General features: G+C 75.1%; 56 protein-coding genes and 3 pseudogenes (1 of these 59 only partly in view). 34 read left to right on the top strand and 25 right to left on the bottom strand.

Annotated features, from left to right (window positions below; genetic code table 11):
* A pseudogene (locus E9549_RS05985) lies at positions 1–325 on the top strand (hypothetical protein); the annotation flags it as partial.
* 168 nt (positions 326–493) lie between these two features.
* Positions 494–1,777 carry a hypothetical protein gene (locus E9549_RS05990; RefSeq protein ID WP_236825633.1) on the top strand — a complete coding sequence of 428 codons (1,284 nt, stop codon included), beginning with the start codon at positions 494–496 and terminating at the stop codon, positions 1,775–1,777.
* Positions 1,778–1,823: 46 nt separating this feature from the next.
* Here E9549_RS05990 and E9549_RS05995 read toward each other — a convergent pair whose 3' ends face one another.
* On the bottom strand, positions 1,824–2,528 hold the full coding sequence (locus tag E9549_RS05995; protein ID WP_236825634.1) for a bifunctional 2-polyprenyl-6-hydroxyphenol methylase/3-demethylubiquinol 3-O-methyltransferase UbiG: 705 nt from the start codon (positions 2,526–2,528) through the stop codon (positions 1,824–1,826).
* A gap of 118 nt (positions 2,529–2,646) precedes the next feature.
* On the opposite strand from E9549_RS05995, the gene E9549_RS06000 reads away from it, so the two are divergent.
* The 9 genes from E9549_RS06000 (at position 2,647) to E9549_RS06040 (ending at position 10,347) form a co-directional block, all read left to right on the top strand.
* Positions 2,647–3,303 (top strand): A24 family peptidase, encoded by a 657-nt coding sequence (locus E9549_RS06000; RefSeq protein WP_236825635.1) that lies wholly within the window; start codon positions 2,647–2,649, stop codon positions 3,301–3,303.
* Between the two features lie 177 nt (positions 3,304–3,480).
* Positions 3,481–3,699 carry a Flp family type IVb pilin gene (locus E9549_RS06005; protein WP_236825636.1) on the top strand — a complete coding sequence of 73 codons (219 nt, stop codon included), beginning with the start codon at positions 3,481–3,483 and terminating at the stop codon, positions 3,697–3,699.
* Between the two features lie 95 nt (positions 3,700–3,794).
* Positions 3,795–4,205: a TadE/TadG family type IV pilus assembly protein gene (locus E9549_RS06010; RefSeq protein WP_236825637.1), complete on the top strand. Its 411-nt coding sequence runs from the start codon at positions 3,795–3,797 to the stop codon at positions 4,203–4,205.
* Positions 4,193–5,152, top strand: a complete 960-nt coding sequence (locus E9549_RS06015) for a TadE/TadG family type IV pilus assembly protein (protein ID WP_374201401.1) — start codon at positions 4,193–4,195, stop codon at positions 5,150–5,152. Before E9549_RS06010 ends, E9549_RS06015 begins: the two co-directional genes overlap by 13 nt.
* Before the next feature lie 12 nt (positions 5,153–5,164).
* On the top strand, positions 5,165–5,905 hold the full coding sequence (locus E9549_RS24055) for an RcpC/CpaB family pilus assembly protein (RefSeq protein WP_236825639.1): 741 nt from the start codon (positions 5,165–5,167) through the stop codon (positions 5,903–5,905).
* The gene (locus E9549_RS06025) at positions 5,902–7,095 is read left to right on the top strand and encodes an AAA family ATPase (protein WP_236825640.1); all 1,194 of its coding nucleotides are present in this window, start codon (positions 5,902–5,904) and stop codon (positions 7,093–7,095) included. The genes E9549_RS24055 and E9549_RS06025 overlap by 4 nt, the downstream gene beginning before the upstream one ends.
* Entirely contained in the window at positions 7,092–8,510 is a 1,419-nt protein-coding gene (locus E9549_RS06030) for a CpaF family protein (RefSeq protein WP_236825641.1), read from the top strand. Before E9549_RS06025 ends, E9549_RS06030 begins: the two co-directional genes overlap by 4 nt.
* Before the next feature lie 2 nt (positions 8,511–8,512).
* Positions 8,513–9,454 carry a type II secretion system F family protein gene (locus E9549_RS06035; RefSeq protein ID WP_236825642.1) on the top strand — a complete coding sequence of 314 codons (942 nt, stop codon included), beginning with the start codon at positions 8,513–8,515 and terminating at the stop codon, positions 9,452–9,454.
* Complete coding sequence (locus tag E9549_RS06040; RefSeq protein ID WP_236825643.1) at positions 9,454–10,347, top strand: type II secretion system F family protein; 894 nt, start codon at positions 9,454–9,456, stop codon at positions 10,345–10,347. Before E9549_RS06035 ends, E9549_RS06040 begins: the two co-directional genes overlap by 1 nt.
* A gap of 105 nt (positions 10,348–10,452) precedes the next feature.
* On the opposite strand, the gene E9549_RS06045 is transcribed toward E9549_RS06040, so the two are convergent.
* Complete coding sequence (locus tag E9549_RS06045) at positions 10,453–10,797, bottom strand: hypothetical protein (protein ID WP_236825644.1); 345 nt, start codon at positions 10,795–10,797, stop codon at positions 10,453–10,455.
* A 168-nt stretch (positions 10,798–10,965) separates the two neighbouring features.
* Between E9549_RS06045 and E9549_RS06050 the strand changes: the two genes are divergently transcribed.
* Genes E9549_RS06050 through E9549_RS06065 form a run of 4 tightly spaced genes read left to right on the top strand, consistent with a single transcriptional unit; the run spans position 10,966 to position 13,012 of the window.
* Entirely contained in the window at positions 10,966–12,099 is a 1,134-nt protein-coding gene (locus E9549_RS06050; protein WP_236825645.1) for a Vms1/Ankzf1 family peptidyl-tRNA hydrolase, read from the top strand.
* Between the two features lie 29 nt (positions 12,100–12,128).
* Positions 12,129–12,386 (top strand): DUF2795 domain-containing protein, encoded by a 258-nt coding sequence (locus tag E9549_RS06055; RefSeq protein WP_236825646.1) that lies wholly within the window; start codon positions 12,129–12,131, stop codon positions 12,384–12,386.
* A gap of 1 nt (position 12,387) precedes the next feature.
* The gene (locus E9549_RS06060; RefSeq protein WP_236825647.1) at positions 12,388–12,618 is read left to right on the top strand and encodes a hypothetical protein; all 231 of its coding nucleotides are present in this window, start codon (positions 12,388–12,390) and stop codon (positions 12,616–12,618) included.
* Between the two features lies 1 nt (position 12,619).
* Positions 12,620–13,012 carry a thioesterase family protein gene (locus E9549_RS06065; protein WP_236825648.1) on the top strand — a complete coding sequence of 131 codons (393 nt, stop codon included), beginning with the start codon at positions 12,620–12,622 and terminating at the stop codon, positions 13,010–13,012.
* Here the strand turns inward: E9549_RS06065 and E9549_RS06070 are convergent.
* Together E9549_RS06070 and E9549_RS06075 are read right to left on the bottom strand one after the other, a co-directional pair.
* The gene (locus E9549_RS06070; RefSeq protein WP_236825649.1) at positions 13,009–13,557 is read right to left on the bottom strand and encodes a DUF4240 domain-containing protein; all 549 of its coding nucleotides are present in this window, start codon (positions 13,555–13,557) and stop codon (positions 13,009–13,011) included. The two genes, E9549_RS06065 and E9549_RS06070, sit on opposite strands and share 4 nt — an antisense overlap.
* A 9-nt stretch (positions 13,558–13,566) precedes the next feature.
* Positions 13,567–14,631 carry a LacI family DNA-binding transcriptional regulator gene (locus tag E9549_RS06075; protein ID WP_236825650.1) on the bottom strand — a complete coding sequence of 355 codons (1,065 nt, stop codon included), beginning with the start codon at positions 14,629–14,631 and terminating at the stop codon, positions 13,567–13,569.
* A 219-nt stretch (positions 14,632–14,850) separates the two neighbouring features.
* Between E9549_RS06075 and E9549_RS06080 the strand changes: the two genes are divergently transcribed.
* Together E9549_RS06080 and E9549_RS06085 are read left to right on the top strand one after the other, a co-directional pair.
* On the top strand, positions 14,851–16,050 hold the full coding sequence (locus E9549_RS06080) for an endo-1,4-beta-xylanase (protein WP_236825651.1): 1,200 nt from the start codon (positions 14,851–14,853) through the stop codon (positions 16,048–16,050).
* A gap of 157 nt (positions 16,051–16,207) precedes the next feature.
* The gene (locus tag E9549_RS06085) at positions 16,208–16,636 is read left to right on the top strand and encodes a ChaB family protein (RefSeq protein ID WP_236825652.1); all 429 of its coding nucleotides are present in this window, start codon (positions 16,208–16,210) and stop codon (positions 16,634–16,636) included.
* A gap of 44 nt (positions 16,637–16,680) precedes the next feature.
* Here E9549_RS06085 and E9549_RS06090 read toward each other — a convergent pair whose 3' ends face one another.
* Positions 16,681–17,973 carry a M24 family metallopeptidase gene (locus E9549_RS06090; protein WP_236825653.1) on the bottom strand — a complete coding sequence of 431 codons (1,293 nt, stop codon included), beginning with the start codon at positions 17,971–17,973 and terminating at the stop codon, positions 16,681–16,683.
* Between the two features lie 63 nt (positions 17,974–18,036).
* On the bottom strand, positions 18,037–19,158 hold the full coding sequence (locus E9549_RS06095) for a diguanylate cyclase (RefSeq protein WP_236825654.1): 1,122 nt from the start codon (positions 19,156–19,158) through the stop codon (positions 18,037–18,039).
* A gap of 174 nt (positions 19,159–19,332) precedes the next feature.
* Here E9549_RS06095 and E9549_RS06100 point away from each other — a divergent pair, with 174 nt between their 5' ends.
* From E9549_RS06100 to E9549_RS06115, 4 genes are all read left to right on the top strand, one after another.
* Positions 19,333–19,515, top strand: coding sequence for a hypothetical protein (locus tag E9549_RS06100; RefSeq protein WP_236825655.1), 183 nt, complete (start codon positions 19,333–19,335; stop codon positions 19,513–19,515).
* A 70-nt stretch (positions 19,516–19,585) separates the two neighbouring features.
* Positions 19,586–20,281 (top strand): NADPH-dependent F420 reductase, encoded by a 696-nt coding sequence (gene npdG / locus E9549_RS06105; RefSeq protein ID WP_236825656.1) that lies wholly within the window; start codon positions 19,586–19,588, stop codon positions 20,279–20,281.
* A gap of 36 nt (positions 20,282–20,317) precedes the next feature.
* On the top strand, positions 20,318–21,091 hold the full coding sequence (locus tag E9549_RS06110; protein WP_308113061.1) for a helical backbone metal receptor: 774 nt from the start codon (positions 20,318–20,320) through the stop codon (positions 21,089–21,091).
* A gap of 43 nt (positions 21,092–21,134) precedes the next feature.
* Positions 21,135–21,611, top strand: coding sequence for a DUF2784 domain-containing protein (locus tag E9549_RS06115; protein WP_236825658.1), 477 nt, complete (start codon positions 21,135–21,137; stop codon positions 21,609–21,611).
* Here E9549_RS06115 and panB read toward each other — a convergent pair.
* The 4 genes from panB to E9549_RS06135 are packed head-to-tail and all read right to left on the bottom strand — an operon-like array spanning position 21,568 to position 25,688.
* Positions 21,568–22,398, bottom strand: coding sequence for a 3-methyl-2-oxobutanoate hydroxymethyltransferase (panB, locus tag E9549_RS06120; protein ID WP_374201400.1), 831 nt, complete (start codon positions 22,396–22,398; stop codon positions 21,568–21,570). The two genes, E9549_RS06115 and panB, sit on opposite strands and share 44 nt — an antisense overlap.
* The gene (locus E9549_RS06125) at positions 22,395–24,230 is read right to left on the bottom strand and encodes an NAD+ synthase (protein ID WP_236825659.1); all 1,836 of its coding nucleotides are present in this window, start codon (positions 24,228–24,230) and stop codon (positions 22,395–22,397) included. The genes panB and E9549_RS06125 overlap by 4 nt, the downstream gene beginning before the upstream one ends.
* A gap of 50 nt (positions 24,231–24,280) precedes the next feature.
* Positions 24,281–24,778 carry a GNAT family N-acetyltransferase gene (locus E9549_RS06130; protein WP_236825660.1) on the bottom strand — a complete coding sequence of 166 codons (498 nt, stop codon included), beginning with the start codon at positions 24,776–24,778 and terminating at the stop codon, positions 24,281–24,283.
* Between the two features lie 34 nt (positions 24,779–24,812).
* Positions 24,813–25,688, bottom strand: coding sequence for a universal stress protein (locus E9549_RS06135; RefSeq protein WP_236825661.1), 876 nt, complete (start codon positions 25,686–25,688; stop codon positions 24,813–24,815).
* Between the two features lie 143 nt (positions 25,689–25,831).
* Here E9549_RS06135 and E9549_RS06140 point away from each other — a divergent pair, with 143 nt between their 5' ends.
* The 7 genes from E9549_RS06140 to E9549_RS06170 all read left to right on the top strand — a co-directional run bounded on the left by E9549_RS06140 (position 25,832) and on the right by E9549_RS06170 (position 34,052).
* Positions 25,832–26,236: a MarR family winged helix-turn-helix transcriptional regulator gene (locus E9549_RS06140; RefSeq protein WP_236825662.1), complete on the top strand. Its 405-nt coding sequence runs from the start codon at positions 25,832–25,834 to the stop codon at positions 26,234–26,236.
* 121 nt (positions 26,237–26,357) lie between these two features.
* On the top strand, positions 26,358–27,698 hold the full coding sequence (locus tag E9549_RS06145) for a glutamine synthetase family protein (RefSeq protein WP_236825663.1): 1,341 nt from the start codon (positions 26,358–26,360) through the stop codon (positions 27,696–27,698).
* Positions 27,699–27,732: 34 nt separating this feature from the next.
* Entirely contained in the window at positions 27,733–28,470 is a 738-nt protein-coding gene (locus E9549_RS06150) for a type 1 glutamine amidotransferase (RefSeq protein ID WP_236825664.1), read from the top strand.
* Entirely contained in the window at positions 28,467–31,562 is a 3,096-nt protein-coding gene (locus tag E9549_RS06155) for a bifunctional [glutamine synthetase] adenylyltransferase/[glutamine synthetase]-adenylyl-L-tyrosine phosphorylase (RefSeq protein WP_236825665.1), read from the top strand. Before E9549_RS06150 ends, E9549_RS06155 begins: the two co-directional genes overlap by 4 nt.
* A 126-nt stretch (positions 31,563–31,688) precedes the next feature.
* Positions 31,689–32,525 (top strand): MIP/aquaporin family protein, encoded by an 837-nt coding sequence (locus E9549_RS06160; RefSeq protein WP_236825666.1) that lies wholly within the window; start codon positions 31,689–31,691, stop codon positions 32,523–32,525.
* 102 nt (positions 32,526–32,627) lie between these two features.
* A complete protein-coding gene (locus E9549_RS06165) occupies positions 32,628–33,683 on the top strand; it encodes a hypothetical protein (RefSeq protein WP_236825667.1) in 1,056 nt (351 codons plus the stop codon).
* A gap of 42 nt (positions 33,684–33,725) precedes the next feature.
* On the top strand, positions 33,726–34,052 hold the full coding sequence (locus tag E9549_RS06170; RefSeq protein ID WP_236825668.1) for a CDGSH iron-sulfur domain-containing protein: 327 nt from the start codon (positions 33,726–33,728) through the stop codon (positions 34,050–34,052).
* A 116-nt stretch (positions 34,053–34,168) separates the two neighbouring features.
* Here the strand turns inward: E9549_RS06170 and E9549_RS06175 are convergent.
* Positions 34,169–34,284 (bottom strand): annotated as a pseudogene (locus E9549_RS06175) (methyl-accepting chemotaxis protein); the annotation flags it as partial.
* A gap of 86 nt (positions 34,285–34,370) precedes the next feature.
* On the opposite strand from E9549_RS06175, the gene E9549_RS06180 reads away from it, so the two are divergent.
* Entirely contained in the window at positions 34,371–35,264 is an 894-nt protein-coding gene (locus E9549_RS06180) for a bile acid:sodium symporter family protein (RefSeq protein WP_236825669.1), read from the top strand.
* Positions 35,265–35,276: 12 nt separating this feature from the next.
* Here the strand turns inward: E9549_RS06180 and E9549_RS06185 are convergent, their stop codons facing one another.
* Entirely contained in the window at positions 35,277–36,290 is a 1,014-nt protein-coding gene (locus E9549_RS06185; protein ID WP_236825670.1) for an iron-containing redox enzyme family protein, read from the bottom strand.
* A gap of 101 nt (positions 36,291–36,391) precedes the next feature.
* On the opposite strand from E9549_RS06185, the gene E9549_RS06190 reads away from it, so the two are divergent.
* Positions 36,392–36,931, top strand: coding sequence for a DUF1353 domain-containing protein (locus E9549_RS06190; protein WP_236825671.1), 540 nt, complete (start codon positions 36,392–36,394; stop codon positions 36,929–36,931).
* Between the two features lie 10 nt (positions 36,932–36,941).
* Here the strand turns inward: E9549_RS06190 and E9549_RS06195 are convergent, their stop codons facing one another.
* The 8 genes from E9549_RS06195 to glnA all read right to left on the bottom strand — a co-directional run bounded on the left by E9549_RS06195 (position 36,942) and on the right by glnA (position 47,539).
* Positions 36,942–38,918: a GDSL-type esterase/lipase family protein gene (locus E9549_RS06195; protein ID WP_236825672.1), complete on the bottom strand. Its 1,977-nt coding sequence runs from the start codon at positions 38,916–38,918 to the stop codon at positions 36,942–36,944.
* Between the two features lie 322 nt (positions 38,919–39,240).
* Positions 39,241–39,987 (bottom strand): response regulator transcription factor, encoded by a 747-nt coding sequence (locus E9549_RS06200; protein WP_236825673.1) that lies wholly within the window; start codon positions 39,985–39,987, stop codon positions 39,241–39,243.
* Positions 39,984–41,966, bottom strand: a complete 1,983-nt coding sequence (locus E9549_RS06205; protein WP_236825674.1) for a GAF domain-containing sensor histidine kinase — start codon at positions 41,964–41,966, stop codon at positions 39,984–39,986. Before E9549_RS06205 ends, E9549_RS06200 begins: the two co-directional genes overlap by 4 nt.
* A 178-nt stretch (positions 41,967–42,144) precedes the next feature.
* Positions 42,145–42,462, bottom strand: a complete 318-nt coding sequence (locus E9549_RS06210; RefSeq protein ID WP_236825675.1) for a hypothetical protein — start codon at positions 42,460–42,462, stop codon at positions 42,145–42,147.
* Positions 42,463–42,512: 50 nt separating this feature from the next.
* Positions 42,513–43,745 carry an NAD(P)/FAD-dependent oxidoreductase gene (locus E9549_RS06215; protein ID WP_236825676.1) on the bottom strand — a complete coding sequence of 411 codons (1,233 nt, stop codon included), beginning with the start codon at positions 43,743–43,745 and terminating at the stop codon, positions 42,513–42,515.
* 178 nt (positions 43,746–43,923) lie between these two features.
* A complete protein-coding gene (locus E9549_RS06220; protein ID WP_308113059.1) occupies positions 43,924–44,613 on the bottom strand; it encodes a response regulator transcription factor in 690 nt (229 codons plus the stop codon).
* Complete coding sequence (locus E9549_RS24060; RefSeq protein WP_236825677.1) at positions 44,610–45,806, bottom strand: sensor histidine kinase; 1,197 nt, start codon at positions 45,804–45,806, stop codon at positions 44,610–44,612. Before E9549_RS24060 ends, E9549_RS06220 begins: the two co-directional genes overlap by 4 nt.
* A gap of 296 nt (positions 45,807–46,102) precedes the next feature.
* Entirely contained in the window at positions 46,103–47,539 is a 1,437-nt protein-coding gene (gene glnA / locus E9549_RS06230; RefSeq protein ID WP_236825678.1) for a type I glutamate--ammonia ligase, read from the bottom strand.
* Between the two features lie 166 nt (positions 47,540–47,705).
* Between glnA and E9549_RS06235 the strand changes: the two genes are divergently transcribed.
* Both E9549_RS06235 and E9549_RS06240 read left to right on the top strand, forming a co-directional pair.
* Positions 47,706–48,125: an RDD family protein gene (locus tag E9549_RS06235; RefSeq protein ID WP_236825679.1), complete on the top strand. Its 420-nt coding sequence runs from the start codon at positions 47,706–47,708 to the stop codon at positions 48,123–48,125.
* A 51-nt stretch (positions 48,126–48,176) separates the two neighbouring features.
* The gene (locus E9549_RS06240; RefSeq protein WP_236825680.1) at positions 48,177–48,710 is read left to right on the top strand and encodes a GNAT family N-acetyltransferase; all 534 of its coding nucleotides are present in this window, start codon (positions 48,177–48,179) and stop codon (positions 48,708–48,710) included.
* A 63-nt stretch (positions 48,711–48,773) separates the two neighbouring features.
* Here E9549_RS06240 and E9549_RS06245 read toward each other — a convergent pair whose 3' ends face one another.
* The 3 genes from E9549_RS06245 to E9549_RS06255 all read right to left on the bottom strand — a co-directional run bounded on the left by E9549_RS06245 (position 48,774) and on the right by E9549_RS06255 (position 51,848).
* On the bottom strand, positions 48,774–49,610 hold the full coding sequence (locus tag E9549_RS06245; RefSeq protein ID WP_236825681.1) for a DUF4191 domain-containing protein: 837 nt from the start codon (positions 49,608–49,610) through the stop codon (positions 48,774–48,776).
* A 70-nt stretch (positions 49,611–49,680) separates the two neighbouring features.
* Positions 49,681–50,667, bottom strand: a complete 987-nt coding sequence (lipA, locus tag E9549_RS06250) for a lipoyl synthase (protein ID WP_236825682.1) — start codon at positions 50,665–50,667, stop codon at positions 49,681–49,683.
* Positions 50,668–50,747: 80 nt separating this feature from the next.
* Entirely contained in the window at positions 50,748–51,848 is a 1,101-nt protein-coding gene (locus E9549_RS06255; protein WP_236825683.1) for a hypothetical protein, read from the bottom strand.
* A 114-nt stretch (positions 51,849–51,962) separates the two neighbouring features.
* Here E9549_RS06255 and E9549_RS06260 point away from each other — a divergent pair, with 114 nt between their 5' ends.
* Entirely contained in the window at positions 51,963–52,892 is a 930-nt protein-coding gene (locus E9549_RS06260; RefSeq protein WP_236825684.1) for an LLM class F420-dependent oxidoreductase, read from the top strand.
* 110 nt (positions 52,893–53,002) lie between these two features.
* Positions 53,003–53,188, top strand: a pseudogene (locus tag E9549_RS24450) (winged helix-turn-helix transcriptional regulator); the annotation flags it as partial.
* A 65-nt stretch (positions 53,189–53,253) separates the two neighbouring features.
* Here E9549_RS24450 and E9549_RS24065 read toward each other — a convergent pair.
* Together E9549_RS24065 and E9549_RS06270 are read right to left on the bottom strand one after the other, a co-directional pair.
* Positions 53,254–54,807, bottom strand: coding sequence for a GGDEF domain-containing protein (locus E9549_RS24065; protein ID WP_236825685.1), 1,554 nt, complete (start codon positions 54,805–54,807; stop codon positions 53,254–53,256).
* A 61-nt stretch (positions 54,808–54,868) separates the two neighbouring features.
* Positions 54,869–56,535, bottom strand: the 3' portion of a protein-coding gene (locus E9549_RS06270) for an EAL domain-containing protein (protein WP_236825686.1). The gene runs 658 nt beyond the window's last position; 1,667 of the gene's 2,325 nt are visible here — the last part of the coding sequence; its start codon lies off the right edge, out of view — the gene reads right to left on this strand; it ends in the stop codon at positions 54,869–54,871.

Here is a 56,535-nt window from a genome sequence, read left to right on the forward strand (position 1 = left end):
GGCCTACGACCAGTGGGACGCGCACGTCCGCCCGGACGTCCAGGAGATCGCGGAGGTGCACGGCGTCGGGACGGTGCTCACCCGTCCCGGCCACAGCCCCACCGCGGGCCTCGCGGCCGATTTCATGGTCTACAGCGACTCCGCCAAGGGGGACGCCGTCGCCCAGTACGTGATCGACAACGCGGCCCGGCTCGGCGTGGAATACGTGATCTGGGAGCAGCGGATCGCCGGCACGTGGACCGGGTGGGCCTGGCAGGGCATGGAGGACCGCGGCTCGCCCACGGCCAATCACATGGACCACCCGCACGTGACCTTCCTGCCGTAACCAGCGCTGGCACCTCGTGCGCCCCCTGCCCGGCTGCCGGGCAGGGGGCGCACGTGCGTTGGAGCTGGTCGCACGCCGGTCACCCGCGGTCCGCCCGCCGGATGCCGGGGCGTCGTCTTCGCTGGTCAGGGTCGGCCCCACCTGTCCTTCGACCCCAGGAGCACCCCCGTGCCATCCCGCGCCCGGCTTCTCGCCCCGTCGTTCCCGGCCGCCGCCCTGCTGCTCGCCGCCACCGCCGCCCCGGCCGGTGCGGTGCCGCCCCCCGCACCCGCCTTCGCCGAGCTGGCCACCTTCGAGGTGAGCGGTGAGGTCGCCGAGATCCTCGCCGTCACCCCAGACGGCCGGACGCTGCTGTACACCGACTCGGCCACCGCCGAGGTCGGCCTGGTCGACCTGACCCGGCCCGCGGAGCCCCGCGCGATCGGCGCGGTTCCGGTCGACGGCGAGCCGACGTCGGTCACCGTCACCCGCGACGGGCGGCACGCGCTCGCCGTCGTCGACACCAGCACCTCGTTGACCGACCCGTCGGGGGAGCTGGCGGTCATCGACCTGCGCACCCGGTCGGTGGTCCGGAGCATCGACCTCGGTGGGCAGCCCGACTCGATCGCGCTCGGCCCCGGCGGTGCCGTGGCCGCGGTCGCGATCGAGAACCAGCGCGACGAGGAGATCGAGGTCGACGGCGTGGAGGGCGGGCTGCCGCAGGCGCCCGCCGGGTTCCTCGCCGTCGTCGACCTGCGCGGCACGCCGGACCGCTGGGCCGTCGACCGGGTCGAGCTGACCGGCCTCGAGGGCGCGGCGTTCCCGGAGGACCCGGAGCCGGAGTACGTGGACATCAACCGCCAGGGCGTGGCGGCGGTGACCCTCCAGGAGAACAACGCCGTCGCCCTCGTCGACCTCCGCACCGGCACCGTGGTCGGCTCCTTCTCCGCGGGGGGCGTGACGCGCACCGACGCCGACACGGCCGACGACGGCACGACCGCCTTCGACGACGCGTTCACCGCACCCCGCGAGCCCGACGCCGTCCAGTGGACACCGGAGGGCAACCTCGTCACCGCCGACGAGGGCGACCTGGCCGAGGAGCCCAGCGGCGGCCGCGGCTGGACGGTCTTCTCCCCGGAGGGCGGGATCGTGAGCACGTCCGGCGGGGCGGCCGAGCGGGCCCTGGCCGACGCCGGCCGCTACCCCGACGGGCGCAGCGACGACAAGGGCGCGGAGTTCGAGGGCGTGGAGGTGGCCGCGCTCCACGGCACGACCTACGCCTTCATCGGCTCGGAGCGGGGGGACGCGGTGCTGGTCTACGACCTCGCCGACGAGGCCGCGCCGGAGCTGCTGCAGGTGCTGCCGACGGGGGAGGCGCCCGAGGGCCTGCTGGCCGTCGAGCGCGGGCACCTGCTCCTCACCAGCAACGAGGACGACGGCACCGTCTCGGTGTTCCAGCTGACCCGGGGCTGAGTCTGAGCGGCGGGCCGGGGGACGCGTCCGCGTCCCCCGGCCGGCGTCACTCGGCGACGGCGGTGACGAACGTGCAGATGCCCTCGCCCGACTCCGCGCGCGGCCGCAACCCGATCAGCCACAGCAGCGCCGTCTCGACCCGGTGCGCCACCTTCCGCGCGCCCACGTACCAGGTCGAGCCCCCGCTGGTGACGGTGATGTCGCCGAACCCCGCCGTCCGGATGTGCTCGACGAGCATCCAGTCGGGGAGGATCGAGATGTGGCCGGGCTGGTAGTAGTGGCCCGGCCCGAAGATGAACGGGGCGCCCCGCAGGAACATCTTCAAGCGCGAGTGCGGGTGGCCGACGTTCGGCGTGCTCACCAGCAGCTTGCCGCCCGGCTCGAGCAGCGCCCGCATCGAGCGCAGCACCTTCCGCGGGTTCTCCACGTGCTCGAGCGTCTCGACGCAGACCACCATGTCGAAGGGGCCGCGGGTCGCCTCGGTCCACTGCGGGTCGTCGAGGTCGAGGCGGTGGATCCACTCGTGCGGCGGGTCGAGGTCGGTGGGGACGACGTCGAACCCCGCCTCCATCAGCCGGCACGCCAGCGCGCCGCAGCCGGCGCCCACCTCGAGGATCCGGCCGCCCTCGGGCAGCTGCTGCCGGACCAGCTCGAGCGCGTACTCGTGCACTCCCGGGGCGGCGTGCACGCCGTGGCCCCGGTAGGACCACACCGCCGCGGTGCGATGGGTCGAGCCCTCGTCCACAGTCACGTCCGGAGTGTGGCCCACCGGCGGGCACTCCGCTCGCCGTCGGCACCGCCTGCCCGGGGTCCGGGGCCGGCTGTGCCAGGGTGTGCGCCGTGATCCCCGAGTCCCCGCCCCCCGGCCGGTGACCGCCGCGGCGGTCGCGGTGTCCGGGCTGCTGGGCCTGCTCGCGGGGGCGGTGGCCGACCGGCTCGCCGCGGCCTTCCCCTGGGACGGCGGGGAGCGGGCGCGCCGCCGGGCGCTGCCGGTCCCGCTGACCGAGCTGCTCACGGCCACGCTGTTCGGCCTCGTGGCCTGGCGGCTCGGGGCGGGATGGGCCCTGCCGGCGTTCCTGGCCGCCACCGGCGCGGGCGTGCTCCTGGCGCTCGTCGACCTGCGGCACCGGTTGCTGCCCGACCGCGTGACCGGGCCGGCGGTCGCGACCACCGGGGTCCTGCTCCTCGCCGCCGCGGCGGCGCAGGGGGCCTGGGACCAGCTGCTGCGCGCCGGGCTGGCGGCCGCCGTCCTCTTCTGCGGCTTCCTGGTCATGGCGCTGGTCTCGCCCGCCGGCCTCGGCATGGGCGACGTCAAGCTGGCCGCTCTGATCGGCCTCCCGCTGGGCTGGCTCGGGTGGGACGCGGTGCTGCTGGGTGCGGTCGCGGGCTTCGTCGTGCAGGCCGCGGTGGCGCTGGTGCTGCTCGCGGCCCGGCGGGTCGGCCGGCGGAGCGAGCTGCCGTTCGGGCCGGCGATGCTCGCCGGGGCCGCCCTCGCGGTGGGCTGGGGCGGCGCCCTCCTGGGCTGATCCGCTCACGCAGCGTGAGCTGCCACCCCGGCCCGTCCCCCGGACGGCGGGCCGGGGTCCCTGGATCGGGTGAACGGTGCTCAAGCCTCGGCGTGTTCTTCACGACAACTCCCCGCAGCAGCCGCACAGGCCGGATCAGCCGATCCCGCCGGACGGCCGACACCTCAGGGAGCGCACGTGATCAACGCCTACGCCACCATCGCCAGCCTCGTCGCGGTCGCCCAGGAGCGCCTGCGCCGGGAGGAGAAGGGCGCCACCGCCGTCGAGTACGGCCTCATGGTCGGCCTCATCGCCGTCGTCATCATCGGCGCCGTGACGCTGCTCGGTGACGAGCTGTCCGCTCTGTTCACGAGCATCACCGACGAGCTGCCCGACGCCCCGGCCGCCACCCCCTGACCGCTCGCTGCTGCGCGACGCCGTAGCGGTTCCGGCGCAGCGGCCCTCGCCCCGAGGGCCGCTGCGCCGTCGCACGAGGAGAGGTGGTGCCGGGGATGAACCGACGTCGTCAGGACGAGCGCGGCGCGACCGCGGTCGAGTTCGCCTTCATCGTGCCGCTGCTGCTCGTGCTGCTCATCGGCATCGCCGAGTTCGGCCACGCCTTCCAGGTGCAGGGCACGCTCTCGGCCGCCGCCCGCGAGGGCGTCCGGGCCATGGCCCTCCGCAACGACCCGGTCGACGCCCGCGCCGTGGTGCGCACCGCCGCGGCCTCGCTGGACCCCGCGGTCACCGACGACCAGATCCGCATCGAGGTCGTCGGCGGCACCGCGGAGACCTGCCCCACCACCGGCGCCGGCGACACCGCCGTCCGCCTCACCATCACCTACCCGATGCCGTACCTGACGGACTTCTTCGGCTCCGCCATCGAACTGACCGGAACGGGGGTCATGCGGTGCAACGGTTGACCCGCCGGCGCGACGGCGAGCGCGGCGCCACCTCCGTCGTCTTCGCCCTCGTCCTCGTCCCGCTCCTCGGCTTCGCGGCCATCGCCGTCGACATCGGCGCGCTGTACGCCGAGCGGGCGCGGCTCCAGGTGGCGGCCGACGCCGCGGCCATCGCCGTCGCCCAGGACTGCTCGCGCGGCAACTGCGGTGACATGCTGGCGACGGCGCAGCAGCTGATCAGCCACAACGACCCCACGGGAACCGCCGCCCAGCCCGTCCTCAGCGGCGATCCGCTCAGCGTGACCGTCACCGGGTCCGCGCCCAAGGAGCACTGGTTCGCGCCGGTCATCGGGCACGAGAGCAGCCAGGTCGCGGCCACCGCGACCGTCGGCTGGGGGGCACCCAGCCAGGGCACCGCCGTGCTGCCGCTGACCTTCTCCTGGTGCTCGTTCAAGGCGCAGACCGGCGGCGGGCTGCCGTCCACCGAGACGCTGCAGACGATCATGTTCAGCAAGTCCGACGACGTCGGCGGCTGCACCGGCCCGTCGGGGAACTTCGTCCCCGGCGGCTTCGGCTGGGTCGTGCCCGACCAGGGCCGCTGCCACGCCACCTCCGCGATCGGGCAACGGCTGGACTCCGACACCGGCGTCTCCCTGCCCCAGGGCTGCTCCGAGGCCGACCTGCAGGGCTGGCTGGGCCGGACGGTGCTGCTCCCGCTCTTCGACCAGTTCGGCGAGGGTGGCAGCAACGGCTGGTACCGCGTCTACGGCTACGCCGCCTTCACGCTCACCGGCTACGCCGTCAACGGCTCGGTCAAGAGCGGCAACAAGGTGTGCGGGCCCGGCACCAACTCCAGCGACCGGTGCGTCACCGGTTACTACACCCGCTTCGTCGAGCTCTCCGACGACTGGGACTACTCACCGGACGCGCCGCAGACGGGCGCCTCGATCCTCCGACTGATCCGATAGGGGCGCCCACTCGTGAGACGTCGATTCCTCGCCGCCGTCGCGGCCCTCGCGCTCGTCGTCGCCGGCACCGCGGTCCTGGTCGGCTACGTGCGCGGCGCCGAGAGCCGCGCCCTCGCCGGGGTGCAGGCGGTGACGGTGCTCGTGGCCGAGGCCCCCATCCCGGCCGGCACCCCGGGCAGCGCGCTCGCCGAGCTCGTGGGCACCGAGCTCCTGCCGGCCAAGGCGGCGCTGCCGGGCCGGGTCACCGACCTCGCCTCGCTCGCCGACCGGGTCGCCACCGTCGACCTCGCGCCCGGCGAGCAGCTCCTCGACAGCCGCTTCGAGCGGCCCGGAGACCTGCAGGCGCCCGGCACGGTGCCCGTGCCCGAGGGCCTGCAGGAGGTCAGCATCGTGCTGGAGCCGCAGCGCGCGGTGGGCGGGCGCCTGGCCGCCGGCGACACCGTCGGCGTCCTCGTCTCCATGAGGGAGCCGGCGACCAGCACCCACTCCGTCCTGCACGAGGTGCTGGTCACCCAGGTGCAGGGGGCGCCCGCCCCGCCGGCCGCCCCCGCGGACGGGACCACGACCGTGGCCGCGCCCGTCCCCTCGGGCAGCCTCATGGTGACCTTCGCCGTCACCGCCGCCCAGGCCGAGGCGATCGTCTTCGGCGCCGAGCACGGCACCGTCTGGCTCTCGCTCGAACCGGCCGACCCCGACGTCTCCCGCACCGCGGTGCTGACGCCGGACACCATCTACGGAAAGGCCTACTCATGAGCCGCGTCGTCCTGGCGGGAGCAGGGGAGGACCTGGTCCTGCGGGTGAAGGAGGCCACCGGCGGCGACCTGCAGGTGCTGCCGCCCGGTCGGCTGCCCAGCGACCCGGCCCGGCTGTTCGAGCAGCTCGTCGACGACGAACTGCCCGACGTGCTGCTCGTCGGCCCGCACGCGCCGGCGCCCGAGGTGCTCACCCTCGCCGGCCGGCTCGACGTGCAGAGCCCGGGCATCACCGTGGTCCTGATCGCCGAGCCGTCGCCGGACATGTGGCGCTCGGCGATGCGCGCCGGCATCCGCGACCTGCTCCCGCCCGACGCCGAGGTGGCGGAGATCGCCGCGGCGATCGAGCGCGCCGGGCACGCCGCGGCGGGTCGCCGCAGGGTGCTGCGGCCGGTCGCCGAGACCGACCGCTACGCGGGCCGGGTCATCACCATCGCCTCGCCCAAGGGCGGGGTGGGCAAGACGACCGTCTCGACCAACCTGGCCATCGGGCTGACGGCGGCCGCGCCGCAGTCGACGGTGCTCGTCGACCTCGACGTGCAGTTCGGGGACGTCGCCTCGGCGCTGAGCCTGGTGCCCGAGTACACGCTGCCCGACGCCGTCCACGGCCCGGCCAGCGAGGACACGATGGTCCTCAAGACCTTCCTCACCCAGCACCCCAGCGGGCTGTACGCCGTCTGCGGGTCGGACTCGCCCGCCGCCGGCGACTCGATCACCGGCGAGGACGTCAGCCGGCTGCTCGCCTCGCTGGCCCGCGAGTTCCGCTACGTCGTCGTCGACACCGCGCCGGGGCTGTCCGAGCAGACGCTGGCGGCGCTGGACCGCGCCTCCGACGTCGTCATGCTCTCGAGCATGGACGTGCCCGGCGTGCGCGGTCTGCGCAAGGAGATGGACGTGCTCCGCGAGCTGTGCATGATCCCCGCCGGGCGGCACGTCGTCATGAACTTCGCCGACCCGAAGGGCGGGCTCTCCGTCCGTGATGTCGAGACCACGATCGGCACCGGGGTCGACGTCGTCCTGCCGCGGTCCAAGGCGGTGCCCGCCAGCACCAACCAGGGGGTGCCGATCCTGGAGAGCGGGAGCCGCCGTGACCCGATGGTCCGCGAGCTTCGCCGTCTGGTGTCGCGCTTCTCCGCGACGCCGTTGATGAAGGCCGGGCGCTACCGGGCCAAGCACCGGGCGGCGTCGTGAACCTCGCGCAGCGGCTGGAGGCAGCCCGCGGGGAGCCCCGGCCGGTCACCGCCGCCCCGGTCCCGGTGGCCGCGCGCCCGGTGCCGGCCGCGCGCCCGGCCTCGGCCCCGACCCCGCCGCCGACCGACGCCCTGAGCCGGCTCAAGGACCGCGTCGGCAAGGCGCTGTTCGAGCGCATGGGCAGCCGGATGAACGACCCCTCGATGGCCGAGGACCAGCTCCGCGCGGTGGTCCTGAAGGAGCTCGACGAGGTCGTCGAGGAGGAGAACGTCCCGCTCAGCACCGAGGAGCGGCAGCGGCTCACCGCCGAGCTCGCCGACGACGTGCTCGGCTACGGCCCGCTGCAGCGGCTGCTCGACGACGACGCCGTCAGCGAGATCATGGTCAACGGGCCCGAGGCGATCTACGTGGAACGCGGCGGCAAGCTGCAGCGCACCGCGACCCGGTTCACCTCCGAGGAGCACCTGCGCCGGGTGATCGACCGGATCGTCTCCCGCGTCGGGCGGCGGATCGACGAGTCCTCGCCCCTGGTCGACGCCCGCCTCGCGGACGGCTCGCGCGTCAACGCGATCATCCCGCCGCTGGCGTTCAGCGGGTCGACGCTGACCATCCGCAAGTTCTCCAAGGACCCGTTCACCGTCACCGACCTGATCGGCTTCGGCACCCTCTCGCCGGAGATGGCCGAGCTGCTGCACGCCTGCGTCGAGGCGCGGCTGAACGTCATCGTCTCCGGCGGCACCGGCACCGGGAAGACGACGCTGCTCAACGTGCTCTCGTCGTTCATCCCCGACGGCGAGCGGATCGTGACGATCGAGGACGCGGTCGAGCTGCAGCTCCAGCAGGAGCACGTGGTCCGGCTGGAGTCGCGCCCGCCCAACATCGAGGGCAAGGGTGCGATCACCATCCGCGACCTGGTGCGGAACTCGCTGCGCATGCGGCCCGACCGGATCGTGGTGGGGGAGTGCCGCGGCGGCGAGTCCCTCGACATGCTGCAGGCGATGAACACCGGCCACGACGGCTCGCTGTCGACGGTGCACGCCAACTCGCCCCGCGACGCCATCGCGCGCCTGGAGACGCTGGTGCTCATGGCCGGCATGGACCTGCCGCTGCGGGCCATCCGCGAGCAGATCGCCTCCGCCGTCGACGTCGTCGTGCAGCTCACCCGGCTGCGCGACGGCACCCGCCGGGTCACCCACGTGACCGAGGTCCAGGGGATGGAGGGCGACACGGTCACGCTGCAGGACGCCTTCCTGTTCGACTACTCCGCCGGTGTGGACGCCGCGGGCCGCTTCCTCGGCAAGCCGGTGCCGACCGGGGTGCGCCCGCGCTTCACCGACCGCTTCGACGAGCTCGGCATCCGCCTCTCGCCGCGGGTGTTCGGCGCCGCCGAGCCCGCCGGCGCGGGGCGGTGGTGACGGTGTCCGGCGTCCTGCTCGTCGCCGGCGTCGGTGCGATCGCCGCGGCCCTGCTGATCCTGGCGTTCGTCGTGGTCCCGGCGGGCCCCGCGCGGGTGCCGCTGACCCGGCTGGACCCGTCGGTCGCGCCGCCGGCCTCGCCGCTGCTCGGCGCGGGCGCGGTGGCCGGCGCCGCGGTCGAGAAGGTGCTGGTCAGGCGCGGACGGCTGGCCGCGGGCGCCGCCGCCCTCGAGCGGGCCGGCATGTCGGTAACGCTGCCGAACCTCGTCCTCGCCGTCGGGTCGACCACCGTGCTGGGCGCGCTGACCGGTGGGCTGCTCGGCGGCCCGCTGCTCGCGCTGCTGCTCGTGGTCGCGGTCCCGTTCGGCGCCAAGCTGCTGATCGGCTTCCGCGCCGGCCGTCGCCAGGCCGCCTTCGCCGACCAGCTGGACGACTCGCTGCAGCTGATGTCGAGCAGCCTGCGCGCCGGGCACAGCCTCCTCCGCGCGGTCGACTCCGTCTCGCAGGAGGCCGAGGCGCCGACGTCGGAGGAGTTCGCCCGCATCGTCAACGAGACGCGGGTGGGCCGGGACCTCGCCGAGGCGCTCGACGACGTCGCCGAGCGCATGGGCAGCGACGACTTCACCTGGGTGGCCCAGGCGATCGCCATCCACCGGGAGGTCGGGGGCAACCTGGCCGAGGTGCTGGACGCGGTCGGCAACACGATCCGCGAGCGCAACGCCATCCGCCGGCAGGTCAAGGCGCTCTCGGCGGAGGGCAAGCTCTCGGCCGTCGTGCTCATGGCCCTGCCGTTCGGCGTGACCGCGTTCCTGTCGGTCAGCAACCCGGCCTACCTGGCGAAGTTCACCGAGAGCCTCGTCGGCTACGGCATGCTCGCCGCGGCGGCGCTCATGCTGCTGGCCGGTGGCCTGTGGCTCAAGAAGACCGTGGCGATCAGGTTCTGATGAGCGGCCTCCCCGTTGCCGTCCTGCTCGCCGCCGTCGGCGTCTGCGCCGCCGTGCCGCTGCTGGGCTGGGCCCTGCTCGGCCGCGCCCCCGTCGCCACGGTGCAGGCGCGCGCCAACCTGCTGCGGGGCCTCCCGACGGAGGGGCCCACCGCCGTCCGGACCGGTCCCGGTGCGCTGGCCCGCCTCGCCCGCGGGCTGACCCCGCGGGGGACGGTCAGGCGGCTGGACCGGCTCGCGGCCACCGCCGGCCGACCGGCGGCCTGGCCGGTGCCGCGGCTGGTGGCGGCCAAGCTCGTGCTCGGGGTGATCGCCGGTGCGCTCGGGCTGCTGATCGCCACCTCCACGCCCGGGGTGCTCACCGGCCTGGTCGCGGTCGTGTCGACGCTGGTCGCCTACTTCCTGCCGGAGCTGCTGCTGCACAGCCGGGGGCAGGAGCGCCGGGAGGCCATCGCGCTCGAGCTCGCCGACACCCTCGACCAGATGACCATCGCGGTCGAGGCGGGGCTCGGGTTCGAGGCGGCCATGGCGCGGGCGGGCAGCAACGGCAAGGGGGCGCTCGCCGAGGAGCTGGTGCGCACCCTGCAGGACATCGCCGTCGGCCAGCCACGGCGCGACGCCTACCTGGCGCTGGCCGAGCGGACCGGCGTGCCCGACCTGCGCCGGTTCATCCGGGCCGTCGTGCAGGCCGACCAGTACGGCGTGTCGATCGCCGACGTGCTGCGCACCCAGGCCGCGGAGATGCGGCTCAAGCGGCGTCAGCGGGCCGAGGAGAAGGCCATGCAGATCCCGGTGAAGGTGATCTTCCCGCTGATCCTGTGCATCCTGCCGACGCTGTTCATCGTGCTGCTCGGCCCCGCCGTCATGGACATCGTGGCGACGTTCAGCGAATGAGACCTCGTCGTCCTCCGGACGGCGCGCGGGGACGACGACACGGCCCCCACATCGCCGGGGAACGGCCATCGGCCGCGGTGTCGTCCGGAGGACGACGGTGCGTGCTCAGCCGGTGGAGCGGGGCTGGGCGGGGTTGGTGGGGTCGCCCTGCGACGGCGGGTTCATCGCCGGGCCGGTGGTCGCCTCGGAGACCTTCGACCCGCCCGCGGCGTGCGACGGGTCGTCGGCCGCCGGCGCGGCGGGGTCGCCGCCCGAGGGCTGGGCGCCCTCGCGGAGCGACTGGAGCCGGTTCTCCATGATCGTGACCACCTGCACGCGGTCGGCGTGGGCGCGCTCGTACTCCAGCAGGGTCTCCAGACCCTGGGCGTCGAGCGTCCGGATCCGCGAAGCCAGCCCCTCCACGGGCAGGTGGTCGTAGTCGGGCAGGGGCAGCTGGTCGTGCTCGGTCATCCCTCGTCCTCTCTGCGGTTCCGTGTCGCCCGACCGCCTACCCCGTCCTCCGCGATCGACACGGGGTGTGAGCGCCCGGTCGGTGGGTAGGCGGCGACGGCGGGAGTGCGGCCCACGCCGCCCCGCCCACCGAACACCCCCGATCGACCGAGGAGTTGTCCCCCCGACATGGACGTGTCCTTCCTGGAGCCGGTGTTCGCCGCCGCTGGGCCCTACGCCACGGTCTGCGCCGACGTCACGCACACCACCGAGTCCGCCGACACCGAGCTCGAGCTCCGGGTGCGCGCGCTGAGCGAGAAGCTGACCGAGCAGGGGGCGCCGGAGACGGTCGTGGAGGCCGTGCGCAGCCGGCTGCTCGAGGGCAACGAGGGCGGTGAGGCCGGCACGCTGCGGGGCCGCGCCGTCGTCGCCGCCGCCGACGGCACCGTCGTGCTGGACGAGGTGCTGGCCGACGCCCCCGCCCGCGAGACCGCCGAGTGGTCGGCCCACCCGGACCTGCTCCCGGTGCTGCGCCAGCTGGCCGGCCGGGTACCGCACGCCGTGGTCGTCGCCGACCGCGTCGGGGCCGACATCACCGTCGCCGGGCTCGCGGGTCAGCCGGACGAGGAGCGGCAGGTGGAGGGCGACACCTTCCACATGCGCAAGGTCAAGGTCGGCGGCTGGGCGCACAACACCTACATGCACACCGCCGAGAACCAGTGGGAGGAGAACGCCGGCCAGGTCGCCGACGAGATCGACTCCTTCAACCGCCGACTCCCGCTGCGGTTCGTCCTGCTCGCCGGCGACGTCCGTGCCCGCCAGATCCTGGGCGACAAGGCGCACGCCTCGTGGTCGGACCTCGTCGTCTCCATGGAGGAGGGCGGGCGCGCCGCGGGGGCCGACCGCGAGCCCATCGACCGGCGCACGAAGGAACTGGTCGCCGAGCACGAGGCGCGCGACATCGCCACCGCCGTCGACCAGGTGCAGGCGGCCGGCGCGCACGGGCTGGCCGTCACCGGCACCCCGGCCGTCGTCGAGGCGCTGCGCAAGGGGCAGGTGGAGACCCTCCTGATCACCGACGAGCAGGACGCCGACGCGACCCTGCTGGTGGGCGGCAGCCCGCTGGAGCTCGGCGTCAAGCAGCAGGACATGGACGCGCTCGGGGTGCACGGCGAGGTCGTCCCCGCCGGTTCGGCGCTGCTGGAGGCGGCGGTCGCCAGCGCGGCCGGCGTCCTCGTCGTCCCCGCGGCGGCCCTGCCCGGCGACGGGCCGGTCGCCGCGATCCTCCGTTACACCGACGCCTCCACCGACGCCGGCAGCTGACCGGCGCCCCCACGACCGAGGAGACCACCGTGACCGATCCGCACCAGGCAGCCACCGCCCCCGGCACCGACCAGGGCAGCATCGAGCGCCGCGCCGCGCTCGCCGAGGCCCTCGGCAAGGAGGTGTGGCCGGCCGACCGCGAGCAGCTGATCGCCAAGGCGCAGGAGGGCGGTGGCACCGACCGGGTCCTGTCGGACCTGCAGCGGCTGCCCGCCGGCCGGCAGTTCGAGAACGTCCAGGAGGTCGCCGAGGCGCTCGGGCTCGGCACCGAGCAGCAGCGGTTCTGACGTGACGACGCAGAAGAAGCCGAGCCCGGAGGCGCTGGACAACGTCACCGAGGACAACGTGGAGACGCGGTCGCAGCTGCTGCCGGAGGAGGAGGGCCTCCGCGGCAGCGGCATGGAGGAGGTCGCCGCGGAGGTCATCCTCGCCGAGTCGGAGGAGCGGACGGTCCACCCCGACCCGGACGACGCCCAGGGCGCGCACCGGCAGTCCGCCGAGACCGCGGACCTGCCCTGACGTGCGCCACGAGCACCCGGTCCGGCTGCGCTGGTCGGACCCCGACATGCTGGGCCACGTCAACCACGCCCGCGCGCTGGCCCTCCTGGAGGACGCGCGGCTGGCGATCGGGGACGACCACGCCGGCGGCGGGCTGATCCTGGCCCGCCTGGAGGTCGACTACCTGCGCCAGCTCTACTACCGGGTCGGCGAGGAGCTCTGCGTGCAGAGCTGGGTGACCCGGCTGGGGACGAAGTCCTTCACCGTCCGGCAGGAGCTGGTGCAGGACGGCGAGGTCGCCATCCGCGCCGACTGCGTGCTGGTCGTGTTCGACTTCGCCGCGAACGCCAGCCGGCCGATGACCGACGCCGAGCGGGCGCACTGGACGCGGTACCTGGAGGCGGAGGCCGGCTAGACCTGGCCGTAGGCGGCCCACAGCCGGGGGAACCGGGCGGCGAACCACTCGTCGTCGTCCTCCGGGAACGGCTCGCCGGCGGGTTCGCCGAACTGGTCGTCGACCTCGTCGGGGCCGGGGTCGAGGTCCTCCTCGGCGTAGCCGCGGTCGTCCAGCACCTCGAGCGGTGCGTAGGCCCACTCCTCGGCGCAGCCGAAGTCGTCCTCGTCCTCGTCCCACTCGAGGTCGACCAGGGCGTCGGGGTCGGCCAGCACCCGCTCGTAGGCCTCCCGGCCGTGGCTGATCAGCCAGTTCCGGAAGTCGAGGAAGGTGTCGTCGCTCGCCCCGCCGAGGGCGACGTGCGCCGCGGCCCAGAGGTCCCAGCGGTTGGCGCGGGCGCGGGCGGCCATCAGCTGCCGGTAGAAGCCGAGGACGTCGTCGTCGGAGAGCTCCTCGAGCGCCGCCGTGAGCGTCTCGACGTGCTCGGCGACCACCGAGTCCTTCGCGGTCTCGACCGCCTCCGCGCGGGTGTCCTCGACCAGCGTCCAGAAGGTGCTCGTGTCCACGGGCGGAACCTACCGGCGCGGAGGGGCTCCGCGGAGGTCGTCGAGCCCGCCGCGCGCGGCGGCGACCGGGCCGGTGCTGTCGCGGACGACGAGCCGCGTGGCCAGCTCCAGCCGCGGGCTCTCGACGGTCTCGCCGTCCACCAGGCGCAGCACCGTCCGGGCCGCCAGCACGCCCATCTCGGCGAGCGGCTGGTGCACCGTCGTGAGCGGCGGGGAGGACCAGCGGGCCTCCGGGAGGTCGTCGAAGCCGACGACGCTGACGTCGTCGGGCACCCGCATGCCCCGGCGCCGGACGCCTTCGTAGACCCCCAGCGCCATCTGGTCGTTGGCCGCGAAGACGGCGCTGGGCGGGTCGGGCAGGGTCAGCAGGCGGTCGGCCGCGCGGGCCCCGGAGGCGTAGCCGAAATCGCCCTCGACCACCAGGGCGGCGTCGAACGGCAGCCCGGCAGCCTCCAGGCCCGCGCGGTACCCGGCCAGCCGCGCCCGGCTGGCCCACAGGTCGGGGGTGCCGGCGACGAAGGCGACCCGCCGGTGACCGAGCCCCGTGAGGTGCTCGGTGGCGCTGAGACCGCCGGCCCAGTTGGTCGCGCCGATGGTCGGCACGTCCAGGCCCGGGACGCCGGCCGGGTCGACGACGACGGCGGGGACCTGCAGCCCGCGCAGCTCGGCGGCGAGCTCGGGGTCCAGCTCGCTGGTGACCAGGATGGCGCCGTCGCTGGCCCGGGCGCCGAGGTTGTCCAGCCAGCCGCGGGTGGCGCTGGCCCGGCGGTGGATCGCCGTGACCACGGTGCCGACGCCGGCCGCGTGGGCGACGTCCTCCACCCCGCGGATGATCTCCAGCGCCCACGGGCTGTCGAGGTCGTTGAACACCAGGTCGACCAGCCGCGCGCGGGTGCGGGCCCGGCCGCCCCGGCGCTGGTACCCGCTGTCGCGGAGCAGCTGCTCCACGCGCTCGCGGGTCCGCGGGGCCACGTCCCCCCGCCCGTTCAGGACGCGCGAGACCGTCGGGACCGACACACCCGCCGCCGCGGCGATCGCCGCGATGGTCACCGCGCCGGTCTGCTCGTCGGCCAACGGACCTCCTCCTGGTCGGAGCGGCCAGCCTACGGCGGGCGGCGCGGCGCCGGGCGGGCGCGCGGCAGACCTCCTCCCTACGGGCGAGGAGCGGCGTCCGGGCTCCGTCCCTGGCTCGTGTTGACGGCCGGATGTGACCTACGTAACGTCCGGGCTCCGGCTTCCGGAAACTTTCGGAAGTCGCTCCGACGTCTCGAGGGAAGGCACAGCATGCGCTCTGTGAGGTTCGGTTCGCGGGTGGCAACCCGCTGCGCGGTCGGCGTGGCCCTGGTCCCGGTCGCGCTCTCCACCGCGGTCCTGCCCGCCTCGGCAGCACCGCAGGACCAGGCGGCCCCGTCGGCCCAGGCCCAGGAGGACCGGTCCTCCGGTCCGGCCATCCGCAACGGCCTGCGCACCGTCACCCCCGACGACCTGGTCATCGGGACCGCGGTGGCCGGCGGCGGGCACCACGAGGAGGCGGACTACCCCGACCCGTTCACCCGCGACCCCCGGTACCGCAAGGTCCTGGCCACGGAGTTCGACTCGGTGTCGCCCGAGAACCAGATGAAGTGGGAGTTCATCCACCCCGAGCCCGGGGTCTACAACTTCGGTCCCGCGGACGCGATCGTCGCGTTCGCCGAGCGGCACGGGCAGGAGGTCCGCGGGCACACCCTGCTCTGGCACAGCCAGCTGGCCGAGTGGGTGACCGAGGGCGACTACACCGACGAGGAGCTCCGAGTCATCCTCGAGGAGCACATCCGGACGGTGGTCGGCCGGTACAAGGGCCGCATCGACCAGTGGGACGTCGCCAACGAGATCTTCGCCGACACCTGGGACGACGGCGGGGTGCGGCTGCGGGACGGTTCGACCGGCGCGACGGCCAACGTCTTCATCGAACGCCTCGGCCCCGGCATCATCGCCGACGCGTTCCGCTGGGCGCACGAGGCGGACCCGGAGGCCAAGCTGTTCCTCAACGACTACGCCGTCGAGGACATCGGCCCGAAGAGCGACGCGTACTACGAGCTCGCGCAGCAGCTGCTCGCCGAGGGCGTCCCGCTGCACGGGTTCGCCTTCCAGGCCCACCTGGACCTGCAGTTCCCCTTCCCGGAGACCCTCGACGAGAACATGCAGCGCTTCGACGACCTGGGGCTGGAGACGGCGGTGACCGAGCTCGACGTCCGCTTCACCCTGCCCGAGGACGGGGTGCCCACCGCGGAGCAGCTCGCCGAGCAGGCCGACACCTACCAGGGTGTCCTCGAGGCATGCCTGTCGGTGGACGAGTGCAACTCGTTCACCATCTGGGGCTTCAACGACAAGTACTCGTGGGTGCCGAGCTTCTCGCCCGGCCAGGGTGCGGCGACGGTGATGTTCGAGGACTACGAGGGCAAGCCCGCGTACTGGGCCCTGCACGAGACGCTCGCGGAGGCGTCCGGCCGGTGATCCGCCCGGTCCGGCTCGCCGGACCCGCCTGAACGCCGGGCGGTCGCTCCTCCACCGGGAGCGGCCGCCCGGTCGGCGTCCGGGCGGCGCCGGCCCGGCCAGGTGATCATCTCCGTCCCCCTGGGTAGGGCCGGGGCCGACCCGAGAGGAGATCACGATGGCGAAGACGACGAAGAAGGGCGACGCCAAGCAGTCGGAGCTGCCGAGCACCCTGCAGCGGTCGCCGAAGAAGGCGCAGCGGACCTACACGAAGGCCTACGACTCGGCGGTCGACGAGTACGACGACGAGGAGCGCGCGGCGCGGACGGCGTGGGCCGCGGTGAAGCACTCGTTCGAGAAGGTCGGCGACCACTGGGAGAAGAAGGAGGGCGGCAAGAAGGGCCCCTCCGACGCGCAGGCCGCGGGCGGCCGGGGGACGGGCAAGCAGACCAAGGGCGGCGTGGACGCCAACGCCTCCAAGTCGCACCTGATGGACCTGGCCAAGAAGCTCGACGTCTCCGGCCGGTCGAAGATGAAGAAGAAGGAACTCGTCGACGCCATCCAGAAGGCGAACGACAAGAAGACGGCGAACTCCCGCAAGAAGTAGCGCCCCGTCGTGCCGCCCCCGCCCGCGGGTGGGGCGGCGCGACCTCAGCCGATGAGCAGGAAGCCGGTCTGCCGGCCGTCGAGGTACTCGACGCCGTCCCCGGTGAGCGCGATGCCCTCCTCCAGGCCCAGCCGGACGCACTGGCCGCCCCACTCGGGCACCGTCCGGCGCACCGCGAGCTCCAGGGCGTAGGCCGTGTCGAGGTGCACCGGGTGGTCGCCGGCGCCGGGCACGCCCTGCTGCTGGTCCCACTGACCGATCGCCGGGCCGGCGCCGTGCCCGTGGTAGCCGATCGGGTGGGAGTAGACGTCCCCGTCGAGGCCCTCGTCGGCCGCCGCGGCACGGGCGGCGGCGAGCACCTCGTTGCCGGTCCGCCCGGGCACGAGCGCGGCCGTGGTGAGGTCCTGCAGCCGGTTCGCCGCCGCCAGGGCGGCCCGCAGCCCGGCCGGTGCGTCGGTCTCGCCGGGGCGCAGGACGTAGGCGTTGCGCTGGGTGTCGGTGCGCAGGCCCAGGCAGCTCAGGCCGACGTCGCAGTGCAGGAGGTCGCCGGGGAGCACCTCCGCGTCCGCGGGGACGGCGGGCAGCAGCGTGCCGCCCTCCTCGGCCAGCGGCACCCCGGCCCGCTGCAGCAGCACCGAGGGCTGGAACCAGGGCTCCACGCCCAGGTCGTGCAGGCGCTGGCGGATCCACCACGCCACGTCGAGGGCGGTGGTCTCGCCGACCCGGACGACGGCGGGGGAGAACGCCTCCGCGATGACCTGGTGCGCCAGCAGGTTCATCCCGCGGAGCGCGTCGATCTCCTCCGGCAGCCGCGTCTCCAGCCAGCTCACCGCCAGCCGCTCGGCCGAGACCAGCCGCTCGGCGTACGGGCCCAGCGCCTCGGTGAGCAGCCGGTGCTCGGTGTGGGAGAGGCCGTCGGCGAGCGCGAAGTCCTCGGAGACGTCGATGCCGATGCGGCGCGGGTCGGCCTGCTCCACGAACCGGCGGACCTCCGCCCACTGGCCGCCCCCCGCGCCCTCGCCGGTGGTCCACGCGGGCAGGAACTGGCCCACCGGGTAGCGGGAGACCGCCGCGGGGGTGACGCCGTCGTCGCTGCGGTGCAGCAGCAGGATGGTGCGCCGACGGGCGGACAACCAGGACGCCGGCAGCAGCGTGGCCAGCACCGGGTCCTCGTTGTACTCGCGGCCGGCGACGATCCACAGGTCGATGCCCGCCCGGTCCATCAGGCCGGGGAGGACGTCGAGCAGCCGCTGGGTCAGCCACCGGTCGCGCACGTCGGCCTGCACGCGCAGCGGGGGCGGCACCGTGCGCGTCGGGCCGGGCGCGACGAGCGACATGCCCCCTAGCGAAGCAGAAACCCGCCGGATGCACCGGTCGAGCGGCCCGCCGCGGGCCCCGGCCTAGGAGCTGGTCTCCTCCGCGCGGGGGCTGCGGGCTCGCGGCACCCCGGCGGTCGCCACCCGGTCCCGGCCCTCCTGCTTGGCCCGGTACATCGCGCCGTCGGCCTCGTCGACCAGCCGCCAGAGCGCCGCGACGGGGTCCTCGCCGTCGGCCGGCCGGGTGACGGCGAGGCCGATCGAGGCGGTGACCCCGTGCCCGCCGGCGCCCTGCCCCCGGGCCACGGCCGCCCGCAGCCGCTCGGCCAGCAGGCCGGCCTCCGCGGCGTCGCTCACCGAACCCAGGACCACCAGCTCCTCCCCGCCGATGCGGGCGAGCACGTCGGCCGGGCGGACGGCGGCGGTGAGGGACGCCGCCACGGCGTTGAGGACGGCGTCGCCGACGGCGTGCCCGAACTCGTCGTTGAGCCGCTTGAAGTGGTCGAGGTCCAGGACCATCGCGCACACGCGGGTGCCGTCGCGCCGCGCCTGCCGCCAGAGGCGGTCGGCCTGCTCGACGAGGTAGCGGCGGTTGTGCAGGCCGGTGAGCGGGTCCAGCCGGGTCAGCGTCTCGGTCTCGGCCAGCAGGCGCTGCACGCGGCGGCGCAGCAGGTAGACCGAGGTGGCCGCGCCGTTGAGCGTGCAGGCGCTGACCCCGGCCTGGACGCCGAGGGCGGCCGCGCTGTCGTAGCTGGGCCACAGCGCCGCCACGCACACCACGGTGGTCACGGCCATGTGCAGGGTGAGCGCCTGCGGCCGCAGGAACCAGCCGGCCGCGAGGGCGGGGAACAGCAGCATGAGCGGGGTGGCGTAGCGCAGCGGGTCCTCGATGCAGAGCACGACGACGAGGTAGACCAGGTCGCCCAGCAGGACCAGGGCGAGGGTGTGCCCGTGGCCGAGCCGGCCGCGCGCGACGAGCGAGGCGGCGATGGCGAGCAGGAGCAGCATCGTGCCGGCGTAGGACCACCGCGCAGGGCCCTCGCGCAGCACGCCGTCCACGACGAGGTTGACCGAGCCCATGAGGGCGCCGGTGGCCAGCAGCACCGCGATGGTCAGGGCGGCGACGCGGTGCTCGTGGCCGGACGGGTCGAGGGGCTCCGGAGAGGGAGTGGCCAGGTCAGGGGCGCGCTCGTCCGGGCCGGTCACCGGTGCAGGATGCCGTACGGACCGGTGTTCCGGCACCCCCTGTTCCTGCCCCGTCACCGACAGGTGCCCGTCCGGGTGACCGAGGGGATCGCGTCCGCCGCCCCGCCGCCGTCCGAGCGGGTCCGCGCGACCGGTGGAAGGCTGGTGGGGTCCGACGAGCGAAGGAGGTCGTGCATGAGCACGGGGCCCTGGTTCTACTGCCTCAAGCACCGCACCGTCGAGCCGCGCGACGGGTGCGCCGAGCGGCACCGGCTCGGCCCGTACGAGACCCGCGAGGAGGCGGAGAACGCACTCGCCTCCGTCGCCGAGCGCAACGAGCAGCTCGACGAGGAGGACCGCGCCTGGGAGGAGCGCTGACCTCCGGTCCCGGGGCCAGGCATGATCGGTGCCAGCCGCCGGGTCGTCCGGCGCCGCGGAAGGGGTGGACGTGACGGACGGTCGCGCGGTCGAGGAACTGGTCGTGGGTGTGCTGGGCGGCACCGGGCCGCAGGGGCGGGGGCTGGCCGTACGGCTGGCCGCCCAGGGGCAGCGGGTGCTGCTCGGCTCCCGCGACGCCGAGCGCGCGGCCGAGGTGGCCGCCGAGGTCGCCGAGCGCGCCGCGACGGTGGCCGGCGGCGGCGAGGTGTCGGTGACCGGTGGCTCGAACGTCGACGTCGCGGGCGCGGCGGACCTGGTCATCGTCGCCGTCCCCTTCGCCGGGCACGCCGCGACGCTCGCCGAGCTCGCCACCCCGCTGGCCGGGAAGATCGTCGTCGACTGCGTCGTGCCCATGGGCTTCGACGAGCTCGGCGCCTACGTGCTCGACGTCGAGGAGGGCAGCGCCGCCCAGCAGGCGGCCGCGCTGCTGCCCGACTCGCACGTGGTCGGTGCCTTCCACCACCTGTCGGCCAAGCTGCTCGAGGACCTCTCCCGGCCCACCATCGACGGCGACGTCATGGTGGTCGGTGACGACCGGGCGTCGATGGACACCGTGCAGGCGCTGGCCGGCCGGCTGCCGGGGATGCGCGGCATCTACGCCGGCCGGCTCCGCAACGCCCGCCAGGTCGAGGCGCTGACGATCAACCTGGTGTCGGTCAACCGCCGGTACAAGGTCCACGCGGGTGTCCGGATCACCGACGTCTGAAAGGACCCCGTCCTCCTCACCCTGCGCAGGCTCGGGGTGAGCCCCTCGACGGGGCCACCGTGCTCTCTCGACGACGTCGGCACCCCGTTTCGCGGGCGGCCGCCGCGGCGGGTCGTCTCGCTGGTGCCGTCGCTGACGGAGGCGATCGCCACGACCGACGCCGGGCTGCTGGCGGGGGTGACCGACTGGTGCACCCACCCCGCCGGGCTCGACGTCCCGCGGGTGGGCGGCACCAGGTGGCCCGACGTCGGGCGGGTGCTGGACCTGGCGCCCGACCTCGTGGTCGCCAACGCCGAGGAGAACCGGGACGAGGACCTCGCCGCGCTCCGGGCCGCCGGGGTGCCGGTGTGGGTGACCGCACCGGCCACCGTCGACCAGGCGCTGGACTCGCTCGGCCGGCTCTGCGCGGTGCTCGGCCACGCGGACCCGGCCTGGCTGGCGGAGGCGCGGGCGGCCTGGACCGCGCCGGCCCGGCTGCCGGAGGTCGCAGCCGTGGTCCCGATCTGGCGCCGTCCCTGGATGGTGCTGGGCCGCGACACCTTCGCCGGTGACGTGCTGGCCCGGCTCGGCGTCCGCAACCTCTACGCGGGGCACGCCGACCGCTACCCGAAGCTGGGCCGGGACGAGCCCGCGACGGTGCCGGCGGAGCTCGTCGTCCTCCCCGACGAGCCCTACGCCTTCACGCCCGAAGACGGCCCCGAGGCGTGGCCGCAGGCGCGGCCGGCGTTCGTGAGCGGCCGGCACCTCACCTGGTACGGGCCCTCGCTCGCCGAGGCGCCCCGGGTGCTGCTGGCCCAGCTCGCCGGCTGACCGGCCACGCGCTCGAATGCCGCCCGGGTGGCACAGTGGGGGAGTGCTGCTCGCGAACGCGGTGGCGCTCGTGCATGCCGCCGCCGTCCTGTTCATGCTGGTCGGTGCCCTGCTCGCCCTCCGGTGGCCCCGGCTGGTGCTGCTGCACGCCCCCGTCGCCCTGGTGATCCTCGGCGTCAACCTGGCCGGCGCCGACTGCCCGCTCACCGACCTCGAGCTGTGGCTGCGCGAGCGCGCGGGTGCACCGGGCTACGAGGGCGGCTTCCTGGGCCGCTACCTGTTCGACCCGCTGGGGCTGGAGGTCGACGCGGCCGGCACGCAGCTGGGCATCTACGCCACCGCGATCGGCCTCAACGCCGTCGGCTACGGGCTGCTCGCGGCCCGCGCACTCGGCTCCGGGGGTGCTCCTCGTGCCCGGGGGCCGCTGCAGGACCCGGAGAGCGCGAGTCCGGCCCCCGCAGCGAGCTGGAGCGGGCCTACTCGAACGAGTGCTCCGGCCCCGGGAAGGTCCCGCCCCTGACCTCGTCGGCGTACTCCCGGGCCGCGCGGAGCAGCTCACCGCGCAGGTCCGCGTACTTCTTGACGAACTTGGGCACCCGGCCGCCGTTGAGCCCGGCCATGTCCGGCCACACGAGCACCTGGGCGTCGCAGTCCACGCCCGCCCCGATGCCGATGGTCGGGATGGTGAGCGCCTCGGTCACCTGCCGGGCGACCGTGGCCGGGACCATCTCCAGGACGACGGCGAACGCGCCGGCCTCCTGGACGGCGTGCGCGTCGGCCAGCAGCTGCTCGGCCCCGGCACCCCGGCCCTGCACCCGGTACCCGCCGAGGGCGTGCTCGCTCTGCGGCGTGAAACCGATGTGCGCCATCACCGGGATGCCGGCGTCGTGCAGCAGCTCGATCTGCGGTGCCACCCGCTCCCCGCCCTCGAGCTTGACCGCCTGGGCCCCGCCCTCCTTCATCATGCGGACGGCGGTGCCGAACGCCTGCTGCGGGCCGGACTCGTAGCTGCCGAAGGGCAGGTCGGCGACGATCAGCGCCCGCTTGGTGGAGCGGGTCACCGCCTTGGTCATCAGCAGGATGTCGTCGACCGTCACCGGCACGGTGCTCGTGTGGCCGAGGACCACGTTGCCCGAGGAGTCGCCGACCAGCATCACCGGGATGCCGGCCTCCTCGAAGACGGCGGCGCTGAAGGTGTCGTAGGCGGTGAGCATCGCCCACTTCTCGCCGCGCTCCTTGGCCTGCTGCAGGTGGTGGATGCGCACCCGCGCCGTCGACTGGCCGCCGTACAGGACCGACTCGGTCACGCCTGTGCTCCTTCGCGGACGGTGGGCAGGGTCTCGCGCCACCGGTTGGTGATGGGCAGCCGCCGGTCGCGGCCGAACGCCTTGAGGCTGATCTTGGTACCGGGCGCCGACTGGCGGCGCTTGAACTCGGCGGCGTCCACCAACCGGAGGACGCGGGCCACCACGTCGGGGTCGTGCCCCCGCTCGAGCAGCTGCGCCAGGCCCAGGTCGCGGTCGACGTAGTCGGCGATCACCGCGTCCAGCTCCTCGTAGGAGGGCAGCGAGTCGCTGTCCACCTGGCCCGGCGCCAGCTCGGCCGACGGTGGCTTGTCGATGGAGTTCCGCGGGATGGGCTCGGTCTCCCCGCGCCCGGCGGCGTACGCGTTGCGCCAGCGGGCCAGCTCCCACACCAGCGTCTTGGGCACGTCCTTGATCGGGGCGAAGCCCCCGGCGGAGTCGCCGTAGAGGGTCGAGTAGCCGACGGCGACCTCGCTCTTGTTGCCCGTCGTCAGCAGCAGGTGCCCGTGCTGGTTGGACAGCGCCATGAGGAGCGTGCCGCGCACCCGCGCCTGCAGGTTCTCCGCGGCGACCCCGGAGAGCTCCACCGAGGCCTCGAACGCGTCCACCACCGGGGCGATCGGCACCACCGAGTAGTGCAGGCCGGTGCGGCGGGCGAGGTCCTCGGCGTCGGCCAGCGAGTGCTCGCTGGACCACTTCGACGGCAGCCCGACGCCGTGCACCCGGCCGGCGCCCAGGGCGTCGACGGCCAGCGCCGCGCAGACCGCCGAGTCGATGCCGCCGGAGAGCCCCAGCACCACCGAGGGCATGCCGTTCTTGTCGATGAAGTCGCGCAGGCCCAGCACGAGCGCCCGCCAGACCTCCTCGCACTCACCGAGCGGCTCGGCGACGCCGGCCGGCCGGGGCTCGTAGGCGGGCACCGGCTCCTCGCCCAGCACGTGGCGGGTGACGGTCATCGGGCCGATCCGGCCGGCACGCCGCTCGGGGACCCGTGCCCGGTCGATCGACAGGTCCACGGTGAGCAGGTGCTCGACGAACTGGGGCGCCCGGGCGAGCAGCTCGCCGGTGGGGGAGACGGCCATCGAGTCACCGTCGAACACCAGCTCGTCCTGGCCGCCGACCTGGTTGCAGTACAGGACCGCCGCCCGCGCCTCGGCGGCGCGGCGGCGCACCAGCGGCAGCCGCAGGTCGTCCTTCGCGCGCTCGTAGGGGGAGGCGTTGGGGGAGACGACGAGGTCGACGCCGGCCTGGCCGGCGACCCCGCACGGCCCGCCCTCGACCCAGAGGTCCTCGCAGATCGTCAGCGCGACGTCGACCCCGTGCAGCCGGACCACCGGCAGCTCGGTGCCGGGCACGAAGTAGCGCGCCTCGTCGAAGACGCCGTAGTTGGGCAGGTGCCGCTTGTAGTAGCGGACGACGACCTCGCCGCCGTGCAGCAGGGCCGCGGCGTTGCGGGGGGCGCCCCGGCGGGGGTTGGCGTCGCTGGGCCGGTCGTCGTCGGTGGGCGGCTCGTCGACCGGGGCCGGCCCGCTGCCCTCGGTGTGCGCCAGGTACCCGACGACGACGGCGAGCTCGCCCAGACCCTCGGCCGCCAGCCGGCCGGCGAGCTCGACCAGCGCGCGCTCGCTGGCCCGGGCGAAGGACTCCCGGAGCACCAGGTCCTCCGGCGGGTAGCCGGTCAGCGTCATCTCGGGGAAGACGACGAGGTGGGCGCCCGCCTGCGCCGCCTCCGCCGCCCGGCGGACGACCAGGTCGCCGTTGCCCGCCAGGTCACCGACCCGCGTGTCGACCTGGGCCAGGGACACCCGCACCTGCACCGGCTGCTGATCGCTCACGGGCCCATCCTGGTCCCGGACCCGCTCCGGGTGCGAGGCGGGGCCGGTGGTCACGGCCGCCAGAACGCCACCACCTTGGTGCGCAGGTCGGCACCCAGCCGCCGGTAGAAGCGCTGGGCGGCGACGTTGTCCTCGCGGACCTCCCAGCGCACGGCGAGCCCCTCGCGGGCCGCCAGGGCGCCGAGCTCGGTCATGAGCAGCCGGCCCACCCCGGCGTCCCGGTACCCGGCCCGCACGAACAGGTCGTCCAGGCCGAGGATGTCGCGGCCCAGCCACAGGTGCAGCCGGCGGACGGCGGACACGTACCCGGCCGGCTCGCCGTCCCGCTCGGCCAGCAGGACGACGACGTCGGGCCGGGCCAGCATCGTCGTCCACGTCCCGAGGCCGCCGGCGACGGCGTCCGGGGTGCCCTCGTGCGCGGCGATCTCCCGCACCATCGCCAGGACGGCGGCGGCGTCGCCGGGACCGGCGCGGCGCACCTCCACGTGGCTGGCGGTCGTGCGCAGCGGGTTCTGCGGAGGCGTTGCCGCAGCAGGGTGGTCGGCCATGGCTGGAGCATGCCGGTCCGTCGAGCGACACCCGTCAGCGGCTCGAGGCGCTCCGCAGGCCGCGCCGGCCCGGCTCCGCGTCGCACCCCTCCGGCCCGATGACCACGACCGGGCCGGCGACCCCGGCCAGCACCCTCCGCCCCACCGACCGGACGGCCCCGGTCGGCCGGCGCCGGCCCGGGATCCCCAGGACGACGAGCGCCGCACCGCCGGAGGCCGCGACGAGCGCGGAGGCGGCGTCGCCGCAGCGGAGCTCCGCCGTGACCGGCACGTCGAGGAGCTCCTGCCGCCACGAGGCGAGCGTCCGGTCCACCAGCCGCGCGGCGCCGGCCTCGGTGACGGCACGCGGTGCGCACACCCCCTCGAGGTCCGCGGGGGTGTCGGGGCTCCACGCGTGCACGACGGTCAGGGGCAGGCCCCGTCCCCGGGCCGCCCGGACGGCGAAGCCGAGAGCGGGGCCGGAGGACGGTGCGCCGTCGATGCCGACGACGACGCGGGGTCTCGACCGCTGGTCGGTGGCGCGCGGGAGGGCGCGTACCACCGTGACCGGGCACGCGCCCGAGGACGCCAGACGCAGCGGGGCGCGCCCGGACCCGAGGCGGGTGAGCCCGGTCGCAGCGGGGGCGCCCAGCACCAGCAGGGCTGCCGTGCGGCTCTCGCGCAACAGTGCGGGGAGCGCCGACCCGCTGAACCGGCAGCTCTCCACCGCGAGGTCCCGGTCGACCGCGCGGGCCCGCGACGCCGCGGCGCCCAGCTCCCCGGCCGTGGCGCCCTCCGGGCTCACCAGCCGCAGGGGCAGCCCACGGATCGAGGCCTCGGCGGCGGCCCAGTCGACGGCGTCGTCGGAGGCGGCGGTGACCCGGACGACGACCGGCGCGGAACCGTGGCGGGCACCGGGCTGCCTGCGCACGAGGGCCTCCTCGCCGACGCCGGGCGGGAGCCGCCCGGGACGTCGCCGAACGTATCGCAGCACGATAGAAGTGCACCAGGGCCGCGCTCGCGGTGTCGTGGTGTGATGACGCCGTGACGGGGCTCGGGGAGGACGGCGGTCCGGTGCCCCTGAGCAAGGCCGACTTCGAGGCCCTGGCCCGGTTCCGGTTCGGCATCCGGCGCTACCTGCGGTTCAGCGAGGAGGTCGTCCGCCGGCACGGCCTGACGCCGCAGCAGTACCAGCTGCTCCTGGCGCTGAAGGGTTTCCCGGCACGGGACTGGGCCACGGTGCGCGAGCTGGCCGAGCGGCTGCAGCTCCGCCACCACAGCGTGGTGGAGCTGGTCGACCGCGCCCAGAAGCAGGACCTCGTCGGGCGGACCGCGCACCCCGACGACGCGCGCGCGGTGCGGGTGGTGCTCACCGCGGCGGGGGAGGAGGTCCTCGGCCGGCTGGCCGCCCTGCACCGGGCCGAGCTGAGCCGGATGGCAGCCGTCCTGAGCCCGCCGGACTGGCACCGGCCCGGCTGATCGGGCGCGGGCGGCGCGACACGCGCCGTCCGGGGCGCGGGACGGTGCGCGGATCGCCCGGACGGGGCAGGCTTGCGCCGACGTCACATCCACGAAACGAGCGGACTGGATCATGGCCGGCATGGACCGACAGCAGGAGTTCGTCCTGCGGACCCTGGAAGAGCGAGACATCCGCTTCGTGCGGCTCTGGTTCACCGACGTCTCCGGCTACCTCAAGGCCGTCGCGGTGGCCCCGGCGGAGATCGAGGCGGCCTTCGCCGAGGGCATCGGGTTCGACGGCTCGGCGATCGAGGGCTTCGCCCGGGTCTACGAGTCCGACATGCTGGCCAAGCCCGACCCGGGCACCTTCCAGGTGATGCCGGCGCGCGAGGGCCGCGCCAGCGACACCGCACGGATGTTCTGCGACATCACGCTGCCCGACGGCTCGCCGTCGTGGGCCGACCCGCGCCACGTGCTGCGCCGGGCCCTGGCCAAGGCCGGCGACATGGGGTTCACCTTCTACACCCACCCCGAGATCGAGTTCTTCCTGCTCAAGGACCTGCCGACCGACGGCACCCCACCCGAGCCGGCCGACAGCGGCGGCTACTTCGACCTGTCCACGCACAACGTGGCGCACGACTTCCGGCGCGAGGCGGTCTTCGCCCTGGAGGCGATGGGCATCTCGGTGGAGTTCAGCCACCACGAGGTCGCCCCGGGGCAGCAGGAGATCGACCTGCGCTACGCCGACGCCCTCTCCATGGCCGACAACATCATGACCCTGCGGCACGTCGTCCGGGAGGTGGCGCTGGCCCAGGGCGTGCACGCGACGTTCATGCCCAAGCCGTTCACCGAGCTGGCGGGCTCGGCGATGCACACCCACCTGTCGCTGTTCGAGGGCGACCGCAACGCCTTCCACGACCCGGCCGACCCGATGCGGCTGTCGACCACCGGCAGGCAGTTCATCGCCGGCCTGCTGACCCACGCCCGGGAGGTCACCGCGATCACCAACCAGACGGTGAACTCCTACCGGCGGCTGCTGGCCGGCACCGAGGCGCCGACCGCGGCCACCTGGGGCCGGGCCAACCGCTCGGCGCTGGTCCGCCTGCCCAGCTACAAGCCGAGCAAGGCGCAGTCGGCCCGGGTCGAGGTGCGCTCGCCGGACTCGGCGTGCAACCCCTACCTCACCTTCGCGGTGCTGCTGGCCGCCGGGCTGCGCGGCATCGAGAAGGGCTACGAGCTGCCGCCGGAGGCCGAGGACGACGTCTGGTCGCTCACCGACACCGAGCGGCGGGCGGCCGGGTACGAGGACCTGCCGGTCAGCCTCGGTGAGGCGCTCACCGCGATGCAGGGCAGCGAGCTGGTGGCCGAGACGCTCGGGGAGCACGTCTTCGAGTTCTTCCTCCGCAACAAGTGGGAGGAGTTCAACTCCTACCGCCAGAACGTGACCCCGTTCGAGCTGCGCCGCTACCTCCCCGGCCTGTGAGGCGGGGGCGGGGGCGGCCGTTAGCCTCGATCGCGTGACCGCCGGCCGCCTGCTCGTCGTCGTCCCCAGCGAGACCGATCCGCCGGCGCGCCTGGGGGAGTGGCTGCGCGCCGCGGGGCTGGAGCTCGACGAGCGCCGGTTGGGCCTGGGCGCCGAGCTGCCCGCCGCGCTGGACGGCTACGACGGGCTGCTGGTGCTGGGCGGGCCGCAGTCCTCGATGGACGACGCGGCGACCAGCCCCGAGCTCGTGGGCGTCCGGGAGCTGCTCCGTCAGGCGCTCGCCGCGGACCTGCCCACGCTCGCCGTCTGCCTGGGCGCCCAGCTGCTGGCCCAGGTCGGCGGTGGCCGCACCCGGGTCGGCGCGGCGGGGCCGGAGGTCGGCGCGACGCTGGTGGCCAAGCGCGACGCCGCCGACGCGGACCCGGTGTTCCGCCCGCTGCCGCTGTCCCCGGACGTCATCCAGTGGCACCACGACGAGATCTCCGAGCTGCCGGCCGGCGCGACCCTGCTGGCCGGCAACCCGCACTACCCGCACCAGGCCTACCGGGTGGGGACCGCCGTCTACGGGCTGCAGTTCCACATCGAGACGACGCCGGAGATGGTGCGGGCCTGGGCCGCCAGCGACCCCGTCGGCGTGGCGGCCAGCCCGCTCGACGTCGAGACGCTGTGCGCCCGGGCCGCCGCCGCCCACGACGACCTGGACGAGGTCTGGCGCCCGTTCGCCGGGCGGTTCGCCGATCTGGTCCGGTCCCGGGCGCAGGTGCGCGCGTGAGCGTGCCGCAGGCGGAGGTCCCGCGGCGGGCGGTGGTCCGCCTCGTCCGGTTCGGCTTCGAGGACGGCGAACGCGCCGCCCGGCTGCTGTCGGACCCGTCGCTGGGGCTCTGGGACCTCGACCGCAACGAGCCCGCCGACCCCGAGGCGGGGCCGGTCGTCGCCGCCCTGGCCCGGGCGGGCGACCCCGACCTGGCGGTCCGTTCGCTGCACCGGCTGGTCGAGGCGCTGGACGCCGAGGACGACTCCGGTGGCGCGGCCGCCACGCTGCTGGCCCGGCTGCGGGGCTCGGGCCACCTGCGCGCCCGCCTGCTCGCCGTCCTCGGCGCCAGTTCGGGGCTGGCCGACCACCTGGCCGCCTACCCGCTGGACTGGGAGGTGCTCGACGACAGCAACGGGCCGAGCCGGCCCACGCCGCACGCGCTGGAGCAGCAGATGCTGGCCGCGGTCGGCGCCGACCCCGACGACCCGCCCTGGGGCGTCCGGCTGGGCTCGGCCGCGCCCGACGCCGGGCCCTCGCGGATCGCGGCCCTTCGGCACGCCTACCGCCGGGCGATCCTGTCGCTGGCAGGGCGCGACCTGGCCGACGGCGTGCCCGCCGACGAGGCGGCGGCCGAGCTCGCCGACATCGCCGCCGCCGTGCTCGCCGCCGGTCTCGCGCTCGCCGTCGCCGAGCAGCCGGCGGACACGGCGGCCTGCCGGCTGGCGGTCATCGCGCTGGGCAAGACCGGCGGCCGGGAGCTCAACTACGTCAGCGACGTCGACGTCGTCTTCGTGGCCGAGCCGGTCGAACCCGGGGAGGCCGAGGCGGCCGCGCTCGCCGGCGCGACCCGCGTCGCCGCGTCGCTCATGCGCATCTGCCGGGAGGCGGCGTGGGAGGTGGACGCGGCGCTGCGCCCCGAGGGCAAGGCCGGCTCCCTGGTGCGGACGGTCGCGGGGCACGCCGCCTACTACGAGCAGTGGGCCGACACCTGGGAGTTCCAGGCGCTGCTGAAGATGCGCCCGGTCGCCGGCGACCCGCACCTCGGGCGCGGCTACGTCGACGCGCTCTGGCCGCTGGTGTGGAAGGCCGGTGACCGGCCCGGCTTCGTCGGCGAGGTGCAGGCGATGCGCCGCCGGGTGGAGGCGAACATCCCCCCGGCCCAGGCCGAGCGGGAGCTCAAGCTCGGCCGCGGGGGCCTGCGCGACGTCGAGTTCGCCGTCCAGCTGCTGCAGCTGGTGCACGGCCGGGCCGACCCGACGCTGCGGGTCGGCGGCACCCTGCCGGCGCTGCTGGCGCTGTCGGCCGGCGGCTACGTCGGCCGGGAGGACGCCGCCACGCTGGTCGCCTCCTACCGCTTCCTGCGCACCGTCGAGCACCGGCTGCAGCTGCTGCGGCTGCGGCGCACCCACCTGCTGCCCACCGACGAGCAGCAGCTGCGCTGGCTGGCCCGCTCGCTGGGGTACAAGCCCGACCACCGGGGCGACGCCGTCGACGTGCTGCGGGCCGAGCTCGCGCTGCACACCCGCGAGGTGCGGCGGCTGCACGAGAAGCTCTTCTACCGGCCGCTGCTCTCCGCCGTCGCCCGCGTGCCCGGGGAGCACCTGCACCTGGGGTCGAAGGCGGCCGGCGACTGGCTGCGGGCCCTCGGCTTCGCCGACCCCGAGGGTGCGCTGCGGCACCTGGCGGCGCTCACCGGCGGGGTGTCGCGCTCGGCGTCGATGCAGAAGTACCTGCTGCCGGTGCTGCTGCAGACCTTCGCCTCCTGCCCCGACCCCGACGCCGGGCTGCTGGCCTACCGGCAGGTGAGCGAGGCGCTCGGCGGGAACCAGTGGTACCTCCGCCTGCTGCGCGACGAGGGCCAGGTCCCCGAGCGCCTGGCCCAGCTGCTGGGCTCCAGCCAGTACGTCGCCTCGCTGCTCACCCGCACACCCGAGGCGCTGCGCCTGCTCGCCGACGACGCCGAGCTGGAGCCGCGGTCGGCGGAGACCCTGGCCAAGGCGTGGCGGCAGGCGGCCGGCCGGGCGCCCGACCCGCAGGCGGGCGTGCGGGTCATCCGGGGGCTGCGCCGACAGGAGCTGCTGCGGATCGCCGCCGCGGACCTGCTCGGCCGCCTCGACGTGCACCGCGTGGGCCGGGCGCTCACCGACGTCGCGGCCGCCACGCTGCAGGCCGGGCTCGACGCCGCCCTGCGGGCGCACGCGCAGGAGACCCGGGTCGCCGTCGAGGACCTGCCCGTGGACCTCGCGGTCATCGGCATGGGGCGCCTCGGGGGCGGCGAGCTCGGGTACGGCTCGGACGCCGACGTCCTGTTCGTCCACCGGCCCCGCCCGGGTGCGGACGAGGCGAAGGCCTCCGCGGCGGCGAACGCCGTCGCCCACACGCTGCGGCGGCTGCTCGCCGAACCGGCCCCGGACCCGGCGTTCGAGGTCGACGCCGACCTGCGGCCCGAGGGCCGCCAGGGCGCCCTGGTGCGCAGCCTCCCCGCCTTCCGCGAGTACTACCAGCGGTGGGTGTCGGTGTGGGAGGTGCAGGCGCTGCTGCGCGCCGTCCCGGTCGCCGGCGACGAGGCGCTGGGAGCGGAGTTCGTGGCCCTGGTCGACCCGGTGCGCTACCCGGCCGACGGGCTCTCCGCGGAGCAGGTCGCCGAGATCCGGCGGATCAAGGCCCGCGTGGAGCGCGAGCGGCTGCCGCGCGGCGCCGACCCCGCCACCCACACCAAGCTGGGTCGCGGCGGGCTCGCCGACGTGGAGTGGACCGCCCAGCTGCTCCAGCTCCAGCACGCCGCCCGCGTGCCCGCGCTGCGCGTGCCCTCGACGGTGGGCGCGCTGACCGCGCTCGCCGAGGAGGGGCTGCTCCCGGAGGACCAGGCCGAGGCGCTCACCGCGGCGTGGGAGCTGGCCACCCGGTCGCGCAACGCGGTCTTCCTCGTCCGCGGCCGCCCCAGCGACCAGCTGCCCCGGCCCGGCCTGGAGCTGGGCGGGGTCGCCCGCGCCTGCGGCTACGGGCCGGACGACGAACCCGGCCGCTTCCTCGACGACTACCGCCGCACCACCCGGCACGCGCGCACGGTGGTGGAGCAGGTCTTCTACGGCCAGCCCGCCCCGGGCTGAACGGCGCGGCCGGGTGACCGAAGGACCCTGGCCGGCGGCGACGCCGCGGCGCAGGCTCCTGGTGTCCGCACCGGTGCCGCCGGGAGCCGGCACGGGGGCCGGGTGCGGCCGGGCCAGGAGGTTCCCGTGTCCCCCGTCCTCGTCCGCTCGCTCGTCGCGGAGTTCCTCGGCACCGCGCTGCTCGTCCTCGTCGCGGTCGGTACCGCGGTCGTCGGCCTGGAGAGCGTCGGCCCCGTGGGCGTGGCGCTGGCCTTCGGCTTCACGCTGCTGGTGCTCGCCTACGCCATCGGGCCGGTGTCGGGCTGCCACGTCAACCCGGCGGTGACCCTCGCGGTGCTGCTGTCACGCGGCATGACCGCGGTCGAAGCGGCGCTCTACTGGGTCGCCCAGTTCGCCGGTGGCATCACCGGCGCCGCCGTCCTGTGGCTGCTGACCAGCGACTTCGGCGGGGTGACCGACCAGACCGGGGCCCTCGGGGCCAACGACTGGGGTGCCGCGATCAGCGGTGAGGGTGCCTTCCTGCTCGAGCTCCTGCTCACCTTCGTGCTGGTGGTGGTCGTGCTCCTCGTGACCGGGACCGCCGCCGCGCCGGGATTCGCCGGGCTGGCCATCGGGCTCACCCTCGCGGCCGTGCACCTGATCGGGATCCCGCTCACGGGGACGTCGGTGAACCCCGCCCGCTCGCTGGGGCCCGCGCTCCTCGCCGGCGGTGAACCGCTGGCCGGCGTCTGGCTGTTCGTGCTGGCCCCCGTGGTCGGGGCCGTCCTGGCGGTCCCGGTCGCCCGGCTCCTCGCCCGGCCGGCGCCGGCCGCGGAACCGCTCGGCGCACCGGTGGACGAGACGGGCGCCGAGCTGCCCGGCGCAGACCCCGGGGCGGCGCCGGGTGGGGACGGCCCGCTGCCCATCAGCCGGACCTCGGCGACCGGTGCCGGCCAGCCGGGTGATCGCCGTCCGACGAGCTGACCGGCCCGGAGCGCTGGTTCCGGCGCGTGCGGAGGGTTCGGCACGGGCGGTGCTGGCAATGGCAGGGAGGGCCCGACGTCCCCGAGACCCCCTGGATCTTCGATGCGCCTCCTGCCCCTCGGGCTCTGCGCGGCCGTGCTCGTCACCGCCTGCGGCACCGACGAGGAGCCTCCGGCCGACGCCGGGCCCACCACCTCGCCGACCGCGCCGTCACCCGACGTCGAGGACGCCGTGGAGCCCGTCGGCGAAGGCAGCACCGACGAGTCCGTGGCCTCGGGCGACAGCCCCCCGGTGACCCTGACCGACGTGCGGCTGGCAGCGCACGGGGGGTTCGACCGCGTCGTCTTCGAGCTCGCCGGGGAGGGGGAGGCGGGCTGGCGGGTCGGCTACACCGACGACCCGCGGGCGCAGGGGTCCGGGGAGCCGGTCGAGGTGCCCGGGGACGCCGTCCTCGGCATCACGCTGACGAACATCGCGCTGCCGGGGGACGCGCCGGAGGGCGTCGCGCCGTGGGAGGGCGCCGGGCGGCTGGCGGTCGCCGATCCGGTGGTGCTGGACGCCGTGGTCGAGGACACCCTCGTCGAGGGGCGCTACAGCTTCTTCGCCGGGGTCGACGCGCGGCGGCCGTTCGCCGTCGCAGCGCTCGACTCCCCGCAGCGCATCGTGGTCGACCTGCTCGACGAGGAGCCGGCGGAGCCCGATCCGCTCGCCGAGCGGTGCGAGAGCCCGGAGGGCTACGCCATCTCCTATCCGGAGTCCTGGGAGGTGAACCCGGGGACGGAGGTGCCGGCCTGCAGCTTCTTCTCACCGGACTCCTTCGAGGTGCCCCCGGCCACCGACGCGCGGGTGGCCCCGATCAGCGTCCGGGTGGAGGGCATCCCCTTCGACCGGCTGGTCACCACCGGGCGCGGCGAGGAGCTGAGCCGCGAGGAGCTCACGATCGACGGGCGGCCGGCCGTCCGCGTCGAGCGGGTCACCGCCGGGGAGGGGCTGTGGCCCCAGGGCCTGCCGGTCACCCGCGTCGTGGTCGACCTCGGGGCGGACGACGGCTCGCCACGCGCCCTGGTGGCCGACACCGTCGGGCTCCCGCGGTTCGACTACCCGCGCAACGTCGAGGTCCTGGACCGGATGGTGGCGTCGCTGGGCCTCGACGGCTGACCCGCCGGTGGACCCCCGGGTTGGGGTCGGGGACGGCGGGGCATGCTGGAGGGCGTGTCGCCATCACCGTCGGCCGAGCCCGAGCCGTCCGAGGACCGCACCGCCGGAGCCGACCCCGCAGCGGGCGCCACGATCACGCCCTACCGCGACGGGCCGCTCATCGTGCGCGGCAGTTTCCGCCTGCAGGACCAGGACGGCGCCGAGATCGACCCGGGGCGGGACACCATCGCGCTGTGCCGGTGCGGCAAGTCGGGGATCAAGCCCTTCTGCGACGGCTCGCACAAGCGGTCCGGGTTCTCGGCGCCGAGCGCGCCCAGCCGGCCCCGGCCGGCCGCGCAGATCCTGCGGGACGGACGCCGGGAGGCCTGACCCCGTGCCCGCCTGCACGGCGTCCAGCTGACCGACCACCGCGCTGGTCGCGTTGACGCCGGTGGTGACCGATCCGGTGCCGGCCTGGGTGCCGGCGATCTGCTCGGAGACCCGGCTGGTCGCCTCGGCGGGTCTCCCGCGCGAGTTTCCCGACCTCGTTGGCCACCACGGCGAAGCCCTTGCCCGACTCCCCGGTGCGGGTGGCCTCGATCGTGGCGTTCAGCGCGAGGCCGGTTGCGTTCTGTGACCCCGATCGCACAGGATGCGCGGGACGTCCTGCCCGGCGGGCTCCCCGGCCGGTGCCCGATCGGAGGATCCATGGATTCCGCGCTCACCGCCGTCGCGCTGCCGCTCGCGCTGGCCGTCGTCATGTTCGGGTTGGGCCTCTCGCTCACCGTCGGCGACTTCACCCGCATCGCCCGGCAGCCGAAGGCGGTCGTGGTCGCCCTCGCGCTGCAGCTGCTCGTCCTGCCCGTGGTGTGCTTCGGCCTGGTGCTGCTGTTCGACCTGCCGCCGCTGCTCGCGGTCGGGATGCTGCTGCTCGCGGCCTCGCCCGGCGGCACCACCGCGAACCTGTTCAGCCACCTCTACCGGGGTGACGTCGCGCTCAACATCAGCCTCACCGCGCTGAACTCCGTCATCGCCGTCGTCACCCTGCCGGTGGTCACCAACCTGGCGATCGGGTGGTTCGACCCGCCGGGCGCCGGCAGCCTCGGGCTGCAGTTCGGCAAGACGGTGCAGGTGTTCGCGATCGTGCTCGTCCCCGTGGCCCTCGGCATGCTGGTGCGCCGGTCGGCGCCCGGCTTCGCCGACCGCTCGGACAAGCCGGTGCGCATCCTGTCGGCGGTGGTCCTCGCCCTGGTCATCGTCGGCACGATGGTGGCCGAGCGGGAGAACGTGGGGAGCTACCTGCGCGACGTCGGCCTGCCGGCGCTCGCGTTCTGCCTCGCCAGCCTCGCCGTCGGGTACAGCGTGCCCCGGCTGCTCGGCATCGGGCAGCGGCAGGCGATCGCCAGCTCCTTCGAGATCGGCGTGCACAACAGCACGCTGGCGATCGCCGTGGCCATCAGCGTGCTCGACAGCGTGGAGCTGGCCGTGCCCGCCGCCGTCTACGGCGTGCTGATGTTCCCGGTGGCCGCGGCGTTCGGCTGGCTGATCACCCGCAACCGGGCTACCGCCCCGCAGCGCGACGAGGCGGTGCCGGCCGGGTAGCCGGGGGCGCGCTCAGGCCGCCAGGGCCGCCTGCCCGCGCAGGCCGGAGGCGCCGGCCTCCCACGCGCCGAGGAGGTGGTGGGCCGCCAGGCCGTCCATGGCCAGCGAGCTGGCCGCCCCGAACAGCACGTCGGGCAGCAGCTCCGGCTCCGCGGCGACCAGCGAGCCGCACATGTCCACCGAGGCGATCTGCTCGTGCACCGCGTCGGCCTCCACGTGCTCGTCGTAGAACACGGTGGTGCGCTCGTCGAAGCCCAGCCGGCGCAGCCCGGCCGAGTAGCGCCGGCTGGGCTCGGAGGAGGTCATCTCCACCGTCGCCAGGTGGCCCAGCGCCGCACCCCGCCAGCGGCGGTGCAGGCCGAACAGCGACATCGTGTTGACCGACGCGAACGCCACGGCCGGAGCCTCGTCCCACAGCGCCCCGTAGCCCGGGTCCAGCCCCAGGTCCCGCAGCAGCCCGGCGAACAGCTCGCTGTGCATCCGTTCGGCCGACCCGCCGCCGTACTCGTCGGCCTGGATCTCGACCATGGCGGCCTTGGCCCGCCCGGACAGCCGGGGGACGGCGAAGGTGTGCGGGTCGGCCTCCTTGAGGTGGTAGACCGAGCGGAGGACGAGGTACTCCCGCCACTGCTCCAGCGTGCCCTGCTTGGCCATGTAGGCCGAGAGCGAGGGGCCGTCGTCGGCGGCGATGAGCGCGGTGAGCTGCTGGTCGACCGGGTCGCCGCTGACGGCGACCTCGCCCACCAGCCCGCGCAGCCCGGCCAGGTGCGCCCGCTCCAGCCCGGCGCGCAGGCGCAGCAGCTCGGGGTGCCACTCCCACTCCTCGGGGACGCCGTCGAACCCGCGGTAGTGGAGCTCGTAGCAGATGGCGAGGCCCAGCTGCAGGTCGTCGTCGGTCAGCACCCCGGCGGGGTCGGCGTCCAGGCGGGCGGCGTACCCCACCGTCGCCGCCGAGAGGTCCGAGCCGCTGGTGAGGTCACGGGCGAGGGTGTCGCTGAGCGGGCCGCGTGGTTCGGGCAGGCGCATGATCGCCAGCATGCCCACCGGTGGCCGGTTCGATGCACCGGGAGGGTGTGATGTCACCCGGCCGGTCCGCGGGCGCCGGGCGACCGCGGGGAGGGGGAGCGGTGCCGTTCGAGTCCGACGACGTCGTGGTGCGGCGGCTGGACGCCGACCGCTGGGAGCTGGTCGAGCCGCTGGTGTACCGGGGCAGGCGCGACCGTTTCGTCGTCCCGGCGGGCTTCCCCACCGACTTCGCCACCGTCCCCCGGGTGGTGGTGTGGCTGGTGCCGCGGTTCGGGCGGTACACCGCCGCAGCGATCCTGCACGACTGGCTGGTCACCGCGGGCATCGCCGGCGGCGTGGTGACCGGCCGGGAGGCCGACGGCGTCTTCCGGCGGGTGCTGCGGGAGAGCGGCGTGCCGGTGCTGCGCCGCTGGCTGATGTGGTGCGCCGTCCGGTGGAGCGCCCTCGGTCACCCGCTGCGGGGCGACGGGTGGTGGCGCAGCGCGCCCGGTGTCGTCGGCATCTCGCTGCTCGCGGCGCCGGTGGTCGTCCCGCCGGCCGTGCTCATCGCCGTCTCGCTGACCGTGTACGGGCTCGCCGAGGCGGCGGTGGGCGTCGTCACCGGGCGCCGGCCGGAGGACGCCGGGTCGATGCGGACCTGAGGCGGGGCGGTCAGCCGGCCGCCAGGTAGGCGTCGAGAGCGGCGGCGAGCTGCGCGTGGCCGGTCGCGGTCGGGTGGACGCCGTCACCGGACATCCCGAACTGCGGCAGGTCGGAGAGGTCGGCGAACGCGTGGCCCTGCTCCGCCGCGACCCCGGCCATGGCCTCGAGGTAGGCATCCCACGCGGCCGCCGGGACGTCCGTGCGCGGCGGGTAGCCGACGACCAGCACCGACGGGTCCGGGCCGGCGTCCGGGCCGAGCAGGTGCGCGATCGTCGTGGTGAGGTACCCGCGGAAGTCGGCGGCGCTGAACCCGGCGACGACGTCGTTGTAGCCGAGCGCGACCACGACCAGGTGCGGCGCGGCGGCGGCGACGGCCTGGCCGTGCTGCGGCGCGGTGGGGCGGTGGGCGTAGTCCTCGGCCTGCCAGCCGGAGTGGCCGGCCTCCCACAGGCGGACGCCGGCGGCCTCGTCACCGTCGTACACGCTGATGCCCTCGACGAGCACCGTCCGGCCGCTGGTGTTGGTGAGCGTGACGGTGTGCGTGCCGCGGGGGAGCGGGGGCGAGGTCCAGCTGCCGCCGTCCCTCGGCGTCCAGTCGCTGCCCGTCGTGGACACCGGGGTGCCGGGCCCGCCGTCGACGGAGACGGTGACGGTGCCGGTGTTCCGGCTGCTGGCGTAGTGGAGCTCGAACGACGTGCCGGTGAAGGTGGTGGCCATCGAGTTGCCGACGCCGGAGGGCATGTGGTTGGCGCGCATGCCGAACCCGTACTGCGAACCCAGCGTCGGCGTCCCGCCGAAGGTGAAGCGGTCGGCCATGCCGCCGGCGGCGTAGTAGGCCGGCACGTAGCCCTCGCCCCCGGGGACGCCGGCCGGCTGGTAGCGGTCGCGCAGCAGCCGCAGCAGCACGTCCACCCACCGGTTGCCCTTCCCGACGTCGCGCCCCTCGGTGACCGAGTCGCCGACGACGACGACGTCGAGCGGGCCGCGCCCGGCGGCGCTGTCGGCGCGCGCGGCGCGGAAGGCGGCCAGCGCCGCGGAACCGGCCGGAGGTGTCGCCGTCGGGACAGCGGTGGTGGTGGGCGCGGTGGTGGTGGGCGTGGAGGTCGGCGCGAGGAGGGGGGAGGTCGCGATCTCCTGCGCCGCCTGCAGGAGCAGGGGGCGGTAGCCGGTGCCGGTGTGGATCCGCGAGGCCTCCTTCAGCGCCGACAGGGACGGGCTGACGCCGCGGTGGAGCAGGCGCGCCGCGTCGAAGTCGCAGGCGAGGTCCCGGGCGAGGCAGAGGTCGAGGACCGGCGGCGTGGCGGCCACGTCGCGCCCGCCCGGCTGCAGGGCGGTGCGCACGCCCTGCGCGGTCGCCGCCGCCGTGCCGCGACGGGTGGCGGCGGTCTGCGCCACGCGGTCGCCGTCGGCCACCAGCACGGTGGCGGCGACGCGCGAGAGCAGGGCCGTGCGACCGTCGTCCGCGAGCCGCGCCAGCGCACCGTGCAGCGCCATGGCGCCCTGCGAGTACCCGGCCAGGACGAAGGTCGTACCCGCGCAGCGGGTGTGCAGGGCGGTCATCTGCTCGACGGCGGAGGTCATGCCCTGGTCGACGCTGCGGGTGTAGGTCGCCAGGTTGCCCGTCCGGTAGCGCTCCATCGCCGCATCGCGCCGGGCGGGGTCGGCCAGCGCGGTCAGCTCGCTCCGCGTCGGGGTCAGCACGCCGATCGAGGTGGGCGAGTGCGCGACGGCCAGGCTCTGCACCGCGAGGGCACCGCCGTACCGGGCGGTGAGCTCGCGCTCCAGGGAGTCGGCGAAGTAGTCCGCGTTCGTCCCCATGCCGCGGTTGGTCGTCGTGACGGTGTCCGTGGAGCCGCGCGCCCCGACGATGGCGACGTCCGGGCAGTCGTCCGCCGCCGACCCGGCGGCGAGGGTGACGACGGCGGACGAGGTGAGCAGCGCGACGACGCCCACGGCCGTCAGCGCGCTCCGGCGTGCAAGGCCCACGACATCCCCCCGCGACCGGGACGGGCACCGCAGGACGGGAGAGGGCCGCCGGGTGCGCATCCACCTGAGGGTGCGGACGCTACGCCGCGGCGCGGTCCCCGGCTACGGCCCCGCGACCGGCCGGCGCGGGCCGCGTGCCTGCACCACCGTCCGCCCGCCCTGCGGACGCTCGTGCTGGTGCTGCGGGCCAGCATCGACCTCGACGTCGAGAAGACCGTGGCGATCGTGGCGGCGGTGCCGGCCGAGCCCCCGGTAGGGCCGCGCGGCGATGCCGGCTGCTGCCGTCGGCGCAGCACCTGGCGTGGTCCAGGTCCGGCCGACTTCACCACCGGGCGGAGACGGCCGGCGCCGGTGGGACGTCCTCCGTCCGGGAGGCCGGTCGTCCGGTCGCCGGATCCTGGGGCACGATGCCCTGCTGGACTGCGTACAGCGCGGCCTGAGTGCGCGACCGCAGCCCCACCTTGTTCAGGATGCTGCTGACGTGGGTCCGGGTCGTGCGCTCGCTGATCCCCAGCCGCGAGGCGATCTCCCGATTGGACATCCCGGCGGCCACCAGGCCCAGCACGTCGAGCTCCCGAGGGCTGAGAGCGCTCAGCGCGGCCCTGCCGGGTGCGCTGAATGCCCGCGCGAGTTGCCGGGAGACCGCCGGTCCGAGCGGCATCTCCCCGTGGTGGGCCCTGCGGATCCCGTCGGCCACCTCGTCCGCCTCGGCATCCTTGAGCAGGTACCCGGAGGCGCCGGCTTCCAGGGCGCTGCGGATTCGGTCCACCTCGCTGTAGCTGGTCATGGCGACCACCGCCATCCCGGCGTACCGCTGTGTCAGGAGCCGCGTGGTGGTGACGCCGTCCGTGCCGGGCATGACCAGATCCATCAGCACGACGTGCGGGGCTCGGCCCTCGGCGACCAGCGCGGCCACGAGGTCCACGGCGGCTCGGCCGTCACCGGCCTCGCCGACGATCTCGATGTCGTCGACCAGCTCCAGGTAGCCGCGCAGGCCCCGCCGCACCATCCCGTGATCGTCGACGAGGCAGACCCGGATCCGGTCGCCCCTCGGCTGGGGCTCGTTCATCGCGGACCGCCCGGTGGCTCCATCCGGGCCCGCACGGCCGTGCGGCTGGCGGCCGGCGGCAGAGGGACGGTGGCGGAGAGGCGGGTGCCCCGGCCGGGACTGGAGTCCACCTGGAGGACTCCGCCCAGCTGCCGGACCCTCTGGGCCATCGTGGACAGCCCCAGATGGCCGGGTTGGCCAGCGCAGGGGTCGAAGCCAGCGCCGTCGTCGACGATCTCGACCAGCAACCCTGGCGGCTCTGTGCGTCTACGTCCCAGCCGCACCGTCGCTCTGCTCGCCCCGGAGTGCTTGGCGATGTTCGCGAGCGCCTCCTGCACCACCCGGTACACCTGTTCCTCGACCTCGCAGGGCAGGCGGATCCGCTTCTTCGGCACCCGGACCTCGACGGCGATCCCGGTCCGTCCGCTCATTCCCTCGGCCTGCTTGCTGACCGCTGCCGCCAGGCCCTCCTGCCGCAGCGCTTCCGGGCGCAACTCGAAGATCAGGGCGCGCATCTCCGAGTGTGCCGCTTGGGTCAGCTGGCGCAGGTAGCTCAACCGCTCGCCCAGCGGTCCGTCGGCCGGCAGCCCCGTGCGTTCGAGCAGCAGCTGCGCGGTGCGGGTCTCGAGGGTCATCGAGAACAACGCCTGGGAGACGGAGTCGTGCAGCTCGCGGGCGAGGCGGTGACGGGCCTCCAGCGCCAGCCGTCGCTGCGCCTCGTCGAACAGTCGCGCATTCTCGATCGCCACGCCGGCCTGCGCGGCCAGTGTGACCACGGCGCGCTCGTCCCCCTCGGTGAAGTCGGTGCCGCCACGCTTCTCGGTCAGGTAGAGGTTGCCGTAGACCCGGCCCCGCACGCTGATCGGCACACCCAAGAACGAGGTCATCGGCGGGTGCTGCGGCGGGAAGCCGACCGACCTCGGATCGTCCTGGATGCGGCTCAGCCGCAGCGGACGGGCGTCGGTGATGAGCGCGCCGAGGATGCCGCGGCCGATGGGCAGGCGGCCGATCGCGTCACGCTGTTCGTCAGGGACGCCGTGGGTGATGAAGTCCTCGAGCCGGCCGTCCCCGCCGAGCACCCCGACCGCCCCGTAGCGGGCGTCGGCGACGTCACAGGCCAGCTCCACGATCTTGCTGAGCACCGCTGGCAAGGAGAGCTCGGATGCCAGCGCCAGCCCCGCCGCGATCAGACCCTCATCGCGGCGGGACGACGCGGAGGCGTCGGCGAGCAGTCGGGCGTTGTCCACGGCGGTGGCGGCCTGGTCGGCGACGGCAGCGAGGAACCGGAGCTCCTCCCCGTCCGGAGGCGCCCCCCGCCAGAACGTCTCGATCGCGCCGACGGCCTGGTTGCGGGCGATCATCGGGATCGCCACGATGCTTCGCCACTCCAGGTCGCCGTCGAGGTGTTCCAGCAACCGGAGCGCCGGGTGGTCGCGCTCTCGGTCGACCACCACCGTCCGCCGGCCGCGGAACGCGGACAGCGTGGGCAGGACCTCGTCGCAGAGGCGAAGCGCCCGCCGGACGCGTTCTGCGTAGTCACGCGGTAGGGACGCAGTGCCGGCACCCCGCAGCTGCGCCGGATCTCCCTCGAGGACGATCGCCGCGCACGCGCTCGTCTCCGAGGACCCCACCAGGCACTCGGCGACCGTCTTCAGCGTGGCCTCGAGCGTCTCGGCCCGCGCCACCCGGGTCGCGACCTGGCTCAGCACGGCCAGCCGGCGCGTCGTCCGTCGTCGCTCGATGACGTCCCGGACCGTGTGCCGGACCAGCGGCTGCCCGGGCACCTCCGACGGGTAGTCGGTGTTCTCGACACCCCCCGGCGCTGCGTCACCGGCCGAGGCGCTGGCGCGGAGCCGCGGGACCTGGCCCCCAGGCGCCGGGAAGCTCCCCACCGGACGATCGCACCCCGCACCGCGCGTTGCGCCGCCGGCCGGGTCGACGTGCAGGGTCTGCTGGTCGTCGGTCACCACGGTCACGGCGGCGGGGAGGCCATCGACCATCGCGACGAGGGTGCCGCCCCTGGACGTCGCCAGCCGGGGGTCGCACGCAGCAGCGGCACCCGTGTCGCTCGACCTGTCCACCGGCGACCACCACCCACACGGTCTGGTCTGCCCAACCGTACCCGGGCGCGGGGCCCCCGGTCCGGCCCTCCGCTGGTGCACGCTCTCGCTGGCGACCCTAGTGCGCGGGCATCTGCTGCATCGCCACGAAGAGGTAGGCGCGCTCGGCCCGCAGGGTCGGGCCCAGGTAGGCGCCGTCGAACCCCCAGGTGCGCGTGGCACCGTCCCCGACGCCGAAGTCGGTGGTGCCGGTGGTGGCGCGCAGCTCGAAGACCCGGGTGCCTTCCTCGATGCGGGACGGCGCGAGCGGCGGGATGGCCAGCGGCCGGTCGAAGGCGACCTGGCCGGTGGTGTCGGTCGCGGCGCGCGCCCAGGTCACCGCGAGCGCACCGACCGCGGCCAGGGTGAGGACGAGCAGGACGGGCAGCGCGCGCACGGCCCACCGCCGGACGGGGCGCCGGGGGCGGAGGGGAGTGGTGGCGCTGGTCATCGGGTCGCCGCCGTCGGGGCGGGGGTGGTCACGCGGGTGTCCCAGTCGATGTGGTGGTCCCACATCCAGCGCAGCGGGTCGCGGCCGTCGCGGAACAGGTGCCGCATCACGGTCGGCAGGACCAGATCGCGGACGGCGCGGCCGACCGGGCCGGCGGTCTTGCCGCTGCCGTTGCGGCGTCCCTGGGCCCGGATCCTCTCGACGCGGGTGCGGCGCAGCCGCTCGTAGCGGGCCAGGGCGGCCGGGGCGTCGGGAAGGTCGCGCAGGCACTGGGCGAGGACGACGGCGTCCTCGATCGCCAGCGCGGCGCCCTGCCCGGCCGAGGGTGACACGGCGTGCGCGGCGTCGCCGATGATCACCGTGCGTCCGTCGTGCCAGGTGGGCACCGACGGCAGGTCGTACGTGATCCAGCCGGTGAACACGTCGTCGGTCGCACGGACCAGGTCGGCGGCGGGAGTGCGGTCGTCGGCGTACAGGTCCAGCAGCCGGGCGCGCCACAGCGGGGCGGGCACGGCGGCGAGCTCCTCGGGGTCCGGCTCCCGGGCGGCCGGTGGGTTGGCGAACCACCAGACCTCGCCGTCGGGGGCCTTGGTCCAGCCGAAGAAGGCGCGGCGGCCGAAGCAGAAGTGGTTGACACCGGGCGGGCCGACGACGTCGACGCCGCGGGCGTAGCCGCCGGTGTTGAGGAACCCGACGTAGCTGGCGCCGGGCGCGGCGGGGTCCAGCAGCCGCCGGACGGTGGAGCGGATCCCGTCGGCGCCGACGAGCACGTCGGCGACCGCGGTGCTGCCGTCGGCGAAGTCCGCGCGGACCCCGGAGCCGGTGTGCCGGGCGCCGGTCATCCGCTTGCCGTATCGGGTGGGGATGCCGCGCCGCTCGGCCTCGTCGCGCAGCGCCGCGTACAGGTCCGTTCGGCGGATGGTGATCGCGTGCGTGCCGTCGGGCAGCGTGCCGCCGTTGGGCACGTCGGCCAGCACCCTGCCGCGCCCGTTGAGCATCACCGTGCGCGGGCTGGCGAAGCCGCGGGCGAGGACGGCGGTGTCCATGTCGACGGTGCGCAGGGCGCTGATGCCGTTGAGGCCGAGGCCGAGGAAGGCGCCCACGCCGTCGGCGCCGGTGGCGTGGGCCTCGTACACGGTCGGTTCGATGCCGGCGCGGTGCAGGGCGACGGCGGCCACCTGGCCGGCGATGCCGCCGCCGATGACGTGTGCGGTGCGAACTCGGGTCATGACGTGTCCGGTGCGATCGGGGTCCGGGGTCCGTCGGCGGCCGGTTCCCGGGCGAAGCGGGTAGGCCGCGCGACGGGGTCGACGCTAGGAACGCGGGGCCCTGCCGCCATCGGCGCGACGGCGCGAGCCGGCTACCGCATCGGCGGTAGGGCGACCGGCTGCGGCTGCTGCGATCGGGTCAGTGCGGCCCGACCAGCCCGGTCTCGTGGGCGATGACGACCAGCTGCGCGCGATCGCGGGCGTGCAGCTTGGTCATCGCCCGGTTGACGTGGGTCTTGGCGGTGGCCGGGCTCATGAACAGCGCCCGGCCGATCTCGGCGGTGCTCAGCCCGCGACCGACCAGGGCGACGACCTCGCGCTCGCGCGGGGTGAGCGCGTTGAGCCGTTCGGGCTGCCTGGGCCGCTGGTCGGGCCGCGACCGGAAGGTCTCCAGCAGGCGGCGGGTGACGCTGGGGGAGAGCAGCGCATCACCGGCGGCGACGACGTGCACCGCCCGGCGCAGGTCGTCGGGTTCGACGTCCTTGAGCAGGAACCCGACGGCACCGGCCCGCAGCGCGTCGGTGATGTAGTCGTCCTGCTCGTAGGTGGTGAGGACGACGACGCGTGCGGCGTCCGGCCGCCTCTCGCCGGCGAGGATGCGGCGGGTGGCCTCGATGCCGTCGACGACCGGCATGCGGATGTCCATGAGCACGACGTCGGGGGTGTGCTGCCGGGCCAGTGCGACCGCTTCCGCGCCGTCGGCGGCCTCGGCGACCACCTCGATGTCCCCGTCCCGTTCGAGGACGAGGCGGAACCCGGCGCGGACCAGTGCCTGGTCGTCGGCGAGCAGCAGCCGGACGGGGCGGTGACCGGCGCCCACGCCGGTCACCGCGTCCCCTCGGGCAGCGGGAGCGTCGCGGACACCCGGAAGCCCCCGCCGGGTCGGTTCTCAGCGGACAGATCGCCGGACAGCGCCCGGACCCGTTCGGCGAGGCCCAGCAGTCCGGCGCCGGGGTCCGAGGCCTCCACGCGGCCGGTGCCGTCGTCCTCCACGGTCACCTCGACCGCCGCAGGTGCCACGGAGACGCACACGGCCGCCCGGGACGCCCCGGCGTGGCGGATCACGTTGGTCAACGCCTCCTGCACGATCCGGTACACGGTCAGCTCCACGGCGGCGGGCAGCTTGCGCCGCTCGCCGCGTACCTCCAGGTCGACCGGCAGGCCCGCCTGCCGGACCCCCTGCACCAGGTCGTCGAGCCGGGCCAGCCCCGGCGCGGACCGCCGGGTCGGCTCCTCGTCTCCCGAGCGGAGCACGGCGATCGTCGCGCGCACCTCGGCCATCGCGTCCCGGCCGGAGGCGCGCAGGGTCGCCAGCGAGCGGCGCGCCTGCTCCGGCTGGTGGTCCATCAGGTCGGCGGCGGCGCCGGCGTGCACGGTCATCGTGGTGATGGTGTGCGCCAGCACGTCGTGCAGCTCCCGGGCGATCCGCATCCGCTCGCCGCTGACCCGGGCCTGCGCCTCGAGCTCCTTCTCGACCGCCGCCGCGCGCAGCCGCTCCCGGACCTCGGCCCGCAGCCGCCGCCGGGTGGCCACGCTGTCGCCGAGCAGGAAGGCGAGCACCAGCAGGGCGACGGTCACGGTGATCTCGAGGAACGACTCCCGCTCCACGACCGCCCGGTGCACCGCACCACCGCCGCCGAACAGCACGACGACCAGCACGGTCTCCCACCGCTGGCCGGCCGCGGCGATGCTGTAGAAGGCGACCATCAGCACCGGCAGCTCCGGCCCGCCGGGGTAGTCCAGCGCCAGGTAGACCAGCGTCAGCCCGACCGTGCCGAACAGCGCGATCCGTGGCCCGGACCGGCGCAAGAGCAGGGCTGCGGCCGCCGCGACGAGCAGGCCGACGGCGACCGCGTCCGGTGGCCGGCTGCCCGCCTCGCCGGCGGAGAACAGCGCCGCGAGCGACGCCAGGCCGGCGGACGCGGCCACGCCGGTGTCGACGGCGGCGGTCGCCCAGCGCGAGCCGATGCCGCGGCGGGTGCGGCCCTCGGGTGTCGCGGGGGGAGACGGTCGACCTGTCACATCCAGCCCTCTGCCGTGCGCCGGCCCCGGCCGGCGGGGCCGCGCGCGCTTGCCGTCCAGCCTAGGCCGGAACAGCTGCGGCACCGTCGACCCGGCGGCGCGACGGCGGTACCGCACCCGTCGTGTCTAGCGCGTGAGGTGGTACCGCTGTCGCGGTAGCCGGCGGAGGGTCGGCGGCCGGATCGTAGGCGGCGCAGCGGCGCCGGACGCAGCACGGCCCCCGCCAGGGGAATCCCGGTGGAAACCTGGCGGGGGCCGTGCGACGTGCAGGTCAGGGGCGGTGCCGCCCCCTCGGCTCAGATGTCGTAGTACATCGCGAACTCGTGCGGGTGCGGGCGCAGGCGGATCGGGTCGATCTCGTTGGCCCGCTTGTAGTCGATCCACGTCTCGATCAGGTCGGGGGTGAACACCCCGCCGTCGACCAGGTACTCGTGGTCGGCCTCGAGGTTGTCCAGCGCGGCGTCCAGCGACGCGGGCACCTTCTCGATGCCCAGGGCCTCCTCGGGCGGCAGCTCGTAGAGGTCCTTGTCGATCGGCGCCGGCGGCTCGATCTTGTTCTTGATGCCGTCGAGGCCGGCCATCATCATCGCCGAGAAGGCGAGGTAGGGGTTGGCCGACGGGTCGGGCACGCGGAACTCGATGCGCTTGGCCTTCGGGCTGTCGCCGGAGATCGGGATGCGGAGGCAGGCCGAGCGGTTGCGGGCCGAGTAGACCAGGTTGATCGGGGCCTCGTAGCCGGGCACCAGGCGGTGGTAGCTGTTGACCGTCGGGTTGGTGAAGGCCAGCAGCGACGGGGCGTGGGCCAGCAGGCCGCCGATGTAGTGGCGGGCGGTGTCGGACAGCCCGGCGTACCCGGTCTCGGCGTGGAAGAGCGGCTGCCCGTCCTTCCAGAGGCTCTGGTGGCAGTGCATGCCCGAGCCGTTGTCACCGAAGAGCGGCTTGGGCATGAACGTCGCGGTCTTGCCGTGGGCCCATGCGGTGTTCTTGATGACGTACTTGAACAGCATCAGGCTGTCGGCCGACCGCAGCAGCGTGTCGAACTTGTAGTTGATCTCGGCCTGGCCGCCGGTGCCCACCTCGTGGTGGCCCCGCTCGAGCTCGAGCCCGACGTCGATGAGGTTCTTCATCATGTCGGCGCGCAGGTCGCTCTGCTGGTCGTACGGCTCCACCGGGAAGTAGCCGCCCTTGGGGCGGGCCTTGTAGCCGCGGTTGGGGCCGATCCCGTTCTCGCCGGTCGTCGAGCCGGTGTTCCAGGAACCCTCGACCGAGTCGATGTGGTAGTAGCCCTCGTTGATCGAGGTGTCGTACCGGATCGAGTCGAAGACGTAGAACTCCGCCTCGGGGCCGAAGTACGCGGTGTCGGCGATTCCGCTGGCGGCCAGGTAGGCCTCCGCCTTCTTCGCCACGTTGCGCGGGTCGCGGCTGTAGGCCTCGCGCGTGATCGGGTCGTGGATGAAGAAGTTGACGTTCAGCGTCTTGTGCTTGCGGAACGGGTCCACGAACGCGCTGTTGGCGTCCGGCAGCAGCAGCATGTCCGACTCGTTGATCGCCTGGAACCCGCGGATCGAGGAGCCGTCGAAGCCCAGGCCGTCGCTGAACGTGTCCTCGCCGAACGTCGACGCCGGGATGGTGAAGTGCTGCATGACGCCGGGCAGGTCGCAGAAGCGGACGTCGACGAACTCGACGTCGTTGTCGCGGATGTAGGCGGCGACCTCGTCGGGACTGGTGAACATCGATCCTCCGGGTGTGGGCGGATTGCCGAACGGCACGCTACGAGCGGGGAGTTGCCCCGCCGTGTCCCGAGTGTTTCGGGGCGGTAACAACGCGCTGGGCGTGTCGCAGGCGGTGGCCACCCTTCGAGCGCGGGGAAGGGGTGGCCCTGTCATTACCCTGGCTGTCATGGTCAGTGATGCCGGACAACCCTCTCAGGCACCCGCCCGCGGCGCCTCCCTGGGGTTGCCGTCGAGCGGGTCGGGCTCGCTGGCCCCGTTCACGCGGCGGGTCGGCGGCTACCTCGTCGACGCCGTCGCCTCCGCCCTGATCGCCTGGGCGTTCACCGCGCCCGCGGGCCCGGGGAACTGGAGCCTGCTGGTGTTCGGCGTGCTCACCGTCGTCACCCTGGTGCTCTTCGGCCAGACGCCGGGGCACAAGGCCTTCGGCATGCGGCTGGCCCACCCGACGCCGGAGGCGCGGCTCGCGCCGTGGCGGGCCGTCGTGCGGACGGCCCTGCTCATGCTGCTGGTGCCGGCGCTGCTGGTCGACGCCGACGGCCGCGGGTTGCACGACCGGCTCACCGGCACAGCCGTCGTCCTCGAGTGAAGCGTCGGAACCCGGTGGACCGCTGAGCGGCTGGAGCCGCAGACTGCGCCGGTGATCGTCCGCCGCGAGCGCCCCGAGGACCACACGGCCGTGCACGCCCTGCACCGCGCCGCCTTCGCCACGGACCCCGCGACCGGCGTCGCCCGTGCCGGGACGGACGTCCCGGAGGCGCGCCTGGTCGACGCGCTGCGGGCGGACGTCGGGTTCCTCCCGCACCTGTCGCTGGTCGCCGTGGAGCGGGACGAGGTCGTGGGGCACGCGATGGCGACGCGGGCCTGGCTCGAGCCGCTCGGGAACACCGCGCTCGGGCTCGGGCCCCTGGGGGTCCGCCCGGACCGGCAGCGCGGCGGGATCGGCACCGTCCTGGTGCACGCGGTGCTGGCGGTGGCCGAGGCGGCGGGGGAGCGGCTGGTCGCGCTGCTGGGCGCACCGGCCTACTACCGGCGGTTCGGGTTCCGGCCGTCGGCCGATCTGGGCGTCACGCCGCCCGACCCCGCCTGGGGCGCGCACTTCCAGGCGCGCCGGCTGGCGGGGCCCCCGGTCGGCGGCACGTTCCGGTACGCCGCGCCCTTCGACCGGCTGTGACCAACGACCTCCCCGCCCCCCACCCCGCTCGGGATCTCGCGCCGGGACCCTGCAGGAAGGCCGTCAGCGGCGGCGGACCTGGCGCTGGCTGACCGACATCTGCCGGCCGCCGGGGAGCGGGCCGCCGGGCACCGGCATCTTCGGGCCGCCCAGCGCGCTCATCCGCCGGCCGAGGGCGTTGACCTCCGCGGCGCTCAGGTTGCGCGGCAGCTTCATCACGTGGGTGCTGAGCTTCTTCAGGGGCACCTGCCCCTCGGCGTCGCCGATCGTCACGTCGTAGATGGGGGTGTCGCCGACGACGCGGGCGATCTTCTTCTTCTCCTGCGCGATCAGGCCGCGCACCCGGGCGGGGGAGCCCTCGCCGACCAGGATGATGCCCGGGCGGCCGAGCACCCGGTGGACGGCGTCCAGCTGCGGGGTGCCGGCCACGCCGGAGGTGACCCGCCAGTCGCCGCGCATGCCCTCCAGCACCCAGGCGGCCGCGCCCGGCTGGCCCTCGACCTGGGTGTAGGCGGAGCGCTGGGCGCGGCGCCCGAAGACGATGAGCGCCGCGAGGGCGCCGAAGAGCAGCGCGAGGGGGATGAACAGGAACGGCGCGCCGAGCAGGATGCCGATCAGCTCGACGACGGCGGCGACCGCGACGAACCAGATCAGCATGACCCAGGGGAGCTTCGGGTCGTTGCGCCGGGTCAGGCTGTAGGCCTGCTTGATCATGCTGCCCTGGCTGCGCATCTTCTTGAGCCGGCCGACCTTGGGCTGGCCGTTCTTGTCGAGTTTCGGGGCCTTGCCGGCCTTGCCCGAGCTCGCGGCGGTCGCCCCCGAGGCCCGGCCACCGTCCTTCGGGGTGCGTCCGGCGGTGCCGCCCGGAGCGGTGGGGTCAGAGGACTTGCTGCGCGCCATGACCCCAGGATAGAAGAAGGGGCGCCCTGGCCTGCGCCACTCGCGGGCTCGCGCCGGGGCCGGGCGGCGCTCAGATGGTCGGGGTCAGCCCGCGGGCCGCGATCGCCTGCTGGTACAGCCGGCCGGCCCGGTAGGAGCTGCGGACCAGCGGCCCGGCCAGCACGCCCGGGAAGCCGATCGCCTCGGCGTCCTCCTGGAACTGCACGAACTCGTCGGGCTTCACCCAGCGGACGACGGGGTGGTGCCGGGGGGAGGGGCGCAGGTACTGGGTGATGGTGAGCAGGTCGCAGCCGGCCTCGTGCAGGGCCCGCATCGTCTCGACGACCTCGTGCGGCTCCTCACCCATGCCCAGGATCAGGTTGGACTTGGTCACCAGCCCGGCCTCGCGGGCGGCGGTGATGACCGCCAGGGAGCGCTCGAACCGGAACCCGGGGCGGATGCGCTTGAAGATCCGCGGGACGGTCTCGACGTTGTGGGCCAGCACCTCCGGCCGGGACGAGAACACCTCGGCGAGCTGGTCGGCGTCGGCGTTGAAATCGGGGATCAGCAGCTCGACGCCGCAGCCGGGCAGCTGGGCGTGGATCTGGCGCACCGTCTCGGCGTAGAGCCAGGCCCCGCCGTCGGGAAGGTCGTCGCGGGCCACACCGGTGACGGTGGCGTACTTCAGGCCCATCGTGGCGACGCTCTCCGCGACGCGGCGGGGCTCGTCGGCGTCGAAGTCGGCGGGCTTGCCGGTGTCGATCTGGCAGAAGTCGCACCGCCGGGTGCACTGGTCGCCCCCGATGAGGAACGTGGCCTCCCGGTCCTCCCAGCACTCGTAGATGTTGGGGCAGCCGGCCTCTTCGCAGACGGTGTGCAGGCCCTCGCGGCGCACCAGCGACTTGAGCTCGGTGTACTCGGGACCCGTCTTCAGCCGCGTCTTGATCCACTCGGGCTTGCGCTCGATCGGGACCTGGCTGTTGCGCACCTCCAGGCGCAGCAGCTTGCGGCCGGCGGGCTCGATCCGGGAGTCCTGGACGGGGGTCTGCTCAGGGTTCCTCGCCGGTGCCTCGCTCATGATCCCCACCGTACTCGCGCAGACGCCGCAGCCCCCGTCGCGCGAGGCGGCGGGGGCTGCGGCGGTGGACCGTGGATCGGTCAGACCTGGCGGTCGTCCGGTCCGGCGGTCGGACCCTCGGTGGCACCGCCGCCGGAGCTGAACGGCTCCGGGGTGTTCTTGATGTCCTCGCTCGCGCTGTCGGCGCCGTCCCCGTCGACGAACTGGGCGTCGCGGACGCCCATGTCCGACTCCGGCGGCGCGGAGTCGCCGGTGGTGTCGGCGGTGGACACGGTCTTGCCGGAGTCGCTGGAACTCGGGGAACTGGGCACGGGGTCCTCTCGGTAGCTGGGCACCGGGCCGTCACCGGCCGGAGCGGGCGTCCACGACTCCTGCTTGCTGCGCCGGAGGAGGACGAAGGCAGCGGTACCCGCGGCCAGCAGTGCCAACACCCACGGCCAGCGGCGGGGCTCGGGCTCCACGCCCGCCCGGCGCTTGACGGCGGTGGCGGTGGCCAGCGCCGCCTTCTCGAACTCACGCCGCTTCTTCCCGGCGTCCTTCCGGGCCCTCTTCGCGGCCTTGCGCGCCTTGCGGGAGGACTCCGCGGCCGCGGCTGCGAGCTCGGCGCGGCGCGCGTCGAGCTCGCTGCGGGCGCTGTCGACGCCGGCGAGGAGCGTGCCGCGGGCGCTCTCCAGGGCGGGCGACACCGCGTCGCGGGCCGCGACGACCCGCGGGGTGGCGTAGGCCAGCGCCGCGGCCTGCGCCGCGGTCAGCCGCGGGCCGACGTCCTCCCTCAGGGCCTTCTGGGCCGCCTCCACCCGGGGGGCGAGGTCGGCGGCGGCCCGGTTGGCGGCCGCCTGCGCCGACACGACCGCGGCGGCGACCCTGGGAGCCGCGGCCTCGCGGGCGGCGTCGACACGGGGGCCGAACGCCTCGCGGGCGGCGTCGACCCGCGGGCCGAGGGCGTCACGGGCGGACTCCACCCGCGGGCCGAGCGTGTCGCGTGCGGAGGCGACGGCCGGGGCGGCGACGGCGGCCGCGGCGGCCACCTTCGGCGCGACGGCCCGCTGGGCGGCCTCCACGCGTGGGGCTAGTTGTTCGGCGGCGGCGCGACCCGCCTCGGTCACCGCCGTCCCGAGGTGGGACAGGCCTTCCTGCACTTCGGCGCTGATGATCTCGCCGCGCGTCTTCTTGCGGAACACGTGCTGCACCTCCGAGTTGACGTCTGGCGGTCATCCTGCCCGGTCCGGCCGGTGAGCACACCCCGAGACGCAGCCGGACGAGCGACCAGGGGCGGTCCTGGTTACGGTCCGGCGGTGCTGTTGCGCATCTTCACCGAACCGCAGATGGGCGCCACCTACGACGACCTGCTGGCCGTCGCCCGGCGCACGGAGGAGACCGGCTTCGACGCCTTCTTCCGTTCCGACCACTACCTGACCATGGGGGGCGACGGCCTGCCCGGGCCCACCGACGCCTGGGTCACGCTGGCCGGGCTCGCCCGGGAGACCAGCCGGATCCGGCTGGGCACCCTGATGACCGCCGGCACCTTCCGGCTGCCCGGTCCGCTGGCGATCTCCGTCGCCCAGGTCGACGCGATGAGCGGCGGCCGGGTGGAGCTGGGCATCGGCTCGGGCTGGTTCGAGGCCGAGCACACCGCCTACGGCATCCCGTTCCCGCCCCTGGGGGAGCGGTTCGACCGGTACGAGGAGCAGCTCGCCGTCATCACCGGGCTGTGGGGGACGCCCGTCGGCGGCACCTTCGACTTCGACGGGCAGCACTACCAGCTCTCCGGTTCCCCGGCGCTGCCCAAGCCCGTGCAGGAGGGCGGGGTGCCGGTCCTGGTCGGTGGCCGGGGGAAGCGGCGCACCCCGCGGCTGGCGGCCCGGTACGCGCGCGAGTTCAACGTGCCGTTCATGCCCGCCGACGAGAACGCCCGCCTCTTCGCCGGGGTGCGCGAGGCCTGCGAGGAGGCCGGTCGCGACCCGTCGTCCATGGTGTTCAGCTCGGCCCTGGTGCTCTGCGTCGGCCGGGACGAGGCCGAGCTCGCGCGCCGCGCGGCGGCGATCGGGCGCGACGTCGACGAGCTCCGCGAGCACGGCGTCGCCGGTACCCCGGCGGAGGCGGTCGAGGTCCTGGGCCGCTACGCCGAGGCGGGGGCCCAGCGGGTGTACCTGCAGGTGCTCGACCTCGCCGACCTGGACCACCTGGACCTGGTGGCGGGCGAGGTGGCGCCCCAGCTGCGCTGAGGCGCCACCCGCGCGGCCTACGGCCGCCGGCCGTGCGTCAGCGCGTGCATCGGCGTGAGCTGCTCCGAGCCCGGGTCGACCCCGCACGGGGACGTCGGGAGGTGCCCGCCATGCCCTCGCAGTACGGCCAGTTCTGCCCGGTGGCCAAGGCCGTGGAGCTGCTCGACGAGCGGTGGACCCTGCTCGTCGTCCGTGAGCTCATGCTGGGGAGCCGGCACTTCAACGCCCTCCGCCGCGGCCTGCCGCGGATGTCGCCGGCGCTGCTGTCGAAGCGGCTGCACATGCTCGTCCGGGCCGGCGTCGTGGAACCCCCGCCCGGTCACCCGCACGCCGGCTGCCCAGCCGGCGTGAGGGACCCTCGTCACGAGGGGGCGACGTCGGCGTCGGCGGCCGGGAACGGGCTCGGCAGCCGAGGCGCCGGCACGTGGTCCAGGGAGTCCGCGACGTACCGGCGGACCCCGCCGCCGGCGCCCTTCGCGGCGTACATGGCCACGTCCGCGCACCGCAGCAGCGCGGCGGGGTCGGTGGCGTCCCCCGGAGAGGCGAGCGCGAGCCCGATGCTCACCCCCACCCGGACCGGCACGCCGGCGACGGTCACGGGGCGGCTCACGACCCCGGCCAGCCGCTCCGCGCACTCCGGGGCGACGTCGGGGTCCGTGGCATCGAGCACCACCACGAACTCGTCGCCCCCCAGACGCGCGACCAGGTCGGTCGGTCGCACCGCCGCCCGGAGCCGCTCGGCCAGCCGGCGCAGCAGTTCGTCCCCGGCCTCGTGCCCCAGGCCGTCGTTGACCGCCTTGAAGCCGTCGAGGTCGAGCAGCAGCAGCGCGGTGGGCCGGCCGGTGGCGAGGTCGGTCTCCAGGCGGCGCACCAGCGACCGGCGGTTGGGCAGTCCGGTCAGGTCGTCGGTCCCGGCCTGGCGGCGGGCCTCCTGCAGGGCCCGGCCCTCCGCGAAGGTCACGGTGCTGCGCACGAGGAAGGCGGCCAGGCAGGCGAGGGCGCAGATCTCGCCGGGGCCGGTGCGGCCGTCACCCCACTGGACGCCGAGCACGACCAGCGAGCCGACCGCGCACGCCAGCGGGATCGCGAGCGAACGCCAGCGGAGCCGGTGCTCCAGCAGGTCCGGGTCGCGCCGGCGGGGCCTGGTCAGCCACGCGCCCGCAGCGGTCAGGCTGGCGTTGACCATCCACAGCAGGTCCAGCGGGCCGCCCGGGACGTACCCGCCGGCCGCCTGCTCCCGGGCCAGCAGCAGGTCGCCGGCGAACTTCACGGCCACGATCAGGCAGACGGTGGAGAGGACCAGGTCGGCCCGGTGCCCGATCATCGCCAGGACCGCACCCACGAGCGCCAGCAGCACGACGTCGGCGACGGGGTAGGCCAGGTTCACGGCCACCCCGAGGCCGGACATGCCCGGGGCCGCGACGTCCGGGTCGAGGACCGCGACGGCGACGGCGGTCGCGCCGAGGGCTCCGACCAGGCCGTCCAGCCACGTGCCGGGACGCGGGCGGGCGAGCCGGGCGTGCACCATCAGCAGCGGGGTGGCGAACAGCGCCGGGTAGGAGGCGAGCCAGAACGCGTCCGCGACCGACGGGAACGGCGGGTCGGCGTCCCCAGCGAGCACGAGCCGGTGGGCCAGGTCGCCCGCCAGGTTGCAGATCCAGGCAGCGGCCGCGGCCCACCAGACGTACCGCTCCGCGCGTACCCGCCGCGCCGCCCGGAGGCAGACCGCCACCGCCAGCAGCGGGGCCGCGACGGCGAGCGCACCCGAGTCGACGAGGACGGCCGCCGGTGTCCCCGGCGGCTGGGACACGCCGAGGGCGAAGACCGCCGTGCTGGCGAGGGTGGTCGCCACCACCAGCCGCCACCCCGTCTCCGACCAGCCGCTTCTCGTCTCCCCGGCCCGGTCAGCGCGCACGCGCGCACCTTGGCACACCAGCGGCTGAGGGGAGGGTGAACCCCGGGTCCGACGCGCGCATTCAGACCCGGGCCCGTTCCCCCGGCGTGCGGGGAGCGGGGAGCGCCGGCCGTGAGGTGCCCCGCCGGGTGCGGTCGTCCAGCCAGGCGAGGAGCTCCTCGACCGGCATGGGGTGGGCGACCGCGTACCCCTGGGCGACGTCGCAGCCCAGCTCGGCCAGCGCCGCCGCGGTGTCGTCGTCCTCCACGCCCTCGGCGACCAGGGTCAGGCCCAGGTCGTGGGCCAGGGCCACGGTGTGCCGGACGATGGCCGTCGCCCGGGGGTCCCGCCCGACGTCGGTGGTGAGGCTGCGGTCGAGCTTGAGCTCGTCGGCCGGCAGGTGGCGCAGGTAGGCCAGGGAGCTGTACCCGGTGCCGTAGTCGTCGATCGACGTGCGGACGCCCAGCCGGCGCAGCTCGCCGAGCACCGTGCGACCGCGGTCGGGGTCGGCCATGAGGGTGTCCTCGACCAGCTCGAGGGTGAGCGCCCGCGCCGGCAGCCCGTGCGCGCGCAGCAGCGCCGCGACGGTGGCCGGGAGGTCGGGGTCGGTGACGTTGGCGGCGGACAGGTTGACCGAGACCGGCACCGCCCGCTCCGGCCACCAGCGGGCCGCCGCGGCCAGCGCGAGGTCGAGGACGGCGTCGGTGAGCGGGCGCATGAGCCCGGCCTGCTCGGCGGCGGGCAGGACGACGCCGGGGGAGAGCAGCCCGCGCCCCGGGTGCTCCCACCGCACGAGCGCCTCGACCCCGACCACCTGCCCGCGCGCCAGTGCGACCTGGGGTTGGAGGTGCACGACCAGCTGTCCCTCGTCGAGGGCGGTCCGGAGGTCCTCCATCGTCCGGAGCCGGTCACCGGAGCCGCTCCGCGGGTCGGGCACGTAGGAGCGCACCCCCTCGCGCGCGTTCTTGGCCGCGTACATCGCCACGTCTGCGCAGCGCAGCAGCTCGGTCACGGTTGCGGCGGGCACCGGCCCGGTGGCGATGCCGACGCTGACCCCCACGTGCAGCCGCTCGCCCAGGACGACGAACGGTTCCAGCAGGCGCCCGCGCAGCCGCCCGGCGCGTTCGGTGGCGCCGTCCACCCCCGTCCCGGGCAGGAGGACGGCGAACTCGTCGCCACCGAGGCGGGCCAGCAGGTCACCAGGCCGCAGCTCCGGCTCCAGCCGCGGGCCGATCTGCCGCAGCAGGTCGTCGCCGGCGGCGTGGCCGAGGCTGTCGTTGACCTCCTTGAACCCGTCGAGGTCCAGCAGCAGCAGGGCGACCGGCCGGTCCGTGCCCGGGGTGAGCGCCGTCCGGGCGCGCTCCAGCAGCGCCCGCCGGTTGGGCAGCCCGGTCAGCTCGTCGGTGCGGGCCTGCTCCTGGATCTCGTGCAGGCCGCGGAGCTCCTGGACCGACATGGCCGTGCGCGCCAGGGTGGAGAGCAGGCAGGTGACCGCGGCCCAGCCGGGGATGCCCAGGCCGGGGGTCCCCCACGTCGACACCAGGACGGCCACGCTCATCACGTTCGCCCCCAGGGGGACGACGGCGACCCGCCAGCCCAGGCGGGCGAGCGGATCGGTGTCGGCCGGTTGGATGCGGGGCGTGCGCCCGGCGACGTGCGCGGCCAGGGCGGTGCACGCCGCGCCGCTGAGCCAGGTGAGCGTCAGCGGCCCGTCGACGGCCGGCGCACCGGCCACCACCCGGTTCACGA

This window comes from Blastococcus sp. MG754426, from assembly GCF_021699055.1.
Classification (GTDB): domain Bacteria; phylum Actinomycetota; class Actinomycetes; order Mycobacteriales; family Geodermatophilaceae; genus Blastococcus.

Coding starts and splice junctions, on each gene's coding strand:
- E9549_RS06040 (WP_236825643.1), top strand. CDS start 9,454: ATGAGCGGCCTCCCCGTTGCCGTCCTGCTCGCCGCCGTCGGCGTCTGC.
- E9549_RS06180 (WP_236825669.1), top strand. CDS start 34,371: ATGGATTCCGCGCTCACCGCCGTCGCGCTGCCGCTCGCGCTGGCCGTC.
- glnA (WP_236825678.1), bottom strand. CDS start 47,539: ATGTTCACCAGTCCCGACGAGGTCGCCGCCTACATCCGCGACAACGAC.
- E9549_RS06205 (WP_236825674.1), bottom strand. CDS start 41,966: ATGGTCGATGGCCTCCCCGCCGCCGTGACCGTGGTGACCGACGACCAG.
- E9549_RS06165 (WP_236825667.1), top strand. CDS start 32,628: ATGCGCCTCCTGCCCCTCGGGCTCTGCGCGGCCGTGCTCGTCACCGCC.
- E9549_RS06235 (WP_236825679.1), top strand. CDS start 47,706: ATGGTCAGTGATGCCGGACAACCCTCTCAGGCACCCGCCCGCGGCGCC.
- E9549_RS06145 (WP_236825663.1), top strand. CDS start 26,358: ATGGACCGACAGCAGGAGTTCGTCCTGCGGACCCTGGAAGAGCGAGAC.
- E9549_RS06010 (WP_236825637.1), top strand. CDS start 3,795: ATGAACCGACGTCGTCAGGACGAGCGCGGCGCGACCGCGGTCGAGTTC.
- E9549_RS06025 (WP_236825640.1), top strand. CDS start 5,902: ATGAGCCGCGTCGTCCTGGCGGGAGCAGGGGAGGACCTGGTCCTGCGG.
- E9549_RS06050 (WP_236825645.1), top strand. CDS start 10,966: ATGGACGTGTCCTTCCTGGAGCCGGTGTTCGCCGCCGCTGGGCCCTAC.
- E9549_RS06170 (WP_236825668.1), top strand. CDS start 33,726: ATGCTGGAGGGCGTGTCGCCATCACCGTCGGCCGAGCCCGAGCCGTCC.
- lipA (WP_236825682.1), bottom strand. CDS start 50,667: ATGAGCGAGGCACCGGCGAGGAACCCTGAGCAGACCCCCGTCCAGGAC.
- E9549_RS06245 (WP_236825681.1), bottom strand. CDS start 49,610: ATGGCGCGCAGCAAGTCCTCTGACCCCACCGCTCCGGGCGGCACCGCC.
- E9549_RS06085 (WP_236825652.1), top strand. CDS start 16,208: ATGGCGAAGACGACGAAGAAGGGCGACGCCAAGCAGTCGGAGCTGCCG.
- E9549_RS06185 (WP_236825670.1), bottom strand. CDS start 36,290: ATGCGCCTGCCCGAACCACGCGGCCCGCTCAGCGACACCCTCGCCCGT.
- E9549_RS06200 (WP_236825673.1), bottom strand. CDS start 39,987: ATGAACGAGCCCCAGCCGAGGGGCGACCGGATCCGGGTCTGCCTCGTC.
- E9549_RS06090 (WP_236825653.1), bottom strand. CDS start 17,973: ATGTCGCTCGTCGCGCCCGGCCCGACGCGCACGGTGCCGCCCCCGCTG.
- E9549_RS06130 (WP_236825660.1), bottom strand. CDS start 24,778: ATGGCCGACCACCCTGCTGCGGCAACGCCTCCGCAGAACCCGCTGCGC.
- E9549_RS06045 (WP_236825644.1), bottom strand. CDS start 10,797: ATGACCGAGCACGACCAGCTGCCCCTGCCCGACTACGACCACCTGCCC.
- E9549_RS06215 (WP_236825676.1), bottom strand. CDS start 43,745: ATGACCCGAGTTCGCACCGCACACGTCATCGGCGGCGGCATCGCCGGC.
- E9549_RS06100 (WP_236825655.1), top strand. CDS start 19,333: ATGAGCACGGGGCCCTGGTTCTACTGCCTCAAGCACCGCACCGTCGAG.